46 protein-coding genes (1 of these 46 cut by a window edge) are annotated in these 55,113 nt (G+C 71.4%); 25 read left to right on the top strand and 21 right to left on the bottom strand.

Annotated features, from left to right (window positions below):
- Positions 1 to 119: 119 nt before the first annotated feature.
- The 5 genes from ACZ6JY_RS35635 to ssgD form a co-directional block, all read right to left on the bottom strand.
- The gene (locus tag ACZ6JY_RS35635) at positions 120 to 1,091 is read right to left on the bottom strand and encodes an acyl-ACP desaturase (RefSeq protein ID WP_469202808.1); all 972 of its coding nucleotides are present in this window, start codon (positions 1,089 to 1,091) and stop codon (positions 120 to 122) included.
- A 157-nt stretch (positions 1,092 to 1,248) separates the two neighbouring features.
- Positions 1,249 to 2,025, bottom strand: a complete 777-nt coding sequence (gene ddaH, locus ACZ6JY_RS35630) for a dimethylargininase (protein WP_469202806.1) — start codon at positions 2,023 to 2,025, stop codon at positions 1,249 to 1,251.
- Between the two features lie 35 nt (positions 2,026 to 2,060).
- Positions 2,061 to 4,403 carry an ATP-binding cassette domain-containing protein gene (locus tag ACZ6JY_RS35625; RefSeq protein ID WP_469202804.1) on the bottom strand — a complete coding sequence of 781 codons (2,343 nt, stop codon included), beginning with the start codon at positions 4,401 to 4,403 and terminating at the stop codon, positions 2,061 to 2,063.
- A gap of 10 nt (positions 4,404 to 4,413) precedes the next feature.
- Positions 4,414 to 6,069: an ABC-F family ATP-binding cassette domain-containing protein gene (locus ACZ6JY_RS35620; RefSeq protein ID WP_469202802.1), complete on the bottom strand. Its 1,656-nt coding sequence runs from the start codon at positions 6,067 to 6,069 to the stop codon at positions 4,414 to 4,416.
- A gap of 307 nt (positions 6,070 to 6,376) precedes the next feature.
- Positions 6,377 to 6,793: a spore wall synthesis regulator SsgD gene (gene ssgD, locus ACZ6JY_RS35615; protein WP_469202800.1), complete on the bottom strand. Its 417-nt coding sequence runs from the start codon at positions 6,791 to 6,793 to the stop codon at positions 6,377 to 6,379.
- 240 nt (positions 6,794 to 7,033) lie between these two features.
- Between ssgD and ACZ6JY_RS35610 the strand changes: the two genes are divergently transcribed.
- The gene (locus tag ACZ6JY_RS35610) at positions 7,034 to 8,116 is read left to right on the top strand and encodes a WD40/YVTN/BNR-like repeat-containing protein (protein WP_469202798.1); all 1,083 of its coding nucleotides are present in this window, start codon (positions 7,034 to 7,036) and stop codon (positions 8,114 to 8,116) included.
- 16 nt (positions 8,117 to 8,132) lie between these two features.
- Here the strand turns inward: ACZ6JY_RS35610 and ACZ6JY_RS35605 are convergent, their stop codons facing one another.
- The 3 genes from ACZ6JY_RS35605 to ACZ6JY_RS35595 form a co-directional block, all read right to left on the bottom strand.
- Entirely contained in the window at positions 8,133 to 8,432 is a 300-nt protein-coding gene (locus tag ACZ6JY_RS35605) for a YciI family protein (RefSeq protein WP_469202796.1), read from the bottom strand.
- A gap of 86 nt (positions 8,433 to 8,518) precedes the next feature.
- Complete coding sequence (locus ACZ6JY_RS35600) at positions 8,519 to 9,943, bottom strand: flotillin family protein (protein ID WP_469202794.1); 1,425 nt, start codon at positions 9,941 to 9,943, stop codon at positions 8,519 to 8,521.
- 74 nt (positions 9,944 to 10,017) lie between these two features.
- The gene (locus tag ACZ6JY_RS35595) at positions 10,018 to 10,527 is read right to left on the bottom strand and encodes a hypothetical protein (RefSeq protein ID WP_469202793.1); all 510 of its coding nucleotides are present in this window, start codon (positions 10,525 to 10,527) and stop codon (positions 10,018 to 10,020) included.
- Between the two features lie 148 nt (positions 10,528 to 10,675).
- On the opposite strand from ACZ6JY_RS35595, the gene ACZ6JY_RS35590 reads away from it, so the two are divergent.
- Together ACZ6JY_RS35590 and ACZ6JY_RS35585 are read left to right on the top strand one after the other, a co-directional pair.
- Positions 10,676 to 11,365: an endonuclease V gene (locus ACZ6JY_RS35590; RefSeq protein WP_469202791.1), complete on the top strand. Its 690-nt coding sequence runs from the start codon at positions 10,676 to 10,678 to the stop codon at positions 11,363 to 11,365.
- Between the two features lie 58 nt (positions 11,366 to 11,423).
- On the top strand, positions 11,424 to 12,869 hold the full coding sequence (locus tag ACZ6JY_RS35585; protein WP_469202789.1) for a glyceraldehyde-3-phosphate dehydrogenase: 1,446 nt from the start codon (positions 11,424 to 11,426) through the stop codon (positions 12,867 to 12,869).
- A gap of 72 nt (positions 12,870 to 12,941) precedes the next feature.
- On the opposite strand, the gene ACZ6JY_RS35580 is transcribed toward ACZ6JY_RS35585, so the two are convergent.
- On the bottom strand, positions 12,942 to 14,129 hold the full coding sequence (locus ACZ6JY_RS35580; RefSeq protein ID WP_469202787.1) for a saccharopine dehydrogenase family protein: 1,188 nt from the start codon (positions 14,127 to 14,129) through the stop codon (positions 12,942 to 12,944).
- An 83-nt stretch (positions 14,130 to 14,212) separates the two neighbouring features.
- Complete coding sequence (locus ACZ6JY_RS35575; RefSeq protein WP_469202784.1) at positions 14,213 to 14,662, bottom strand: 2-thiouracil desulfurase family protein; 450 nt, start codon at positions 14,660 to 14,662, stop codon at positions 14,213 to 14,215.
- A gap of 369 nt (positions 14,663 to 15,031) precedes the next feature.
- On the opposite strand from ACZ6JY_RS35575, the gene ACZ6JY_RS35570 reads away from it, so the two are divergent.
- From ACZ6JY_RS35570 to ACZ6JY_RS35555, 4 genes are all read left to right on the top strand, one after another.
- On the top strand, positions 15,032 to 16,192 hold the full coding sequence (locus tag ACZ6JY_RS35570; protein ID WP_469202782.1) for a CaiB/BaiF CoA transferase family protein: 1,161 nt from the start codon (positions 15,032 to 15,034) through the stop codon (positions 16,190 to 16,192).
- Positions 16,189 to 17,331: an acyl-CoA dehydrogenase family protein gene (locus ACZ6JY_RS35565; RefSeq protein WP_469202780.1), complete on the top strand. Its 1,143-nt coding sequence runs from the start codon at positions 16,189 to 16,191 to the stop codon at positions 17,329 to 17,331. Before ACZ6JY_RS35570 ends, ACZ6JY_RS35565 begins: the two co-directional genes overlap by 4 nt.
- A gap of 94 nt (positions 17,332 to 17,425) precedes the next feature.
- Positions 17,426 to 18,640: an acetyl-CoA C-acetyltransferase gene (locus ACZ6JY_RS35560; protein ID WP_469202778.1), complete on the top strand. Its 1,215-nt coding sequence runs from the start codon at positions 17,426 to 17,428 to the stop codon at positions 18,638 to 18,640.
- A gap of 137 nt (positions 18,641 to 18,777) precedes the next feature.
- Positions 18,778 to 20,961 carry a 3-hydroxyacyl-CoA dehydrogenase NAD-binding domain-containing protein gene (locus tag ACZ6JY_RS35555; RefSeq protein WP_469202775.1) on the top strand — a complete coding sequence of 728 codons (2,184 nt, stop codon included), beginning with the start codon at positions 18,778 to 18,780 and terminating at the stop codon, positions 20,959 to 20,961.
- Between the two features lie 28 nt (positions 20,962 to 20,989).
- Here the strand turns inward: ACZ6JY_RS35555 and ACZ6JY_RS35550 are convergent, their stop codons facing one another.
- Positions 20,990 to 21,757, bottom strand: coding sequence for a MerR family transcriptional regulator (locus tag ACZ6JY_RS35550; protein WP_469202773.1), 768 nt, complete (start codon positions 21,755 to 21,757; stop codon positions 20,990 to 20,992).
- A 156-nt stretch (positions 21,758 to 21,913) separates the two neighbouring features.
- On the opposite strand from ACZ6JY_RS35550, the gene ACZ6JY_RS35545 reads away from it, so the two are divergent.
- Entirely contained in the window at positions 21,914 to 23,719 is a 1,806-nt protein-coding gene (locus tag ACZ6JY_RS35545; protein ID WP_469202771.1) for an AMP-dependent synthetase/ligase, read from the top strand.
- Positions 23,720 to 23,880: 161 nt separating this feature from the next.
- Entirely contained in the window at positions 23,881 to 25,338 is a 1,458-nt protein-coding gene (locus ACZ6JY_RS35540) for an amino acid permease (RefSeq protein WP_469202769.1), read from the top strand.
- Positions 25,339 to 25,434: 96 nt separating this feature from the next.
- Here the strand turns inward: ACZ6JY_RS35540 and ACZ6JY_RS35535 are convergent, their stop codons facing one another.
- Positions 25,435 to 26,952, bottom strand: coding sequence for a M1 family metallopeptidase (locus ACZ6JY_RS35535; protein WP_469202939.1), 1,518 nt, complete (start codon positions 26,950 to 26,952; stop codon positions 25,435 to 25,437).
- A gap of 235 nt (positions 26,953 to 27,187) precedes the next feature.
- Between ACZ6JY_RS35535 and ACZ6JY_RS35530 the strand changes: the two genes are divergently transcribed.
- The 3 genes from ACZ6JY_RS35530 to ACZ6JY_RS35520 all read left to right on the top strand — a co-directional run bounded on the left by ACZ6JY_RS35530 (position 27,188) and on the right by ACZ6JY_RS35520 (position 32,284).
- Entirely contained in the window at positions 27,188 to 29,158 is a 1,971-nt protein-coding gene (locus tag ACZ6JY_RS35530; RefSeq protein WP_469202767.1) for a Xaa-Pro dipeptidyl-peptidase, read from the top strand.
- Positions 29,155 to 30,435, top strand: a complete 1,281-nt coding sequence (locus ACZ6JY_RS35525; protein WP_469202765.1) for a M14 family metallopeptidase — start codon at positions 29,155 to 29,157, stop codon at positions 30,433 to 30,435. Before ACZ6JY_RS35530 ends, ACZ6JY_RS35525 begins: the two co-directional genes overlap by 4 nt.
- Positions 30,436 to 30,568: 133 nt before the next feature.
- On the top strand, positions 30,569 to 32,284 hold the full coding sequence (locus ACZ6JY_RS35520; RefSeq protein ID WP_469202936.1) for a BCCT family transporter: 1,716 nt from the start codon (positions 30,569 to 30,571) through the stop codon (positions 32,282 to 32,284).
- Positions 32,285 to 32,291: 7 nt separating this feature from the next.
- Here the strand turns inward: ACZ6JY_RS35520 and ACZ6JY_RS35515 are convergent, their stop codons facing one another.
- Complete coding sequence (locus tag ACZ6JY_RS35515) at positions 32,292 to 32,453, bottom strand: hypothetical protein (protein WP_469202763.1); 162 nt, start codon at positions 32,451 to 32,453, stop codon at positions 32,292 to 32,294.
- A 101-nt stretch (positions 32,454 to 32,554) separates the two neighbouring features.
- Here ACZ6JY_RS35515 and ACZ6JY_RS35510 point away from each other — a divergent pair, with 101 nt between their 5' ends.
- Both ACZ6JY_RS35510 and ACZ6JY_RS35505 read left to right on the top strand, forming a co-directional pair.
- Positions 32,555 to 33,604: an oxidoreductase gene (locus ACZ6JY_RS35510; protein ID WP_469202761.1), complete on the top strand. Its 1,050-nt coding sequence runs from the start codon at positions 32,555 to 32,557 to the stop codon at positions 33,602 to 33,604.
- 419 nt (positions 33,605 to 34,023) lie between these two features.
- Entirely contained in the window at positions 34,024 to 35,667 is a 1,644-nt protein-coding gene (locus ACZ6JY_RS35505) for an ABC-F family ATP-binding cassette domain-containing protein (protein ID WP_469202758.1), read from the top strand.
- Between the two features lie 31 nt (positions 35,668 to 35,698).
- Here ACZ6JY_RS35505 and ACZ6JY_RS35500 read toward each other — a convergent pair whose 3' ends face one another.
- The 3 genes from ACZ6JY_RS35500 to ACZ6JY_RS35490 all read right to left on the bottom strand — a co-directional run bounded on the left by ACZ6JY_RS35500 (position 35,699) and on the right by ACZ6JY_RS35490 (position 39,362).
- Positions 35,699 to 38,107: a Tex family protein gene (locus ACZ6JY_RS35500; protein WP_469202756.1), complete on the bottom strand. Its 2,409-nt coding sequence runs from the start codon at positions 38,105 to 38,107 to the stop codon at positions 35,699 to 35,701.
- Between the two features lie 75 nt (positions 38,108 to 38,182).
- Positions 38,183 to 38,350, bottom strand: a complete 168-nt coding sequence (locus ACZ6JY_RS35495) for an LPFR motif small protein (protein WP_469202754.1) — start codon at positions 38,348 to 38,350, stop codon at positions 38,183 to 38,185.
- Positions 38,351 to 38,459: 109 nt separating this feature from the next.
- Positions 38,460 to 39,362 (bottom strand): SCO6745 family protein, encoded by a 903-nt coding sequence (locus tag ACZ6JY_RS35490; RefSeq protein WP_469202752.1) that lies wholly within the window; start codon positions 39,360 to 39,362, stop codon positions 38,460 to 38,462.
- 218 nt (positions 39,363 to 39,580) lie between these two features.
- On the opposite strand from ACZ6JY_RS35490, the gene ACZ6JY_RS35485 reads away from it, so the two are divergent.
- Together ACZ6JY_RS35485 and ACZ6JY_RS35480 are read left to right on the top strand one after the other, a co-directional pair.
- The gene (locus tag ACZ6JY_RS35485; protein WP_469202750.1) at positions 39,581 to 40,597 is read left to right on the top strand and encodes a GlxA family transcriptional regulator; all 1,017 of its coding nucleotides are present in this window, start codon (positions 39,581 to 39,583) and stop codon (positions 40,595 to 40,597) included.
- A gap of 7 nt (positions 40,598 to 40,604) precedes the next feature.
- A complete protein-coding gene (locus tag ACZ6JY_RS35480; protein ID WP_469202748.1) occupies positions 40,605 to 41,237 on the top strand; it encodes a DJ-1/PfpI family protein in 633 nt (210 codons plus the stop codon).
- 16 nt (positions 41,238 to 41,253) lie between these two features.
- Here the strand turns inward: ACZ6JY_RS35480 and ACZ6JY_RS35475 are convergent, their stop codons facing one another.
- Positions 41,254 to 42,006 carry an enoyl-CoA hydratase/isomerase family protein gene (locus tag ACZ6JY_RS35475; protein WP_469202746.1) on the bottom strand — a complete coding sequence of 251 codons (753 nt, stop codon included), beginning with the start codon at positions 42,004 to 42,006 and terminating at the stop codon, positions 41,254 to 41,256.
- Positions 42,007 to 42,251: 245 nt separating this feature from the next.
- On the opposite strand from ACZ6JY_RS35475, the gene ACZ6JY_RS35470 reads away from it, so the two are divergent.
- Complete coding sequence (locus ACZ6JY_RS35470; protein ID WP_469202934.1) at positions 42,252 to 42,794, top strand: ATP-binding protein; 543 nt, start codon at positions 42,252 to 42,254, stop codon at positions 42,792 to 42,794.
- Between the two features lie 39 nt (positions 42,795 to 42,833).
- On the opposite strand, the gene idi is transcribed toward ACZ6JY_RS35470, so the two are convergent.
- From idi to galE, 4 genes are all read right to left on the bottom strand, one after another.
- Positions 42,834 to 43,427 (bottom strand): isopentenyl-diphosphate Delta-isomerase, encoded by a 594-nt coding sequence (gene idi / locus ACZ6JY_RS35465; RefSeq protein WP_469202744.1) that lies wholly within the window; start codon positions 43,425 to 43,427, stop codon positions 42,834 to 42,836.
- 144 nt (positions 43,428 to 43,571) lie between these two features.
- Positions 43,572 to 44,843, bottom strand: a complete 1,272-nt coding sequence (locus ACZ6JY_RS35460; protein WP_469202743.1) for a bifunctional class I SAM-dependent methyltransferase/N-acetyltransferase — start codon at positions 44,841 to 44,843, stop codon at positions 43,572 to 43,574.
- A 213-nt stretch (positions 44,844 to 45,056) separates the two neighbouring features.
- The gene (locus tag ACZ6JY_RS35455) at positions 45,057 to 45,995 is read right to left on the bottom strand and encodes a cation diffusion facilitator family transporter (RefSeq protein ID WP_469202932.1); all 939 of its coding nucleotides are present in this window, start codon (positions 45,993 to 45,995) and stop codon (positions 45,057 to 45,059) included.
- A 191-nt stretch (positions 45,996 to 46,186) separates the two neighbouring features.
- A complete protein-coding gene (gene galE, locus ACZ6JY_RS35450; protein ID WP_469202742.1) occupies positions 46,187 to 47,176 on the bottom strand; it encodes a UDP-glucose 4-epimerase GalE in 990 nt (329 codons plus the stop codon).
- 286 nt (positions 47,177 to 47,462) lie between these two features.
- Here galE and ACZ6JY_RS35445 point away from each other — a divergent pair, with 286 nt between their 5' ends.
- The 8 genes from ACZ6JY_RS35445 to hpnC all read left to right on the top strand — a co-directional run.
- Entirely contained in the window at positions 47,463 to 49,268 is a 1,806-nt protein-coding gene (locus tag ACZ6JY_RS35445; RefSeq protein WP_469202930.1) for a DUF5941 domain-containing protein, read from the top strand.
- Complete coding sequence (locus tag ACZ6JY_RS35440) at positions 49,265 to 50,002, top strand: phosphocholine cytidylyltransferase family protein (RefSeq protein WP_469202741.1); 738 nt, start codon at positions 49,265 to 49,267, stop codon at positions 50,000 to 50,002. Before ACZ6JY_RS35445 ends, ACZ6JY_RS35440 begins: the two co-directional genes overlap by 4 nt.
- The gene (locus ACZ6JY_RS35435) at positions 49,990 to 51,054 is read left to right on the top strand and encodes an iron-containing alcohol dehydrogenase family protein (protein WP_469202739.1); all 1,065 of its coding nucleotides are present in this window, start codon (positions 49,990 to 49,992) and stop codon (positions 51,052 to 51,054) included. The genes ACZ6JY_RS35440 and ACZ6JY_RS35435 overlap by 13 nt, the downstream gene beginning before the upstream one ends.
- The gene (locus tag ACZ6JY_RS35430; protein WP_469202737.1) at positions 51,032 to 51,811 is read left to right on the top strand and encodes a CDP-alcohol phosphatidyltransferase family protein; all 780 of its coding nucleotides are present in this window, start codon (positions 51,032 to 51,034) and stop codon (positions 51,809 to 51,811) included. The genes ACZ6JY_RS35435 and ACZ6JY_RS35430 overlap by 23 nt, the downstream gene beginning before the upstream one ends.
- 35 nt (positions 51,812 to 51,846) lie before the next feature.
- Positions 51,847 to 52,719, top strand: a complete 873-nt coding sequence (locus ACZ6JY_RS35425) for a glycosyltransferase family 2 protein (protein WP_469202928.1) — start codon at positions 51,847 to 51,849, stop codon at positions 52,717 to 52,719.
- 95 nt (positions 52,720 to 52,814) lie between these two features.
- Complete coding sequence (locus tag ACZ6JY_RS35420; RefSeq protein WP_469202735.1) at positions 52,815 to 53,753, top strand: ABC transporter permease; 939 nt, start codon at positions 52,815 to 52,817, stop codon at positions 53,751 to 53,753.
- Positions 53,746 to 54,534: an ABC transporter ATP-binding protein gene (locus ACZ6JY_RS35415; protein WP_469202733.1), complete on the top strand. Its 789-nt coding sequence runs from the start codon at positions 53,746 to 53,748 to the stop codon at positions 54,532 to 54,534. Before ACZ6JY_RS35420 ends, ACZ6JY_RS35415 begins: the two co-directional genes overlap by 8 nt.
- Positions 54,535 to 54,937: 403 nt before the next feature.
- Positions 54,938 to 55,113 carry the 5' end (the start) of a squalene synthase HpnC gene (gene hpnC, locus ACZ6JY_RS35410; RefSeq protein ID WP_469202731.1) on the top strand. 724 nt of this gene lie beyond the right edge of the window, so the window shows 176 of its 900 coding nt (coding positions 1–176); the start codon lies at positions 54,938 to 54,940; its stop codon lies off the right edge, out of view.

The following is a 55,113-nucleotide window of genomic DNA, read 5'->3' as shown; positions in this document are numbered from 1 at the left end:
ACCGTGGAACCGTGGCGGGTGGTCGTAAGTTGTGGTGTAACGTCCTTGCCCCCTTTCTGGGCTGGGGGGGCGCCCTGTGGCGTCGTCCCGGCCCGTCCTGCGAACCGCGGAGGTGGAGGTCAGGCCCCCCGTGCCGCCATCCGCGCCTTGCGCGCGGCCAGCTTCACGTCGAACTTCGACGCCTCGGCGTCGAGGCCGCCCATGAAGAAGCCGAGCTCCTCCTGGGCCTTGAGGCCCTCGGGGCCGAGGCCGTCCATCTCCAGGACCTTCAGGTGGCGCAGCACGGGCTGGAGCACGTCGTCGTGGTGGATGCGCATGTTGTAGACCTCGCCGATCGCCATCTGCGCGGCGGCACGCTCGAAGCCGGGCATGCCGTGGCCGGGCATGCGGAAGTTGACCACGACGTCCCGCACGGCCTGCATGGTCAGGTCGGGCGCCAGCTCGAAGGCGGCCTTCAGGAGGTTGCGGTAGAAGACCATGTGGAGGTTCTCGTCGGTCGCGATGCGCGCCAGCATGCGGTCGCAGACGGGGTCGCCCGACTGGTGTCCGGTGTTGCGGTGCGAGATGCGGGTCGCCAGCTCCTGGAAGGCGACGTAGGCGACCGAGTGCAGCATCGAGTGGCCGTTGTCCGACTCGAAGCCCTCGCTCATGTGCATCATGCGGAACTGTTCGAGCTGGTCCGGGTCGACGGCGCGCGAGGCGAGGAGGTAGTCGCGCATCACGATGCCGTGGCGGCCCTCCTCGGCGGTCCAGCGGTGCACCCAGGTGCCCCAGGCGCCGTCGCGGCCGAAGAGGGAGGCGATCTCGTGGTGGTAGCTGGGCAGGTTGTCCTCGGTGAGCAGGTTGACCACGAGGGCGATCCGGCCGATGTCGGTGACCGGGGACTGGCCCTTCTCCCACGCTTCGCCGTCCTCGAAGAAGCCGGGGAAGTTGCGTGCGTCCGAGAACGGGACGTACTCGTGGGGCATCCAGTCCTTCGCCACCTTCAGGTGGCGGTTCAGTTCCTGCTCGACCACTTCCTCCAGCGCGTAGAGCAGACGGGCATCGGTCCAGCTGTCCGCGCTGCCGAGGTGGGGAGAGGTGATCGTCACGTGGGCTCCATAGGGGGACGGGAGTACTTACGAGCAGTGCGAGCGGTGCACTACCTACGGTGTCGTAGGTTACGTTGCCGTAGGTTAAGCCCTCCGTAAAGGGACCGGGAAACCGGTACCCAGCGGTCCCCTTGTGTAACAAGGGCCCCACCGCTGCTCAGGCGTACAGGTCCCGGAGCCGGACTGAGAGGCACGTCACACAGCCCTCCAGTTTCTCGAACTCGCTGATATCGACCGGAACCGGGTCGAACCCCAGCTCGGCGAAGAGCTCCGCGCTCTTCGGCGCGCTCGCCGCCATGAGCACGTTCGCGCCGCCGAGGAGCACCACGTGCGCGCCCGCCTCCTCGGGCACCGCCAGGAAGCGCGGGAACAGCGAACCGCTGTGGACCAGCGGCTCGTACCCGATGACGGTACCGTCCGGCAGCGCCGTCACCGCCGACTTCAGGTGCAGGACCACCGTGACGGGGACGGCGACGACGCGCGCGCCGAGCGGTTCGAAGACCGCCCGCAGTTGCCGCACCCCTTCCGCGTTCGTCCTGCCGCCGCGCCCCACGTAGATCGTGTCCCCGACCTTCAGGACGTCGCCGCCGTCCAGCGTGCCCGGCTCCCAGATCCAGTTCACCGAGCAGCCGAGCCTGCCCACCGCCTCCTCGACGCCCGGCGTCTCGCCGCGCCGGGACTCCGCGCCCGGCCGGGCGATCAGGGCGACGTTGCGGAAGACCACCACCGTGTCCTCGACGAAGGCCGCGTCCGGGCAGTCGTCGGCCGGCTCCACCTCCAGGGTCTCCCAGCCGTACGCGTGCAGCGCCCCGACGTACGCGTCCCACTGCCGCAGCGCCAGCTCCCTGTCGACGGGCGTGCGCCGGAGGTGGGTGACCAGGCCGTCGGCGACGCGCGGTCCCGGACGGCGGATCAGGGCCTTCTTGCTGGGCACGGGCTCTCCTCACGGGTGCGGGGCAGTGCCGCACATCATGCAGCGCGCGCCCGCCCCCGGCCCAGAGCCCGGCGCAGGTGATCGGCGGTGAACGAACCCTCCGCCGCCGCGAGCTGGGCCGGCGTCCCCTCGAAGACCACCCGCCCGCCGTGCTTGCCGCCCTCGGGGCCGAGGTCGATCACCCAGTCCGCGTGCTTGACGACGTCCAGGTTGTGCTCGACGACCAGGACGGTGTTGCCCGCGTCCACGAGCCGGTCGAGCAGCGCGAGCAGCCCGTCGACGTCCGCCATGTGCAGCCCGGTGGTCGGCTCGTCGAGTACGTACGTGGTGCCGGTGCGGTGGAGCTGCGTGGCGAGCTTGATGCGCTGGCGCTCACCGCCGGACAGGGTGCTCAGCGACCGGCCGAGCGTGAGGTGGGCGAGGCCCACGTCCCGCAGGGCGCCCAGCCTGCGGCGGACCGCCGTGTCGTCGAAGGGCGCGAAGAAGTCCATGGCGTCGTCGGCCGTCATCGCCAGTACGTCCACCACCGACCGGCCCCGGACGGTGAGCCGCAGCACCTCGTCCTTGAAGCGCCGTCCCTCGCACGCCTCGCACGTCGTGGTCACCGGGTCCATGAACGCCAGGTCGCTGTGGATGATCCCGCGCCCCTGGCAGCACTCGCACGCCCCGTGCGAGTTGAAGCTGAACAGGCTCGCCCTCGTGCCGGTCTCCCGGGCGAAGAGCTTGCGGACGGTGTCCATGATCCCGAGGTACGTCGCCGGGGTCGAGCGGCTGGAGACGCCGATGGACGACTGGTCGACCACCACGGCGTCCGGGTGCTCCTCGGTGAACACCTTCGACACCAGCGTGCTCTTGCCGGAGCCCGCGACCCCGGTGACGGCGGTGAGCACCCCGGTCGGCACGCGCACACTGACGTTCTTGAGGTTGTGCAGGTCGGCGTCCTTGATCCAGTGGCCGCCGCTCGGCTCGCGAGGGTGCTCCTTGACGCCGCTCCTGCGGCGCAACTGGCGTCCGGTGAGGGTGTCCGCCCGGCGCAGTTCGTCCGGTGTGCCCTCGAAGACGACCCGGCCGCCGTCGGTGCCGGCGGCCGGGCCCATGTCGACGACGTGGTCGGCGACCGCGATGACGTCCGGGTCGTGCTCGACGACGAGGACGGTGTTGCCCTTGTCGCGCAGGCGCAGCAGCAGGTCGTTGAGGCGGCCCACGTCGCGCGGGTGCAGGCCGACGCTGGGCTCGTCGAAGATGTACGTCATGCCGGTGAGGCTGGAGCCGAGGTGGCGGACCGTCTTCAGGCGCTGCCCCTCGCCGCCGGAGAGCGTGGACGTCTCGCGGTCCAGGCTCAGATAGCCGAGGCCGATCGCCTCGATCCGTTCCAGGGCCGCCACGGCGGCCCGCGCGACGGGCCCGGCCACCGGGTCGTCGACGCGCCCCAGCTCGCCGATCAGGTCCGTGACCTCCATCCGGGTGCAGTCGGCGATGCTCAGGCCGTTGACCCGGGTGGCGAGCGCGGCCGGGTTGAGGCGGGCGCCGTGACAGGAGGGGCACGGGCCCTCGTCGAGGAAGCCCTGCACCAGGTCGCGGGTCCGCTGGGAGAGCGTGGACAGGTCGCGGTTGAGGTAGAGGCGCTCGAAGCGGTCGGCGAGCCCCTCGTAGTCGATGTCGCGGGCGCCCCCGGTGTTGTCGACGCTGACCTTCACCCTGCCCCGGCCGCCGCCGCGCAGCAGGAACCGCCGCTCGGCGTCCGTGAATTCACCGACGGGCTTGTGCGTGTCCAGGTCGGTGGTGTTGGTGTACGTCTGCCCCTGCCAGGTCCCCACGGCGAACGGCGGGAAGAGGATCGCGCCGTCCGCCAGGGACCTGGCCGGGTCGATGATGCGGCCGTAGTCGGGCCGCACGGTCCTGCCGAGACCGTCGCACTCGGGGCACATGCCCGAGGGGTCGTTGAAGGAGTACGCCGTTGCCGGGCCCGCGCTCGGTGTGCCGTACCGGGAGAACAGCACCCTGATCACGGAGTAGACGTCCGTCATCGTGCCCACCGTGGAGCGCGAGTGGCCGCCGACCGGCCGCTGGTCGACGACGATCGCGGGCGAGAGGTCCTCGATGGAGTCCGCGTGCGGCCGCTCGTACTTCGGCAGCCGGTTGCGGACGAACCAGGTGAAGGTCTCGTTCAGCTGACGACGGCTCTCGACCGCGATCGTGTCGAAGACGACCGACGACTTGCCCGAGCCGGACACCCCGGTGAAGACCGTGAGCCGGCCCTTCGGGATGCGCAGGTCCACCTCCTTGAGGTTGTTCTCCCGGGCTCCGGCGATGGTGATGTGCGAGTGCGAGTCCTGGTCCTGGTCCTGGTGCGTGTCGTGCGGTGTGTCCTGGCGCATGCACCCGAAGCTAGCCGGAATACCCGACAGCTTCTGTCTTCTTTTCCTGGGTGATCTCGGTCAGTCCTCCGTCCATGAGCAGCCACCGCGTGATGCCGATGGACTCCAGGAACGGCAGGTCGTGACTGGCCACGATCAGCGCCCCCTGATAGGACTCCAGGGCCGTCGAGAGCTGCTTGACGCTCGCCATGTCCAGGTTGTTCGTCGGCTCGTCGAGCATCAGGAGCTGCGGCGCCGGATCGGCGAGCAGCAGCGCCGCGAGCGCCGCGCGGAAGCGCTCGCCGCCCGAGAGGGTGCCCGCCCGCTGGTCCGCCTTGGCCCCCTTGAAGAGGAAGCGGGCGAGCCGCGCCCTGACGCGGTTGTTCGTCGCGTCGGGCGCGAACGCGGCCACGTTCTCGGCGACCGTGAGCCCGTCGTCGAGCACGTCGAGGCGCTGCGGCAGAAAGCGCAGCGGTACGTGCGCCAGTGCCTCGCCGGAGACCGCGTCGAGCTCTCCCGCGATGGTCCGCAGGAGCGTGGTCTTGCCCGTGCCGTTGCGTCCGATCAGCGCGATCCGCTCGGGGCCGCGCAGCTCGAACTCGCCCTCGGCGCGGGCTCCGTAGCGCATCTCAAGGCCGCTCAGGGTCAGCACCGTGCGCCCGGGGTGCACCAGGGTCTGCGGCAGGTCGACGCGGATCTCGTCGTCGTCCCGCACCGCCTCCACGGCGTCGTCGAGGCGCTCCTTGGCCTCGGCGAGCTTCTCCTCGTGCATGATGCGGTGCTTGCCCGCGGACTCCTGGGCGGCCCGTTTGCGCGCGCCCATCACGATCTTCGGCTCGCGCTTCTGGTCCCACATCTTCTGGCCGTACCGCTTGCGGCGGGCCAACTTGACCTGGGCGTCGGCCAGTTCGCGCTTCTGCTTCTTCAGGTCGGACTCGGCGACGCGCACCATGCGCTCCGCCGCCTCCTGCTCCACGGCGAGGGCTTCCTCGTACGACGAGAAGTTCCCGCCGTACCAGGTGACACCGCCGTCGCGCAGATCGGCGATCTGGTCGACCAAGTCCAGGAGTTCACGGTCGTGGCTGACCACGACGAGGACCCCGGACCACGCCTCGACGGCCGCGTACAGCCGCCGCCTGGCGTACAGGTCGAGGTTGTTGGTCGGCTCGTCGAGCAGGAGCACGTCGGGCCTGCGCAGCAGCAGCGCGGCGAGGCGCAGCAGCACCGACTCGCCTCCCGACACCTCGCCCGTGGTGCGGTCCAGGCCGATGTGGCCGAGCCCGAGCTGGTCGAGGGTGGCGAGGGCGCGCTCCTCGACGTCCCAGTCGTCACCGACGGCGGCGAAGTGCTCCTCGCTCGCGTCGCCCGCCTCGATGGCGTGCAGCGCGGCGCGGGTGGCGGCGATGCCGAGCACCTCGTCGACGCGGAGGCCGGTGTCGAGGGTGACGTTCTGCGGCAGCCAGCCGACCTCACCGGCGACCTTGACGGTCCCGTCGGTGGGAATGAGCTCTTCGGCGATCAGCTTCAACAGGGTCGACTTTCCTGAGCCGTTGACGCCGATGAGCCCGGTCCTGCCGGGGCCGAAGGTCACCTGGAGGCCGTCGAAGACGCTGGTCCCGTCGGGCCAGGTGAAGTCCAGCGACGTGACGGTGATGGAGGTGGGGCGAGAGGTGGGGTGAGTAGACATACGGGCCTCGCGGTCGCGTGGTGTGGAGCGCGGTCAGGGGCAAACGCGTTCGAGACACCGCGGCAGAGGTGAGGCCGGAGAAAGAGAAAAGGCCTGTGCCGGGGGAGACGGGACGGCTCATGCGCCGAGGTCGCACACGGCGTACACGGCAGCGCAGGGCTGCGTGACGCGGTGTCTCATGACCTCAGACGAGCAACGTCCTTCTCCTGTCGACGGCAACAGAACCTTTTACAACGTACGAGGGTGTCGTGGCGGGTGTCAACGTCTTAACGCGCACCACGGCACGCCCGTGCGGTCAGCAGGTCGCTCAGCAGGCGTCCCGCATCAGTTCGGCCAGGTCCTGGTCGAGGTCGACGTGGCGGTGCTCCTGGCCGACCGGCACGAGGGCCGTCGTGCGGTGCAGGAAGCGGCGCAGCTCCCCGGTGCGGACGTGGACGATCGCGGTGCCCTCGGGCGCGTGGAACTCCACGACCGTGCGGTCGAAGCCGTACGGGCGCACGCGCACGTCGCCGTCGCCCACCGCGCTCTCCACGCCCTGGACGAGCAGGTCGCGGGCGAACGTCCAGTAGACCTCCACGCCCTCCAGCGTCGCGGGAGCGGGGAAGCTCATCCGTACGGCGAAGGGGTCCTGCCGGTCGTAGTGCAGGATCGCGGGAATGGTCAGCATCCGCGGCGCGGCGGCGACCAGGCGGGCCTCTACGGCTTGCTCGATGACAGTGGACAACGCCTGCTCCCTCACTGAACTGCTGGACGACTGGGGTCGACACTTGAATAGACGACGGAATGACGGAATCCGTGCACATGGAGAGTGGTGGGACCGAGTGACCTCTGTCACCGCGACACCGTGGAGGCCCCCGCGGTTCCCGGCGACCATCGGTCGTGGGACGCCTTCCGGCCATCTGGACGAGCCCCGGCGCGTCGGCTAGCTTCGCCCGCCATGAGGGCCATGGGGAATACGAAGTCGATGAGGCGCACGGTACTGGCGGGACTGTGCGGGGCGGCGCTCGTGGGAGCCGTTCTCGCGGCCCCCGCACAGGCGCGTACCGGCGGGCAGGAGCAGCCCTCCACGAAGGGTCTGAGCTGGCAGCTCAAGGAGAGCGGCACCGACGCGCGCTTCCGCGGACTCGCCGCCGTCAGCCGTGACACGGCCTGGGTGGCCGGGACCGGAGGCACCGTGCTGCGCACCTCGGACGGCGGCGGGACGTGGCGCGATGTGTCGCCATCGGGCGCCGGGGACCTGGAGTTCAGGGACGTGGAGGCCTTCGACGGCCGGCGCGCGGTGGTGCTCGCCATCGGCGAGGGCGAGGCCTCCCGCGTGCTGCGCACCGATGACGGCGGCGCGACCTGGACGGAGTCCTTCCGCAACACCGACGCCAGGGCGTTCTACGACTGCATGACCTTCTTCGACCACCGCCACGGCCTGGCCGTGAGCGACCCGGTCGACGGCAGGTACCGCATCCTGTCCACCGCCGACGGCGGCCGCTCCTGGAAGGTCCTGCCGAACACCGGCATGCCCGCGGCACAGCAGGGCGAGGCGGCCTTCGCGGCGAGCGGCCAGTGCCTGGTCTCCTCGGGCCCGCGGGACGTCTGGCTGGCCACCGGCGGGGCGGCCCACGCGCGCGTGCTGCACTCCGCCGACCGGGGCCTGACCTGGCAGGCCACCGACGCGCCGATCCCTGCGGGCGACCCGGCCCGCGGCGTCTTCGGCCTCGCCTTCCGCGACCGTACGCACGGCATCGCGGTCGGCGGCGACTACCGCGCCGACCAGGCGTCGCCGAAGGCCGCGGCGGTCACCCGCGACGGCGGCCGCACCTGGCGCGACGCAGGGCGGCCGCCGACCGCCTACCGCTCGGGCGTCACATGGTTCCCGCACAGCCGCGCCACGGCCCTCGCGGTCGGCCCGACGGGCACCGACGTCACGTCGGACGGCGGCAGGACCTGGCGCACGGTCGACCCGGGGTCCTACAACACCGTGGACTGCGCGGGCGCCCGCGGCTGCTGGGCGGCCGGCGAGAAGGGCCGGATCGCCCGCCTGGAGCGGGGCTGAACACCCGCGCCGGGCGTCACGCGGGGAGCTGCTCCCGGTAGGAGGCGAGTGCCGGTGCCGTCTTCGTCGCGTAGAACTCGGTGATGCGGTACTCGCAGACCCCGGCCCGTACGAACGGGTCGGAGGCGGTGATCTCCTCGATCCGGGCGCGGTCCGGCGCGACGGCGATGAGCACGCCGCCGTCGCGCGGGTTCTTCCGCCCGGACGCGAGGACGGCCCCGGCTTCGTAGAGCCCGTCCAGCCAGGTGACGTGCGCGGCCATGTGCTCGTCGACGGCGGAGACGGGCGCGGTGTAGGTGAGTTCGAGGACAAACATGATCGCGAGGCTACCGGGCCCGTGGGACCGGCAGCCTCGCGGAGCCCGGCGGAGCGGCCGGGCACGGCACAGCGGGGCGGCTGCGGCTAGTCGGCGATCTTGATCGCGCCGTTCTGCGGGGTCCCGGCGGATTCCGGGGCGCGGGTGCCCCCGGTGAGCCCCTTCAGAAGCTCGGCCAGGTCGACGCCCGTGGTGGAGCTGAGCAGCTCCATGCCCTGGGCGACGTTGTCGGCGACCGTACGGGAGAGCTGCCCCGCCCCGTCCGTGGAGATGACCGTCATCTTGTCCACCGCGCTCAGCGGCTCCGACGCCTTGGCGACCACGCTGGGCAGGACCTCGACGAGCATCTGCAGAACCGCCGCGTCCCCGTACCGCGCGAACGCGTCGGCCTTCTTGTGCATCGCCTCCGCCTCGGCGGAACCCTTCGCGCCGATCGCGGCGGCCTCGGCCTCGCCCTCGAGCCGGACGGCGTCCGCGAGCGCCGCGCGCTGCGCCTTCTCGCCCTCACCGGTCAGACGGGCCCGCTCGGCGTCGGCCTCGGCCTGCTTGACCAGGCTGATCCTGCGCGCCTCGGCCTCCTGCTCGGCCTGGTAGCGCGCGGCGTCGGCGGGCTTGCGGACCTTGGTGTCCAGTTCGCGGTCGGTCAGCGCGGCCTGGCGCTGTGCGACCTTCTCCTGCTCGGCCAGGACGTCCTGCTGCCTGGCCGCGTCGGCGAGCGGTCCCGCGGCGCCGGCGCGCGCCGCGGCCTCGTCCGTCTCGGCCTTGATCTCGGCCTGCTTGAGGTAGAACGTCCGCTGGGCGATCGCGATCTCCTCCTCGGCCTTCAGACGCGCCTGCTCGGCGGCGCGGCGCGCCACCGCCTCGGCGATGTCCGCCTCCTGCTTGGCGCGGGCGGCCTCGGGGCGCCCGAGGTCCTCCAGGTAGGAGCCCTCGGTGGTGATGTCCTGGATCTGGAAGGCGTCGAGGACCAGGCCCTGCCCGGAGAGGCTGGCCTCGGCCTCCTCCGCGACCTGCCCGGCGAAGGCGGCGCGGTCACGGATGATGTCCTCCACCGACATCCGGCCCACGATCGAGCGCAGCGCTCCGGAGAGCACCTCCTGGGTGAAGCCGACGATGCCGTCCTGCTGCACGAGGAACCGCTGCGCCGCGGCGCGTATCGAGTCCTCGGTGCCGCCGACCTTCACGATGGCCACGCCTTCGAGGTTCGCCTTGACGCCGCGCAGCGTGACGGCGCCGCGCACCGCGATCGGGATGTGCCGCGAGGACAGGTCGAGGGTGAACTTCTGCTGCACGAACGGCACGACGAAGACGCCGCCGCCGACCACGACCTTCTGGCCGCTGTTGTCGGTCATCACCCGGCCGGTGTCGGGATCGGTGGACTTCTTGCCGCGCCGCCCGGTGACGATGAAGGCCTGGCTCGGCCCGGCGACCTTGTAGCGGGTGACGACGACGAGCGCCAACAGGACGAGGAGTACGACGACTCCGATGACGGCGGTCAGGACTGGACTCATATGCGTGTTCCCCCCTGCCACCCTGGGACGGCAGATCGGTTGGGTGTGGTGGTGAGTCGCGGTGTCGCCCGGGGTCAGCGCTCCACGGGGCGTACCGCGACCGAGGTGGACGTCAGGGCCGACTCGACCCAGACCTCGGTGCCCCGCGCCACGGCGGCGGAGCTGCGGGCGGCGAACTTCACGCGCTGGCCCGAGAGGTGCAGCAGCACCTCGCCGTAGCCCTCGGCCGGGATCGCGGTGACCACGGACCCTGCGGTGCCCACGAGGTCGTCGCCGCGCGGCGCTGCCGAGGTCTGGTCGCGCATCAGGGCGCGGGTCGCCCGCCAGGTCAGCCAGCCGGCCCCGGCACCGGCGCAGGCGCCCGCGGCGGTGGCGGGCCCGGCGCCGAGGCCGGTCGTGCCGAGCACGATCGCCCCGCCGAAGCCGAGCATGGACACGAACCCGGCGATCACGGGCAGGGAGAGAAGGCCGTCGAAGAGGCCGTCCAGGACGCCGTCGAAGAGCCCTTCGAGGACCCCGTCGAGGACGAGCGAGAGCACGAGCAGGATGATCCCCGCGATGCCGAGACCCAGAAAGACCGTCATCGGTCACTTCCCCCGTCCATGCCGTCCGCCTTGGTATGTACCGAGGCTGTCATGCATGGATGGGCGCTGACATTGCCTGTTTCCGGCAATCTTTACGCGTCTTTGATGCCGGTGGGCCCGGCGGGCGGCCCGGCTAGGCTCGCGCCTCGTGATCGATTACCGACTTCCCGCCGCGTGGCCCACCGACGACGAGGCGGCGCTGGCCGTCCAGGACGAGCTGCGGCCCCGCGTGGTCCTCGACGGCTCGGGGCCGCGGCCCGGCACCGGGCACGTGACGGGTGTGGACGTGGCCTACGACGACGAGCGGGACGTGGTGGCCGCGGCCGTCGTGGTCCTCGACGCGGCGACGCTCGACGTCGTCGAGGAGGCCACCGCGGTCGGCGCCGTCGCCTTCCCCTACGTGCCGGGGCTGCTGGCCTTCCGGGAGATCCCGACCGTGCTCGCCGCGCTCTCCCGGCTGGCCGCCGACCCCGGCGTCGTCGTCTGCGACGGCTACGGCGTCGCGCATCCGCGCCGCTTCGGCCTCGCGAGCCACCTCGGCGTCCTGACCGGCCTCCCGACGATGGGCGTCGCCAAGAACCCCTTCACCTTCACGTACGAGGCGCCGGCCGCGCCGCGGGGGAGCGCCTCGCCCCTGCTGGACGGGGCGGAGGAGGTCGGGCGCGCGCTGCGCACCCGCGAGGGCGTGAAGCCGGTCTTCGTCTCCGCGGGCCACCGGGTGACCCTGGACCAGGCCTGCGCGCACACGCTGAACCTCACGCCCCGCTACCGGCTGCCGGAATCCACCCGCCGCGCGGACACGCTGTGCCGCGCCGCCCTGCGGGCGGCGGCCGGTTGAGGGGCGGGAAGATGAGCGGGTTAGCATATGAGCGCCGCCTAGCTCGAAAGATACTCCTGTGACTGTCAATGACGACTCGTTCACCAACTGGAAGAACCGCGAGGAGATCGCGGAGTCGATGATCCCGCTCATCGGGAAGCTGCACCGCGAGCGGGACGTCACGGTCCTGCTGCACAGCCGCTCCCTGGTGAACAAGTCGGTGGTCAGCATCCTCAAGACCCACCGGTTCGCCCGGCAGATCGCCGGCGAGGAGCTCTCGGTCACCGAGACCCTGCCGTTCCTCCAGGCCCTCACCACGCTCGACCTGGGCCCCTCGCAGATCGACCTCGGCATGCTCGCCGCGACGTACAAGAGCGACGACCGCGGGCTCTCCGTGGCCGAGTTCACCGCCGAGGCCGTCGCCGGCGCCACGGGCGACAACAAGATCGAGTGCCGCGAGGGACGCGACGTCGTCCTCTACGGCTTCGGCCGCATCGGCCGCCTCGTCGCCCGCCTGCTCATCGAGAAGGCCGGCTCCGGCAACGGTCTGCGCCTGCGCGCCATCGTCGTGCGCCAGGGCGGTGAGCAGGACATCGTCAAGCGGGCCTCGCTGCTGCGCCGCGACTCCATCCACGGCCAGTTCCAGGGCACGATCACCGTCGACGAGGCGAACAGCACGATCATCGCCAACGGCAACGAGATCAAGGTGATCTACGCCAACGACCCCTCCGAGGTCGACTACACGGCGTACGGCGTCAAGGACGCCATCCTCATCGACAACACCGGCAAGTGGCGCGACCGCGCGGGCCTCTCCGAGCACCTGCGCCCCGGCATCGACAAGGTCGTCCTGACCGCGCCCGGCAAGGGCGACGTCCCGAACATCGTGCACGGCGTCAACCACGACACGATCAAGCCGGACGAGCGCATCCTGTCCTGCGCCTCCTGCACCACCAACGCGATCGTCCCGCCGCTGAAGGCGATGGCGGACGAGTACGGCGTCCTGCGCGGCCACGTGGAGACCATCCACTCGTTCACCAACGACCAGAACCTGCTGGACAACTTCCACAAGGCCGACCGCAGGGGCCGCTCCGCGCCGCTCAACATGGTCATCACCGAGACCGGTGCCGCGTCCGCCGTCGCCAAGGCGCTGCCCGACCTCAAGGCGCCCATCACCGGCAGCTCGATCCGCGTCCCCGTGCCGGACGTCTCGATCGCGATCCTCAGCCTGACGCTCGGCCGCGAGGCCGACCGCGACGAGGTCCTCGACTACCTCCGCAACGTGTCGCTGACCTCGCCGCTGAAGCGCCAGATCGACTTCACCAGCGCCCCCGACGCGGTGTCGAACGACTTCATCGGCTCGCGCCACGCGTCGATCGTCGACGCGGGCGCCACCAAGGTCGACGGCGACAACGCGATCCTCTACCTCTGGTACGACAACGAGTTCGGCTACTCGTGCCAGGTCATCCGCGTCGTGCAGTACGTCTCCGGGGTCGAGTACCCGACGTACCCGGTGCCGGTGGCCTGATACCGGGATAACGGGACACCGGGACACCGGAATGAGGAGGGGGTGCCCCGCGCGCGGGGCACCCCCTCCCGTCTAGCGCACCGCGGCCACGCGGAAGCCGATCCCCGCGGCCATGAGCCGGGCCAGCAGCGCGTCACCCATGGCCACGGCCGGTGTGAGCTGGCCGCCCGCCGACGGGACGTCGTCCAGGGCGAGGCAGAGCGCCGACTCGCCCAGCATCTTCGCCGTCTCGTCGTACCCCGGGTCACCGCCGGACACCTCGGTGAAGACCCGCCTGCCGCCGCCCTCGCCGACGAAGCGCACCGAGAACCGCGCCTCGGCCCGCTGCGCCTCACTCGGCCCGTCGCCGGGCTTCAGCCGCCCGGACAGCAGGCGGCGTACGGAAGGCACCTGCGCGGCGGCCATGAGGCCCCCGAGGGCGAGCGGAGCGCCGAGCGCCACGGGCAGCGTCCTGACGGCCGCGTAGTGCCGGTAGCGGAAGTCGGGGCCGTACCGCTCAAGGGCGCGCGCCGAGCGCTGCACCACCTGCGGGTCGATCGTCGGAAGCGGCAGCGCCCAGGCGCCGACCTCGGCCGCGTACCGAGGCGTTCCGGGCGGCGCGCAGGCCGTGCGGCCGGCCGGGCGCGCCTCGTGGCGCCGCCGGTCCTTCGCGGCGGCCGTCATCTGCCGGCCGCGGCCCATCTGGTTGAGCGCGGAGGCGAACGTGCCGCCGGAGAACCGCGCGTTGGAACGCACGAAGCCGTCGATCCGCAGCGGCACGTCCTTCGGCAACTGCTGGACCGTGAAGTACACCCCGAGATCGTGCGGGATCGAGTCGAAGCCGCAGGTGTGCACGAGCCGGGCCCCGGTCTCCCGCGCGCGGGCGTCATGCCGCACGTACATGAGGTCGACGAACTCCGGCTCACCCGTCAGGTCGACGTAGTCCGTGCCCGCGTCCGCGCAGGCGGCGACCAGCTCCTGCCCGTACGTCAGGTACGGGCCGACGGTCGAGGCCACCACGCGGGCGCTGCCGGCCAGCTCCTCCAGCGACGCGGTGTCGGCCACGTCGGCGTGCACCAGGGGGAGCTTCGCGCACGCCGGGTGGTCCGCCGCGAGGCGGTCCCGCAGCCGCTCCAGCTTCGCCGTGTCGCGCCCCGCGACGGCCCACCGCAGCCCCTCGGGCGCGTGCGCGGCCAGATACTCCGCGGTGAGCACCCCCACGAAGCCGGTCGCTCCGAAGAGCACGATGTCGTACGCGCGATCCTTGCTCCGACTGCTCATGGCACCTCTCCGCCGTGCGTGTCACCCGGATGTGAGTGGCCGAGGCTAGCCCACGCCGGCCGGCGTGCCCGTTCCCGCGTCGGTCACGCGCCCGGCGCCACCCGTACGGTGATGCCGTTCCGTTCGAAGAGCGCCGCGGTCACGCCGTCGCCCGCCACCAGGTCTCCGGCGAACGAGCCGTCGTACACCGCCCCACGCCCGCACGAGGGGCTGCGCGGCATCAGCAGCGCCTGAGTGCACCCGGCGTGCCGCGCCGCCGCCAGCGCGCGGTGCGCGCCGGCCACGAACTCGGCCGTCACGTCGCGCCCGGTGTCCTCGACCACCCGTGCCGTGCCGTCCAGGACACCGTGCCCGTCGCCGCCGGTCAGTTCGGCGGGGCGGCGCGGCGTCGGCAGGCCGCCCGCGGCCTCCGGGCAGAACGACACGACCTCACGGCCCGTCAACGCCGCGTCGAGCTCGGGCGAGGCCTTGGCACGGCCGTCATAGCGGCACGGAACGCCTCGCAGACAGGCGCTGACCAGTATCGGATCCATGCGCCCAGGCTAGGGCCTGTCGTTTGGATCATCTCGGCGTCGCGGGGTCTGGCACGCACATCTGCCGCGTTGTCGTCGGTTGCCAACTCCCCCAAGCTCTCGGCTCCGCTCGAGCAGGGGGCACCCCCATCGCGTTGTCGCCCTCCTCCGCCTTGCAGCTGCACGCACCAGGCCCCGCTCCGGCCAGGCTCTAAAGCACCGCCCCTACAGCCGACCTGATCCAAACGACAGACCCAAGGCGCCACCTGCCCCGACGCGCCCGGCGGCCCGAATTGGCTAAGCGCTTGCTCGCCAAGGGCTTGTGCGCAGTGGAACACGTTCTTAGCATCACTGGTGTTACATCACTTGTGTCATAGCGCTGGGGGCTCAATGGCAGGACCAGGCAAGCGTGTTCTCGGCCCGCTCGCCGGAGTGCGCGTGGTGGAGCTCGCGGGCATCGGACCGGGCCCCTTCGCGGCCATGCTCCTGGCCGATCTCGGGGCCGACGTCGTACGCGTCGACAGGCCGGGCGGCAGCGGCCTCGCCATCAACCCGGAGTATGACGTCACCAACCGCAACAAGCGCTCGGTGATCCTCGACCTGAAGACGGCCGACGGCGCCGCCCGCGTCCTCGATCTCGTGGCACGCGCCGACGTCCTCATCGAGGGCTACCGGCCGGGCGTCGCCGAGCGCCTCGGCGTCGGCCCCGGGCCCTGTCACGCGCGCAACCCCGCCCTCGTCTACGCCCGGATGACCGGCTGGGGCCAGGAGGGGCCGCTCGCCGAGCGCGCAGGGCACGACATCGCGTACATCGCGATCACCGGCACCCTCGGCATGATCGGCAACCCGGGGGAGCCGCCCGCCGTCCCCGCCAACCTCGTCGGCGACTACGCGGGCGGCGCGCTCTACCTCGTCGTGGGCGCCCTCGCCGCGCTCCACCACGCGCGCGTGCACGGCGAGGGCCAGGTCGTGGACGCCGCGATCGTCGACGGCACCGCCCACCTCTCCGCGATGATCCACGGCATGCTGGCGGCCGGCGGCTGGCAGGACCGCCGCGGCGCCAACCTCCTGGACGGCGGCTGCCCCTTCTACGGCACCTACGAGACGTCCGACGGCGGCCACATGGCCGTCGGCCCCCTGGAGCAGCGCTTCTACGACGAGTTCGCCGCGCTCCTCGGCCTCGGAGAGGTCGCTTCCGCCCGCAAGGACCTCGGCCGCTGGGGCGAGCTGCGCGACGCCGTCGCCGCCCGCTTCAAGGAGCGCACGCGCGACGAGTGGACGGCCCTCTTCGAGGACTCCGACGCCTGCGTCGCCCCCGTGCTCTCGCTGCGCGAGGCGCCCGCGCACCCGCACCTCGCCGCCCGCTCCACTTTCACCGACCACGGCGGCATCACCCAGCCCGCCCCGGCACCCCGCTTCTCCCGCACCCCCACCGAGGTCCGCAGCGGCCCGGCACAGCCCGGCGCCGACACCGCGGCGGTGGCCAGGGACTGGGACGTGCCGGGGCTCGCGCCCTGCCCGCCGGACGACCAGGAGGCCACGTACCGATGAAACGGCAGCTCTTCTCCGCCGAGCACGACGCGTTCCGCGAGACCGTCCGCACCTTCCTCACCAAGGAGGTGCTGCCGCACTACGAACAGTGGGAGAAGGACGGCATCGTCTCCCGCGAGGCATGGCTCGCGGCCGGCAGGCAGGGGCTGCTCGGGCTCGCCGTCCCCGAGGAGTACGGAGGCGGCGGGAACACCGACTTCCGCTACTCCGCGGTCCTCGCCGAGGAGTTCACGCGCGCGGGCGCCGCCGGGCTCGCGGTCGGCCTGCACAACGACATCATCGGCCCCTACCTCACCTCGCTCGCCACCGAGGAGCAGAAGCGGCGCTGGCTGCCCGGCTTCTGCTCCGGCGAGATCATCACGGCCATCGCGATGACCGAGCCGGGCGCGGGCTCCGACCTCCAGGCCATCCGTACCGCCGCCGAGGACCGGGGCGACCACTGGGTGCTCAACGGCTCCAAGACGTTCATTTCCAACGGCATCCTCGCCGACCTCGTCGTCGTCGTCGCCAAGACGTCCCCCGAGGGCGGCGCGCACGGCCTGTCGCTGCTGGTGGTCGAGCGCGGCATGGCGGGCTTCGAGCGGGGCCGCAACCTCGACAAGATCGGCCAGAAGTCCCAGGACACCGCCGAGCTGTTCTTCGACGACGTACGCGTGCCCAAGGAGAACCTGCTCGGCGAGCTCAACGGCGCCTTCGTCCACCTGATGACGAACCTCGCCCAGGAGCGCATGGGCATCGCCGTCGCGGGGATCGCCGCCGCCGAGCACCTCCTGGAGATCACCACGGCGTACGTGAAGGAGCGCGAGGCCTTCGGGCGGCCGCTTGCCAGGCTCCAGCACATCCGCTTCGAGATCGCGGAGATGGCCACCGAGTGCGCCGTCACCCGTACGTTCCTCGACCGGTGCATCGTCGACCACTCGGACGGGGAGCTCGACGCCGTCCACGCCTCCATGGCCAAGTGGTGGGCCACCGAACTCCAGAAGCGTGTCGCCGACCGGTGCCTGCAACTGCACGGAGGCTATGGCTACATGGCGGAGTACCGGGTGGCCAAGGCCTTCACGGACGGCCGTATCCAGACCATCTACGGCGGCACGACCGAGATCATGAAGGAGATCATCGGCCGCTCCCTCCTCGGCTGACCCGCACGCTCACGCTCCCGGACACCTCACCCTCCCGGACACTCACCTCCCCGGACACCTCACCCTCCCGAAGACCCCGCGAAAGGCTCAACGCGTGACCACCGAAGCGTACGTATACGACGCGATCCGCACCCCGCGCGGACGCGGCAAGGCCAGTGGCGCCCTGCACGGCACCAAGCCGATCGACCTCGTCGTCGGCCTGATCCACGAGATCCGCGCCCGCTTCCCCGGCCTCGACCCGGCCGCCATCGACGACATCGTCCTCGGCGTGGTGGGCCCCGTCGGCGACCAGGGCTCCGACATCGCGCGGATCGCCGCCATCGCCGCCGGTCTCCCCGACACCGTCGCCGGCGTCCAGGAGAACCGCTTCTGCGCCTCGGGCCTGGAAGCGGTCAACCTCGCCGCGATGAAGGTCCGCTCGGGCTGGGAGGACCTGGTGCTCGCGGGCGGCGTCGAGTCGATGTCGCGGGTGCCGATGGCCTCCGACGGCGGCGCCTGGTTCGCCGACCCCATGACCAACTACGAGACGAACTTCGCGCCCCAGGGCATCGGCGCCGACCTGATCGCCACCGTCGAGGGCTTCTCGCGGCGTGACGTCGACGAGTACGCCGCGCTCTCGCAGGAGCGCGCCGCCACGGCCTGGAAGGAAGGCCGCTTCGCGAAGTCCGTCGTCCCGGTCAAGGACCGCAACGGCCTCGTGGTCCTCGACCACGACGAGCACCTGCGCCCCGGCACCACCGCCGACTCCCTGGCCAGGCTGAAGCCCTCCTTCAAGGACATCGGCGACCTGGGCGGCTTCGACGCGGTCGCGCTGCAGAAGTACCACTGGATCGAACAGATCGACCACGTCCACCACGCGGGCAACTCCTCCGGCATCGTCGACGGAGCCTCGCTGGTCGCCGTCGGCACCAAGGAGGTCGGCGAGCGCTACGGCCTCGCCCCGCGCGCGCGGATCGTCTCCGCGGCCGTCTCCGGCTCCGAGCCGCTGATCATGCTGACCGGGCCCGCGCCCGCGACCCGCAAGGCGCTCTCCAAGGCCGGACTCACCATCGACGACATCGACCTCGTCGAGATCAACGAGGCCTTCGCGGCCGTCGTCCTGCGCTTCGTCAAGGACATGGGCCTGTCCCTGGACAAGGTCAACGTCAACGGCGGCGCGATCGCGTTGGGGCATCCCCTGGGCGCCACCGGGGCGATGATCCTCGGCACGCTGGTCGATGAACTGGAGCGCAGGGACCTCCGGTACGGGCTCGCCACGCTGTGCGTGGGGGGCGGCATGGGTATCGCCACGATCGTCGAGCGGCTGTAGGGGCCGCGGCGCAGCCGCGTGCCTCAGGGGCGCGGGGAACTGCGCGACAAGCCCCCACCGGCGGTCAGTCGGCAACGACACCGCAACCACCCACCCGGGCCCCGCCCCCCTCATCGGACCTCACGGAGAAAAGAATCATGACCGCAAGCACCACCATCCGCTGGGAACAGGACGACACCGGCGTCGTCACGCTCGTCCTCGATGACCCCAACCAGTCCGCGAACACCATGAACCGGGCGTTCAAGGACTCCATCGCGGCGATCGCGGACCGCGCGGAGGCCGCCGTCCAGGCCGACAAGGACGCCATCCGCGGATTCATCTACACCTCCGCCAAGAAGACCTTCTTCGCGGGCGGCGACCTCAAGGACATGATCAAGGTCGGCCCGGAGAACGCGCGGCAGGCGTTCGAGACGGGCACCGCCATCAAGAACTCGCTGCGCCGCATCGAGACCCTGGGCAAGCCCGTCGTCGCCGCCATCAACGGCGCGGCCCTCGGCGGCGGCTACGAGATCGCCCTCGCCTCCCACCACCGCGTGGCCCTGGACGCCCCCGGCTCCAAGATCGGCCTGCCCGAGGTCACACTCGGCCTGCTGCCCGCGGGCGGCGGCGTCACCCGCACCGTACGCCTCATGGGCATCACGGACGCGCTCCTGAAGGTGCTGCTCCAGGGCACCCAGTACAACCCCGCGCGCGCCCTGGAGAACGGCCTGGTCCACGAAGTGGCCGCCACCCCCGAGGAGATGCTCGACAAGGCCCGCGCCTTCATCGACGCCAACCCCGAGTCGCAGCAGCCCTGGGACAAGCCCGGCTACCGCATCCCCGGCGGCACGCCGGCCCACCCGAAGTTCGCGGCGAACCTGCCCGCGTTCCCCGCCAACCTCAAGAAGCAGACCGCGGGCGCCAACTACCCGGCGCCGCGCAACATCCTCGCGGCGGCCGTCGAGGGCTCCCAGGTCGACTTCGAGACGGCGCTGACCATCGAGGCCAGGTACTTCACCGAGCTGGTCACGGGCCAGGTCGCGAAGAACATGATCCAGGCGTTCTTCTTCGACCTCCAGGCCGTCAACTCCGGCGCCAACCGGCCCAAGGGCGTCGAGGCCAGGACCGTGCGCAAGGTCGCCGTGCTCGGCGCGGGCATGATGGGCGCGGGCATCGCGTACTCGTGTGCCCGCGCGGGCATCGAGGTCGTCCTCAAGGACGTCTCCGCCGAGGCCGCGGCCAAGGGCAAGGGCTACTCCGAGAAGCTCTGCGACAAGGCCGTCCAGCGGGGCCGTACGACGCGGGAGAAGGCCGACGCGCTGCTCGCCCGCATCACGCCCACCGCGGACCCGCGGGCGCTCGCCGGGTGCGACGCGGTGATCGAGGCGGTCTTCGAGGACACCGCGCTCAAGCACAAGGTGTTCCAGGAGATCCAGGACGTCGTCGAGCCGGACGCCCTGCTCTGCTCCAACACCTCCACCCTGCCCATCACCACGCTGGCGGAGGGCGTCACCAGGCCGGTCGACTTCATTGGCCTGCACTTCTTCTCGCCCGTCGACAAGATGCCGCTCGTGGAGATCATCAAGGGCGAGCGGACCGGCGACGAGACGCTGGCCCGCGCCTTCGACCTGGTGCGCCAGATCAACAAGACGCCGATCGTGGTCAACGACTCCCGCGGCTTCTTCACCTCCCGCGTCATCGGGCACTTCATCAACGAAGGCGTCGCGATGGTCGGCGAGGGCATCGAACCGGCCTCCGTCGAGCAGGCCGCGGCCCAGGCCGGATATCCGGCGAAGGTCCTCTCCCTCATGGACGAGCTGACCCTCACGCTGCCCCGCAAGATCCGCGACGAGACGCGGCGGGCCGTCGAGGAGGCGGGCGGCACCTGGGCGGCCCACCCCTCGGACGCCGTGATCGACCGCATGGTGGACGAGTTCGAGCGCCCCGGCAGGAGCGGGGGAGCGGGCTTCTACGAGTACGTGGACGGCAGGCGCGAGCGCCTCTGGCCCGGCCTGCGCGAGCACTTCACCGTGCCCGGGCACCGGATCCCGTTCGAGGACATGCAGGAGCGGATGCTCTTCTCCGAGGCGCTCGACACCGTGCGCCTCCTGGAGGAGGGCGTGCTGACGTCGGTCGCCGACGCCAACATCGGCTCCATCCTCGGCATCGGCTTCCCCGGCTGGACGGGCGGCGTGCTCCAGTACATCAACGGCTACGAGGGCGGCCTGCCCGGCTTCGTGGCACGCGCACGCGCGCTCGCCGAGCGCTACGGAGAGCGGTTCACGCCGCCCGCGCTGCTGGTCCACAAGGCGGAGAACGGCGAGCGGTTCAGCGACGCCTGATCCCGCGCGAACCAGGTGCGGGAGTGGTTCAGGCCTCCTTGAGCCACTCCCGCAGCTCCTCCTTGAGCGAGCGCTGGAAGGCGGTCACCAGCGCCTGCACCACCATCGGCTGCATATGGGCCGAGAGGGACCGCATCGCGGCGACGTGCTCCGGGTCGTGCTCGGGGTCAGGGCCGCCCTCGCGGCGGGAGTCCCACACCTCGTCGCGGAAGAGGCGGGACAGCTCGTGCGCCGCCGACCGCGTGTGCTCCATCAGCACCGAGCGGGCGGCGAGGATCGTCTCGTGCGCGATCGGCACGTCAAGGAGCCGCACCCCGAGCCGGAGCAGCCCCACGTCCACGCGGTACGTCCCCGGCGTCCCCGTCCCGGCGACCACGCCCATCGCCGCGAGCCGCCCCAGGTCCTCGTCGCCGAGCGCGCGCCCCGCCCTGCGCTCCAGCTCGGCGCGCGGGACGTCCTCGGCGGAGTCGGGCGCCCAGGACGCCACAAGGGCGCGGTGGATGGCCAGGTCGTGCGCGCTCACGTCGGCGGGGAGCTGCTCCACGTACCGCTCGATCGCGGCGAGCGTCATGCCCTGGTGCTGGAGCTCCTCGATGAGCGCGAGCCGCGACAGGTGGTCCTGGCCGTAGTGGCCGACGCGGCGCGGGCCGATGACCGGCGGCGGCAGCAGGCCCTTGGTGCTGTAGAAGCGGATCGTGCGGACCGTGACGCCCGCGCGCGCGGCCAGCTCGTCGACCGTGAGGGTCGGCTCGCCGGCCTCGGTCGCGACGCCCTCGGTGTCGGTGTCGGTCGTCATGGCGGCGCCATCCCTCCCCGGTTCGGCTCGGGGGACGTCTCCCCGCGTCGTGCGTCGATGCGGCCCCCGCATCGTGCGTCAATGCGGTGCAACAGTATTGCTGGCACACCAGTGTTGTGAAACCCTCCGGCCCATCGACGGCACCAGGAGGCGGTCATGACCACGATCCTGCGACTTCCGGGCGACCCCGCCGGCATCACGCTCCCCGCCCTGCTGCTCCGCAACGCCGAGGACCACGGGGAGCTGCCCGCGCTCTCCTGGCGTACCGGTGAGGAGTGGTCGACGCTCACCTGGCGCGAGGTGCGGCGCAAGGTCGCCGTCCTGGCCGCCGGGTACGCGGCGCTGGGCGTCGAGCGCGGCGAGCACGTCCTGATGATGCTGGGCAACCGCCCCGAGCACTGGCTCAGCGACCTCGCCCTGGTGCACCTCGGTGCCGTCCCCGTGACCGTGTACGGGACCGCCGCCCCCGAGCAGGTGGCCCACATCGTGCGGCACAGCGGGGCCCGCTTCGCGGTGGTCGAGGGCGCCGGTGAGCTGCCGCGCTGGGAGCCGCTCCTGGCCGACGACACCGCCCCGCTGCGGCGTCTGGTGGTCGTGGAGGCCGCCGCGGCGGGGGAGCACCGCACGTACGGCTCCCTGCACGCCACGGGCAGCCGCCTGTACGACCCCGAGGGCTTCGAGAAGGCCTGGCGCGAGAGCCGCCCGGACGACGCGCTCACCGTCGTCTACACCTCGGGCACCACAGGTGACCCCAAGGGCGTCAGGCTCAGCCACCGCAACATCCTCCTGAACGGCATCGCCCTGGACGGCGTCGTGGACTTCCCCGACCACGTCGGGCACATCTGCTACCTGCCCTTCGCGCACATCGCCGAGCGGCTGCTCGGCATCTACCTGCCGGTCCTGCGGGCCGCGCACGTCTACCTGTGCGCGGACCCGTCCCAGGTGGCGGCCACCGCGCGCGAACTGCACCCCTTCCAGTTCTTCGGCGTCCCGCGCGTGTGGGAGAAGCTCGCCGCGTCCGTGCGGGCCGCCCTCGCCGCGCTGCCCGAGGAGCGGCGCCGCGCCGTCGAGGCGGCGGGCGACACCGCCCGCGCGCACGTCGCCTGCCGCGAGCGCGGCGAGGAGCCGCCCGCGGAGCTGCGGGCCGCCTACGCCGAGGCCAAGGAGCGGGTGCTCGACCCGCTGCTCGCGCTCGCCGGGTTCGACCGGCTCGTGTGGACCGCGAGCGCCTCGGCGCCCATGCCGCCGGAGGTGTCCCGCTTCTGGGCCGGATTCGGCCTGGTGATCATGGACGCGTGGGGGCTGACCGAGACCGCGGGGGTCGTCACGACGAACGGCCCCGGAGCCTTCCGCCTCGGTTCGGTGGGCCGCCCCATCGAGGGCGTGGAGGTGCGCACCGCCGAGGACGGGGAGCTCCTCGTACGCGGGGCGACGGTCTTCGACGGCTATCTGCGGCCCGACGGCGGTGTCGACGGCGCCTGCGACCCGGACGGCTGGTTCGCCACCGGCGACATCGGCCGCATCGACACGGACGGCTACGTCTGGCTCACTGACCGCAAGAAGGAGATGATCGTGACCTCGACGGGCAAGAACGTCTCGCCCGCCCTCGTCGAGAACGCGCTCAAGGAGCACCCGCTCATCGGCCAGGCCCTGGTGCACGGCGACGGCCGCTCCTACCTGGTGGCCCTGCTGGTCCTGGACGCCGAGATGGCGCCCGCCTGGGCCGCCGCGCGCGGCATCGAGGGCGACCTGGTCTCCCACCCGGCCGTACGGGAGGAGGTCGCACGGGCCGTCGAGGCCGCCAACGCCCGCCTGAACCGCACCGAGCAGGTCAAGCGCCACCGCCTCCTCGCCGAGGAGTGGGGCCCCGCCACGGGGGAGCTGACACCCTCCCTGAAGCTGCGCCGCCGGGTGATCCGCGCCAAGTACGAGCAGGTCATCGATGGTCTGTACAGCCCTTGATCAGCATGTGAGAAGTTCCGCTATGTGACGTGCGCCACCGCGTGGTCGGCGATCTCTGGGGGAAGGTGTTCCGTCGGTCCGCGCGCGTCAGGGGTGTCGTGGGCCGGAGCACATTCCGGACCCCGGGATTTCTTCCGGGCACCAGAGAGTAGATCCCCCACGTGAGCAAGGAAGCCGTAGATTCGGCCGCCCTGGACGCATCCCCCACGGATGTGGACCAGGCCCCCGCGGACGCGGGCGACGCCGGTTACAGCAAGGACCTCAAGGCCCGTCACGTCAACATGATCGCGATCGGTGGCGCGATCGGCACCGGACTCTTCCTCGGGGCGGGCGGCCGCCTCCACTCGGCGGGCCCCGCCCTCGCCCTCGCGTACCTCGTGTGCGGCATCTTCGCGTTCTTCGTCGTCCGAGCTCTCGGCGAGATGGTGATCTACCGTCCGTCGTCCGGTTCGTTCGTTTCGTACGCGCGTGAGTTCCTCGGCGAGAAGGGCGCCTACGTCGCCGGCTGGATGTACTTCCTCAACTGGTCGACCACGGGCATCGCCGACATCACCGCGATCGCGCTCTACACGCACTACTGGAGCTTCTTCACCGACATCCCGCAGTGGGTGCTCGCGCTGATAGCCCTCGCGGTGGTCCTGGCCATCAACCTCATCTCGGTGAAGTACTTCGGAGAGATGGAGTTCTGGTTCTCGATCGTCAAGGTCGCGGCGCTCATCGCGTTCATGCTGATCGGCATCTTCCTGCTGGTCAGCCAGCACAAGGTCGGTGGCGAGACGCCGGGTCTGAGCGTCATCACCGACAACGGCGGGTTCCTGCCGAACGGCATGATGCCCGTCGTGATCGTGATGCAGGGCGTCGTCTTCGCCTACGCCTCCCTCGAACTGGTCGGCGTCGCGGCGGGCGAGACCGCCGACCCGCAGAAGATCGTCCCGCGTGCCGTGAACTCGATCATGTGGCGTGTGGGCGTGTTCTACGTGGGCTCGGTCGCCCTCCTCGCGCTGCTGCTCCCCGGAGCGGTGTACTCGGCGGGCGAGAGCCCCTTCGTGACGGTCCTGTCCAAGATCGGCGTGCCGGCGGCCGGTGACGTGATGAACCTCGTCGTCCTGACCGCGGCCATGTCCTCGCTGAACTCGGGCCTGTACTCCACGGGCCGCATCCTGCGCTCCATGGCGATGTCGGGCTCGGCCCCCAAGTTCACCGCGAGGATGAACAAGAGCCAGGTGCCCTACGGCGGCATCCTGCTCACCGCGGGCGTCGGCGTCCTCGGCGTCGGCCTGAACAGCATCGTGCCGAGCAAGGCCTTCGAGATCGTCCTGAACGTGGCGTCCCTCGGGATCATCAGCACCTGGGTGATCATCATGATCTGCCACCTGGCGTTCGTCCGCCGCTCCAAGGAGGGCGCCTTCGAGCGCCCGAAGTTCCGCCTGCCGGGCAGCCCGGTCACGGAGATCGTCACGATCGTCTTCCTGCTGGCGGTGCTCTGCCTGATGTGGAAGGACCCCGAGGTCGGCCGCAAGACGCTGTTCCTCATCCCGATCGTCGCGGCGGCCCTGGTCGCGGGCTGGTACGCGATCCGCCGCAAGGCCGACCGCGAGGCCAAGACCCTCCTGAAGTAGGCCCACGGTGGCGTCACGTCGGAGATCACATGCATCCGGGGTGACGCCACCGCGCCGTCCGTCCGTGGGTGTGGACGGGCGGCGCGGTGTGGAGTGTCAGTGCTGGTGGTCGTGGTCGTGGTCGTGAATGCTGTTCGTGGCGGCGATCTGCTTCCATGACTTCGGCTTGGCGACGGGGGCGTCGGCGGTGGCCGACCGGGTCAGGCCGGCGTCCTTCGCGGCGGGGGCCTCCGGTCGCGACGGCTGGTACAGCCAGGTGTCGAAGAGCCCGGCGAGCGGCTTGCCCGAGATCTTCTCGGCGTACTTCACGAAGTCGCCGACCTTGGCGTTGCCGTACGCGTGCGCCTTCGGCCAGCCCTTCAGTATCGCGAAGAACGCCTCGTCGCCGATCTCGTTCCGCAGCGCCTGCAAGGCCAGCGCCCCCCGGTCGTAGACCGCGAGGTGGAACTGGTTGTCCGCACCCGGGTCACCCGGCTTCACCGTCCAGAACGGGTCGTCGGCGGGGTGCTGCGCGTACACGTAGTCCGCGAGCTCCTGAGCGGTGCCCTCGCCCTCCTTCTCCGACCACAGCCACTGGCTGTAGCGGGCGAAGCCCTCGTTGACCCAGATGTCCTTCCAGCCGTGCACCGAGACGCTGTCCCCGTACCACTGGTGGGCCAGCTCATGGACGACGATCGAGGCGTTGGAGCCGTTCTTGAACGCGGCGGGGCTGTAGAAGGGCCGCGTCTGGGTCTCCAGGGCGTAGCTGCTCTTCACGTTCGGGACGTAGCCGCCGAGCGCGTTGAAGGGGTACTCGCCGAAGACCGTCTCCAGCCACTCGGCGACCTCGGTGCTCCGCTCGATGCTGGCGCGCGCGGCGCCCGCGTTGTCGCCGAGGTCCTTGCTGTAGGCGTTGAGGACCGGCAGACCGCTCTCGGTCTTGTCGGTCGTGATGTCGAACTTGCCGACCGCGAGCGTGGTGAGGTAGCTCGCCTGCGGCTTGTTGGACCGCCAGTTGTAGCGGGTCCAGCCCAGCTTCGAGCTCTGCGACTGGAGCACACCGTTGGAGATCGCCTGCGTGCCGTCGGGCACGGAGACCGACACGTCGTACGTGGCCTTGTCCAGCGGGTGGTCGTTGGAGGGGAACCACCACACGGCGGCCTCCGGCTCCTGCGCGGCGACACCGCCGTCCGGCGTCCGGTGCCATGCGTTGTACCCGTTGATCTTCAGCTCGGACGGCTTGCCCGCGTACCGCACGACGACCGTGACCGCCGTGCCCTTGGGCAGCCCCGCGGACGGCGTGATCTCCAGCTCCTGGTCGCCGGTCTTCGTGAACTTCGCCTTCTTGCCGTTGACCCGCACCTCGGAGACCTTGAGACCGAAGTCGAGGTTGAAGCGCGAAAGGTTCTGCGTCGTGCGGGCGTTGATCGTCGCCGTGCCCTCCAGGAGGTCGGTGACGGGCTGGTACTTCAGCCTCAGGTCGTAGTGCGACACGTCGTATCCGCCGTTGCCGCTCGCCGGGTAGTAGGGGTCGCCGATGCCCGGTGCTCCGGGGGTGAAGTCCGCGGCCGATGCCGGGATCGCCAGCAGCAGGGAGGCCGCGATCGCCCCGGGAACGATGAGTCTGCGGTGCACGTCAAGCTCCAAGTCGTCGTCGTAGTCGTCGTAGTCGTCGTCGCACGTCACGAAGGCACAAGACCTGTATGTCTTGGTCGCCGAGCCTATTCAGCCCTTACGGCACGCGTCATGTCCATGGCCCCTGCTGTCACACGATCGCCATTCGGCCGACATGTGCCTCAATGTCCCGAGCGCCTGACATGGCACGTCGGCCCCCTGTCGCGCGGGAGTTCACCGGTGTACCTTCCGCGCCATGCCGATACGTGCGCGACGCACCCGCCTCCCCTGGAGAACGCTGCTGACGGCGGCCCTGGCCGCCCTGCTGGCCACGCTCATGTCCCCGGGCGCGGCACAGGGTGCCGCCACCGGCCCCCGTACGCCCGCCGAGAGCAAGCCCGTGTACGCGTACGACGACGCGATACGCGAGTCCGTGTGGGTCGACACCAGGCTCGACGGCGACGCGGACGGCAAGAGCGACCGCGTCGCCGTCGACATCGTCAGGCCCCGCGAACTCGACCGCACGGGCCGCCGAATACCCGTGATCATGGACGCCAGCCCGTACTACTCCTGCTGCGGGCGCGGCAACGAGAGCCAGAAGAAGACCTACGACGCGGACGGCAACCCCGTCCAGTTCCCGCTCTACTACGACAACTACTTCGTCCCGCGCGGCTACGGCTACGTCGCCGTGGACCTGGCGGGCACGAACCGCTCCGACGGCTGCGTCGACGTCGGCGGCCGCTCCGACGTCCGGTCCGCGAAGGCCGTCGTCGACTGGCTGAACGGCCGCGGCCACGGCTACACCAGCCGCACGGGCCAGGAACGCGCGAAGGCCTCCTGGTCCAACGGCAGGACCGGCATGATCGGCAAGAGCTACGACGGCACCGTCGCGCAGGGCGTGGCCGCCACCGGCGTCGAGGGACTCAAGACCATCGTGCCGATCGGCGCGATCTCCTCCTGGTACGACTACTACTTCCAGCAGGGCGCCCCGCTCTACGACAGCGGCCCCGAGTGGCTCTCCGACGCCGTCGAGAGCCCCGAGGCGCGCGCCCGCTGCGGCGCCGTGCAGCAGCGCCTGATCGACGGCGCGCCCCGCAGCGGCGACTGGACCCGCCTGTGGAGCGAGCGCGACCACGTCCCCGACGCGGGCAAGGTCAGGGCCAGCGTCTTCGTCGTACACGGCATGCAGGACCTGAACGTCCGCGCCAAGCACTTCGGACAGTGGTGGGACGCCCTCGCGAAGAACGGCGTCGACCGCAAGATCTGGCTCAGCCAGGCCGGCCACGTCGACCCCTTCGACCTGCGCAGGGCCGACTGGGTCCGCACCCTGCACCGCTGGTTCGACCATGAACTCCTCGGCCTCGACAACGGCGTCGACCGCGAGCCGATGGCCGACATCGAACGCGCCCCCGACCGCTGGACCACCGACCGCGTCTGGCCCCCGCGCGCCACCGGCACGGTCGACCTCCGCCCCGCCAAGGGCGACGCGCCGGGCGTCGGCACGCTCGGCACACGCCGCGCCAAGGGCACGGAGACGTTCACCGACGACCCGAGGCTGAGCGAGACGGACTGGGCCGAGCGGATCGACATGCCGACACCCGCCAAGGCCGGCTTCGCCACCGGACCGCTCACCCGCGACCTGCGCCTGTCCGGCTCCTCCGAGGTGACGGTGACCGCGACGCCGACGACCCGCACCGCCCACCTCTCCGCGATCCTCGTCGACCTCGGCCCCGCCACCATCCGCGACTACGCCGCCCCCGGGGAGGGCATCACCACGCTCGGCGAACGCGACTGCTGGGGACCGAGCACCACGGGCGACAGCTCCTGCTTCCGCAAGACGCGGGCCAGGACCGCAGACGTCGAGCACACGATCGTCAGCCGCGGCTGGGCCGACCTCGGCACCTGGGCGGACGCACACCGCGGGCGCCCGCTCACCCCGGGCAAGCCGCACACCATCACCGTGGACCTCGCCGCGAGCGACCACGTCGTGCCCAAGGGCCACCGCCTCGCGCTGATCGTCGCGGGCACCGACAAGAACCTCATCGAAGCTCCCGCCGACACCCCGACGCTCACCATCGACCTGGCCCGCACCCACGCGAAGGTGCCGCTGGTCGGCGGCGCGAGCGCGTTCAGGACCTCCGCGTCCGGCACCCCCCGCGAAGCCCGTCTCGACGGCGTCGCCCCGCCGCGTCCGCTCACACCCGTACCGGGAGGCAGTACTTCATGACACCGCGCATCCGCACCCTGGCGCTCGCCTGCGCCGCCGTCGCCCTCACCGCGCCGCTCCTGACGGTGCCGGCCCAGGCGACCCCGACCCCGCCGCGTACCGGTTTCGAGGAGAGCGACGGCGCCCGCTGGACCACCCAGCCCGAGGAGCAGCGGCTCCTGTCCGCGGTGGACAGGGCGAGCGACCGCATATCCGTCTCCCGCATCGGAAGCACCAAGCAGGACCGCCCTCTCCAACTGGTCCGCATCGGCGAACGCAAGGCGAAGAACACCGTGCTGCTGATCTGCAGCCAGCACGGCGACGAGCCGTCGGGCCGCGAGGCCTGTCTGACCACCATCCGCGACCTGGCGTACGCGAAGGACCGCGGGACCCGGGAGTTTTTGAGGCGCACCACGCTCCTGGTCGTCCCGACGGCCAACCCGGACGGCCGCGCCGCCGACACCCGCGGCAACTCCGACGGCGTCGACATCAACCGCGACCACCTCTCCCTGGCGACCGCGGAAGCCCGCGCGTTGGCCGCTGTCATCCGCGACCGCCAACCCGACGTCATCTACGACCTGCACGAGTACGGGTCCACCCCCAAGTACTACGACAAGGACCTCTTCGACCTCTGGCCGCGCAACCTCAACACCGACGAGGCGGTGCACGAGGAGGCGCAGACCCTGTCGAAGGCGTACGTACGCCCGGCCGCCGAGGGCGACGGACACACGACGGGCACCTACGGCATCTGGACGGACCCCGTCACCGGCGAGCCCATCAAGCAGACCGCGGGCGACGGCCAGGAGCGCATCCTGCGCAACATGTCCGGCATCAAGCACGCCGCGGGCCTGCTCATCGAGAGCCGCGTCGACCCGCTCACCGACGCCGAGAAGAACGACGAGGCCCTGAACAACCGCCGCCGCGTCTCCTCCCAAATCTCCGCACTAGGCGGCCTCTTCGACTACACGGACGAGCGGCGCGCACGCCTGGAGCGGACCACCGACGCGGCACGCGTCGAGGGCTACCGCGACCACGGCCCCGTCTACGTCGGCGGCGCCGACAACGACCCCGCACAGCCGTCCGAGACCATCGCCGACCCGCCCTGCGGCTACCGGCTGACCGCCGCCCAGTACGCCGACATCAAGGACGAACTGGCCCTGCACGGGGTGAAGGCGAAGCGGCAGAAGTCCGGCGCCTACGTCCCGCTGCGGCAGTCGGCCAGGGCCCTCGTGCCGCTCCTCCTCGACGAGCGGGCGACTTACCACATGGTCACAGCTCGACCCGACATGAACTGTTGAGGAGTGAGATTCGGGTCACATGTGGTAGGGGGTACCGAGAACAAACTCTCGACCGCAATCGACCCGTTGAAAGGTGCCACTTGTGACGCATGAACAACAGAAGGCGGATGACGGGGGAGGGTCGCCGGACATCATGACGCCCGCCCCCGGCGGCCGCTCCCCACAGACGGACCGGGTGGTGTTCGGCGTCACCGCCGCACTGACCCTGGCGTTCGTGGTCTGGGGCGCGGTGGCGACGGACACGCTCCAGGATGTCTCCACGGACATGCTGAACGGGCTCATGCACAACGGCGGTTGGTTCTTCATGCTGGCCGCCACCGGCTTCGTCGTCTTCGCGCTCTGGCTGGCCATCAGCCGGTACGGGAAGATCACCCTCGGCAAGGAGGGCGAGTCACCCGAGTTCCGCACGGTCTCCTGGGTCGCCATGATGTTCAGCGCCGGCATGGGCATCGGCCTGATGTTCTACGGCGTGAGCGAGCCCCTGGCGCACTTCACCTCGCCACCGCCCGGCACCGACCCCGCGGACTCGGCGGCGGCGATGGAGACGTCGCTGGCCACCACCCTCTTCCACTGGACGCTCCATCCGTGGGCGATCTACGCGGTCGTGGGCCTCGCCATCGCGTACAGCACCTTCCGGCGCAACCGGCGCCAGACCATCAGCGCCGTGTTCGAGCCGCTCATCGGCAAGAAGCACGCGCGCGGCGCCTGGGGCCGGGTCATCGACATCCTGGCCATCTTCGCCACGCTCTTCGGCTCGGCGGCCTCCCTCGGCCTCGGCGCCCTGCAGATCGGCAGCGGCATCGAGGTGCTCGACTGGATGGACGACGCGGGCACCGGCCTGCTCGTCGCGATCATCGCCGTGCTGACCCTGGCCTTCGTGGCATCCGCCATCTCCGGGGTGGAGAAGGGCATCCAGTGGCTGTCCAACATCAACATGGTGCTCGCGCTGCTGCTCGTCGTGTTCGTCTTCATCGCGGGCCCGACGGTCATCATGCTCGACATGCTGCCGACCTCCATCGGCGCCTACCTCGGTGACCTGCCGCAGCTCATCGGCCGCACCGAGGCCTCCAGCGGCAAGGGGGTCGCCGACTGGCTGAGCAGCTGGACGGTCTTCTACTGGGCCTGGTGGATCTCCTGGACGCCCTTCGTCGGCATGTTCATCGCGCGCATCAGCCGCGGCCGTACGATCCGCCAGTTCGTCGGCGGCGTGATCCTGGTGCCGAGCACGGTCAGCCTCATCTGGTTCGCGGTCTTCGGCGGCAGCGCCATGACCGTCTCCGAGCGGGGCGGCCTCAAGGGCGAGACGACGGCGGAGGCGCAGCTCTTCGGACTGCTCCACGAGTATCCGATCGCCACCGTCTCCAGCCTGCTGGTGATGATCCTGGTCGGCATCTTCTTCGTCTCGGGAGCCGACGCCGCGTCCATCGTCATGGGCGCGCTCTCGCAGAAGGGCGCGCTCGAACCCAGCCGGTTCGTCGTGATCTTCTGGGGCATCGTGACCGGAGCCGTGGCGGCGATCATGCTGCTCATCGGCGACGGTTCGGGCAACGCGCTCACCGGTCTGCAGAACCTCACGATCCTCGTGGCGGCACCCTTCACCCTCGTGATGATCGGCATGTGCGTGTCCCTGATGCGGGACCTGCGCCACGACCCGCTGATCGTGCGCGGCGAACACGGCACCGAAGCCGTGGGGAAGGCCGTGATCGCGGGCCACGAGCAGTACGCCGGTGACTTCGAGATCCGCATCGGCCCCTCCACGGACGCGGATGAGGACGAGAACGGGGACGCGGACGCGGACGCTGACGCGGACGGACCGGAGCCGGACAACGATCCGACGCGTACGCGCTGACGCGGGCTCAGGAGGCGGTGTGCTTCGGCGCGCCGCCTCCTGCCGTCTCCGCACCGTCCAGTCGGGTGCGCGCGGGTACGCCCTCGACCATGCGTACGCCGCTTCGCTCGGCCCGCGCCGTGGACTCCGTACGCACCGGCCGCTGGTCGGGCGGGACCTCAGCACTCACCACGGGCACACCGCCCTCACCCGCCCCGCGACAGGAGCGGAATGTGCGAGGAATGGGCCATGCCGTGCTCACATCACACATTCGGTGGGGATACTCACAGCATGTCTGCCCAGTACGCGACCTTCGGTCTGGCGCCGGCCATGCGGGCCGGTGGGGTTCTCGCCAACGGTGACTACCAAGTGCACCGTGACTTCGTCGACTTCATCGTCGACGGCCGTCCCCTGCTGTTCCGGCTCTCCGACCTCGACGCGGTGTCCCCGCTGGCCGCGGACATCCCGCCCGCCATATTCACCGCGCACATCCGCAGGCTCCTCCTGGAAGCGGAAGCACCGCTGCGGGACAACCGGTACGTCATATACGGCTGTCCCGAATGCGAGGGCCTGGAGTGCGGTGCCGTCACGGCGGTCATCGAGAAGGCCGCCGACGGCGGCGACGACTTCATCTGGCGCGACTTCGCCTGGCAGACGGGAGAACCGGTCGATCTGCGGCTCAACGGCTACCACGGCATAGGGCCGTTCCGCTTCAGCGGCCCCGAGTACCGCGAGGCGCTGCGGCAGTTGCTCGCGGCGGACGAGCGGCAGGCCCGCCGCCGGGTCCTGCTCATCGGGGCCCGCGTCGCGCTCCTCGCCAAGCTGGCCGCGGCCCTGCGGACCATCGGCATCGGTGCGGAGATCGCCGCGGACGCGGCGGGTGTGCCGCCGGAGGAGCTGCGTACGTACGGGGCGGTCGCCTTCGGCCGCACGGTGTCCGCCGAGACCCGTCAGTCCGTGCGGTCCGCTTTCGAGGGGGCGGGCGTACGGGTCGCCTACGTCGACGGGCTCGCCCCGATAGTGCCGCTCCTGGTGGCCCAGATCGAGGACGCGCTCGACCGGAGCCCCGCGGAGCAGCGGCGGCTCACCCGGCTCGCCGCCGGGCGGGACGCCGCGCGGCTCTCCGTCACGTCGACGTGCCGGGTACGGCTGATCGCGTACCGCATGGACCGGTTGTCGCGGACGCACGTCCACGAGGTCTTCGACGAGGTGCTGGAGCCCGGGGAGCATCGGGTGCCGCTGGAGGCGCGCAGCACGAAGGGCAACTCGTACGTGGTCGCTCGGACCTCCACCAGTGTCCTGGTGACCGAAACGGGCGCTGGGGGCGGCGTTTGCGCGTAGCCCCGCGGCTTCGGGCGGGGCGCCTCTCGCGCCTTGCCCCGCGGCCTCGGGCGAGGGCGTCTCTTGCGCCTTGCCCTGCGGCTTCGGGCCCCGCACGAACAGTCCCGGCGCTCCGCGCCGGCCGTCTCCCACCCGCGCGCCCGTTGCTCTGCGGTCTCCGGTCCCGCACGAACAGTCCCGGCGCTTCGCGCCGGAGGTTTCCCACCCGGCTGTCCGTTGCTTCGCGGCTCCTACCTCCGCCTGTCACCGCCGCGAGACGGGTGGGTCGGGTGGGAAGCCTCCGCCGCGGAGCGGCGGGCTTGGGATCGGGCGGCAAGGCCAGGCAAGGCCGAGAATCCCGGCGGACCTAGCCAAGGCTGGGGTGCGAGGTCCGCCGCCAGCCGCCGGGGGCGAGGGGGGCCCGTAGAATGACCCCCCTGATGACCGCTACTCTCGTCGCCAAAGACCTCGCCGCCGGCCACGGCGACCGTACCCTCTTCGCCGGACTGGACCTCGTCGTCGCCCCCGGCGACGTCATCGGCCTCGTAGGCCCCAACGGGGCAGGCAAAAGCACCCTCCTGCGGCTGCTCGCGGGGATCGACGCCCCCGAGGGCGGCGAACTGCGGCTGTCGCCGCCCACGGCGTCCGTGGGGCACCTGCCCCAGGAGCCGGACCGCCGCCCCGGCGAGACGATCCGCGCCTTCCTGGCCCGCCGCACCGGCGTCGCGGAGGCCCAGCGCGTGATGGACGAGGCCACCCAGGGCCTGGTCGACGGAGCCCCGGGCGCGGACGACGCGTACGCGGACAGCCTGGAGCGCTGGCTGGCCCTCGGCGGCGCGGACCTGGACGAGCGCGCCGAGGAGGTCACGGACTCCCTCGGTCTGACCGTCGGCCTCGACCAGGAGATGACGTCGCTCTCGGGAGGCCAGGCGGCCCGCGCGGGCCTCGCCTCCCTCCTCCTGTCACGCTACGACGTCTTCCTCCTGGACGAGCCGACGAACGACCTCGACCTGGCGGGCCTCGACCGCCTGGAGAGCTTCGTGAAGGGCCTGCGGGCGGGCACGGTCGTGGTCAGCCACGACCGCGAGTTCCTCAGCCGCACCGTCACCAAGGTCCTCGAACTGGACTTGGCCCAGCAGCAGATCAACCTCTACGGCGGCGGCTACGACGCCTATCTGGAGGAGCGGGAGGTGGCCCGCAGGCACGCCCGCGACGAGTACGACGAGTACGCCGACAAGAAGACGGCGCTCCAGGGCCGCGCCCAGATGCAGCGCTCCTGGATGGACAAGGGTGTCAAGAACGCCCGCCGCAAGGCGGGCGACAACGACAAGATCGGCCGCAACCTCCGCAGCGAGGCCAGCGAGAAGCAGGCCGCCAAGGCCCGCCAGACGCAGCGCATGATCGAGCGGCTCGACGTCGTCGACGAACCCCGCAAGGAGTGGGAGCTGCGCATGGAGATCGCGGCGGCCCCCCGCTCGGGCTCGGTCGTCGCGGGTCTGCGCGACGCGGAGGTGCACCGAGGCACGTTCACGCTGGGCCCCGTCACCCTGCAGATCGACTGGGCGGACCGCGTGGCGATCACCGGCGCGAACGGCTCGGGCAAGTCGACGCTGCTCGGCGCACTGCTTGAACGCGTACCGCTGAGCGCGGGCCACGTGGGACTCGGCTCGGGCGTCCTGGTCGGGGAGGTCGACCAGGCCCGCGCGCTGTTCCACGGCGAGGAGTCCCTGCTCGACGCGTTCTGCGCGGCGGTGCCCGAGACCGAACCGGCGGAGGTCCGCACGCTCCTCGCGAAGTTCGGCCTGAAGGCGGTCCACGTCCTGCGCCCGGCGGCGACGCTCTCACCGGGCGAGCGCACCCGCGCGGCCCTGGCCCTGCTCCAGGGCAGGGGCGTCAACCTCCTCGTCCTCGACGAGCCGACGAACCACCTCGACCTGCCGGCGATCGAGCAGCTGGAGTCGGCCCTCGACTCCTACGAGGGCACCCTGCTGCTCGTCACACACGACCGCAGGATGCTGGACGCCGTACGCGTGACGCGCCGCCTGGAGGTGGCGGAGGGCAAGGTGACCGAGCTGTCACCCTGACCTCCGGCCGCCTCGTGCCGTCAGAAGGACGTCAGCGCCGCTTGGGATCGACGAGACCGGCCCGGCGCAGTGCCTCGGCCATCGCGTCGTTGGCCGGCGGCGGGCCCTGGCGCTGCGGCGGCTTCTGCCCGCGCTGACCGCCGCCTCGCTGGCCACCGCCGCGCTGGCCCTGAGCCTGCCTCTGGCCCTGCCCCTGCTGCCGCTGCTGCGGCGGACGCCCGCCCCGCTTGGGCCCGGCCTCAGCGGAGTCGGCGGGGGCCGCCTCGTCGTCGAGGCGGAGCGTCAGCGAGATCCGCTTGCGCGGGATGTCGACGTCCATGACCTTCACCTTGACGATGTCGCCGGGCTTCACGACGTCCCGCGGGTCCTTGACGAACGTCTTGGACATGGCGGACACATGCACCAGACCGTCCTGGTGCACGCCCACGTCCACGAACGCGCCGAACGCGGCCACGTTCGTGACGACGCCTTCGAGCACCATGCCGGAGGCCAGATCGGAGATCTTCTCGACGCCGTCCTTGAAGGTGGCCGTCTTGAAGGCGGGACGCGGGTCGCGCCCGGGCTTCTCCAGCTCCTTCAGGATGTCCGTGACGGTCGGCAGACCGAAGACCTCGTCCACGAACTCGTCGGGACGCAGCGAGCGCAGCGCCCCCGTGTTGCCGACCAGGGAGGAGACCTCGCTGCCCGCCGCCTTCACCATCTTGCGCACCACCGGATACGCCTCGGGGTGCACGCTGGAGGCGTCCAGCGGGTCGTCGCCGCCGCGGATGCGCAGGAAGCCCGCGCACTGCTCGTACGCCTTGGGGCCGAGCCGGGCGACGTCCTTGAGGCCCTTGCGGCTCTTGAAGGGGCCGTTGGTGTCGCGGTGCGCGACGATGTTCTCCGCGAGGCCCGCGCCGATGCCGGAGACCCGGGCGAGCAGCGGGGCGGACGCGGTGTTCACGTCCACGCCGACGCCGTTCACACAGTCCTCGACGACCGCGTCGAGCGAGCGCGAGAGCTTCATCTCGGAGAGGTCGTGCTGGTACTGGCCGACGCCGATCGACTTGGGGTCGATCTTCACGAGCTCGGCGAGCGGGTCCTGGAGCCGCCGCGCGATGGAGACCGCGCCGCGGATCGACACGTCCAGGTCGGGCAGTTCCTGCGAGGCGAAGGCCGACGCGGAGTACACCGAGGCGCCCGCCTCGGAGACCATCACCTTGGTGAGGTTCAGCTCGGGGTGCCGGGCGATGAGGTCGGCGGCGAGCTTGTCGGTCTCGCGGGAGGCGGTGCCGTTGCCGATCGCGATCAGGTCGACCGCGTGCTCCTTGGCCAGCGCGGCGAGCGTGGCCAGGGACTGGTCCCACTTGTTGGCGGGCACGTGCGGGTGGATGGTGTCCGTCGCCACGACCTTGCCCGTGGCGTCGACGACGGCGACCTTCACGCCCGTACGGAAGCCGGGGTCGAGGCCCAGCGTCGCGCGCGTGCCCGCCGGTGCGGCGAGCAGCAGGTCGCGCAGGTTCGACGCGAAGACGCGCACGGCCTCGTCCTCGGCGGCCGTGCGCAGGCGCAGCCGCAGGTCGATGCCGAGGTGGACCAGGATGCGGGTGCGCCAGGACCAGCGCACGGTGTCCTGAAGCCACTTGTCGCCGGGGCGGCCGCGGTCGGCTACGCCGAAGCGGTGGGCGACCATCCCCTCGTACGAGGAAGGGCCCTCCGTGGGCTCCTCGGGCTCCAGGACGAGGTCGAGGACGTCCTCCTTCTCGCCGCGCAGCATGGCGAGGACGCGGTGCGAGGGCAGGTCGGTGAAGGGCTCGGCGAAGTCGAAGTAGTCGGCGAACTTGGCGCCCGCCTCCTCCTTGCCCTCCCGGACCTTCGCGGCGAGCCTGCCGCGCACCCACATGCGCTCGCGCAGCTCGCCGATCAGGTCGGCGTCCTCGGAGAACCGCTCGGCGAGGATCGCGCGCGCCCCGTCGAGAGCGGCCTGCGGGTCCGCGACGCCCTTGTCGGCGTCGACGAACGCGGCGGCCGCCGCCCGCGGCTCCACCGACGGGTCGGCGAGCAGGCCGTCGGCCAGCGGTTCGAGGCCGGCCTCGCGGGCGATCTGCGCCTTGGTGCGGCGCTTCGGCTTGAACGGCAGGTAGATGTCCTCCAGGCGCGCCTTGGTGTCCGCCTCGCGGATCCGCGCCTCCAGCTCGTCGGTGAGCTTGCCCTGCTCACGGACCGAGTCGAGGATCGCGGCGCGCCGGTCCTCCAACTCGCGCAGATAGCGCAGCCGCTCCTCGAGCGTGCGCAGTTGCGCGTCGTCGAGCATCTCGGTCGCTTCCTTGCGGTAGCGCGCGATGAAGGGCACCGTCGAGCCGCCGTCGAGCAGGTCGACGGCGGCCTTCACCTGCCGCTCCCGTACGCCGAGCTCCTCGGCGATCCTGCCTTCGATGGAGGACGCAGTGGGCGTCTTCAAAGCTGCCACGTTCCGGTACCGCCTTCTCGCTGGGGTTGCCCGGCAATTGTGGCAGGTGGTTGTGACAGCGGGGGGTCAGACCCGGCGGGCCCGGCCCGCGCGTCCTCCGCTCCGTCCTCCGCTCCGGCCGGTGGAACGGGAGGCTCCGCCGAACAGCCGGGCCAGCGCCCGGAACGGCAGGGTGACGACGGTGGCGATGGCGCCGGCGATCTGACGCAGAATGTCCGCGATGGCACGGAACATCAGGGTTCCCCTCTCGTCTCCCGGCGCGCCGGTGTGCGGCCAGGAGACGCCCGGGTACCTCATCGCGCCCGGAACATGCCGGACGGCACCGCGATATGCCGGACTTGCCTCAGCCCTTGCCCATCAGGTCCGCGGGGAACGCCCCCGCCCGCAGTGCCGCCCCGATGAACACGGTGCCGAGCTCCGTCAGGCGTTCGACGCCCGCCGCGCCCAAGTGCTCGTAGGGCGCCCGGTCCAGGCGGTCCGTCTCCGCCTCGACCTCCTGGCGCAGCGCCGCGCCGGCCTCGGTCAACTCGCCCTCGGCATCGAGCACTCCGCGGGCGCGCAGGCGTTCCTCGGCCGCGTTCCACTCGTCCTTGTTCCAGCCGCGGGTGGAGAAGACCCACTTCGGGTTGGTGCCCTTGCCGGTGGCGGTGTGGGTGACCAGCGCCTCCAGGCCGTCGAGTTCGGCGCCGAGCAGGACGGTCACGTGCCCGTCGCCGCGGTGCTCGCGCAGCAGCGTCGCGGCGTGCCAGTACGCCAGGTGCGGCTCCTCGGGCACGGGCAGGTCGGCGTGGGCGGAGTACAGGGGCCGGGCGGTACGGGTGCAGGCCTCGGCGGCGCGCAGCGCGAGCCCGGCGGCCTCGGCCATCTCCGGCGAGGCGACGGCGTCGTCGCCGAGGAGGCGCCGCAGCGTCGCGTCGACGCCGCGCAGCCGGGCCGCGAGTATGTCCTCGGGCGAGGCGGTCCGCCAGATCCGCGGCACGTGCGCGGCCACGAGTTCGTGCTTGTAGTTGTAGAAGGCGGCGGTCACCACCCCGGGCCCGACGGCTCCCATGGCCGCCGCGCGCACGGCGAAGTTGACGGCGCTGGGGTGGGTGATCCCGAGCTCCGCCAGCTCGCGCGACACGTCCGGCGAGAAGTAGTGCGAGGAGTGCAGCGGGTTGAGCACGCTGTGGCAGCGGCGTCCGGCGCGCGGATGCGGCGCGGCGGGCGAGGCCGAGCCCGAGGACGAGGTCGTCGAAGTGGTCATGGAGGCACGTTACCTACGGGTCGGTATGCCGCCGCCGCCCCGGTCACACCCAAGGCCGCCATGCACGTCCCGGCCCACCCGAGGCCGCCCCGCAAGGCCGCCGCCCCGCCTGGCCTCTGGAAGGCCACCCCACTCCGCCCGCCCCGCCCCGGGCCATGGCAGGAATGGTGGGCTGCTTGTCATTGCGGCCATGCCGCAATGGGCCAAGAATCGGAGGCATGGAGCAGCGAACCGTTCTGGTCGTCCTCTTCGGGGGCGTCCAGAGCCTTGACGTCACCGGCCCCGTGGAGGTCTTCACGGGCGCCGGTCTGGCCCACGGCGGCGCCGACCCCGCGTACCTCGTGCGCACCGCCTCCCTGGACGGCGGTCCCGTACGGACATCGAGCGGCCTCACGCTCGTCCCCGACCACGCCCTGCCCGACGCCCCCGTGCCGCACACGCTGCTCGTGCCCGGCGGCATCGGCACCCGCCCGAAGGACCCGGCACTGATCGACTGGCTGCGCGAGCACGGCCCGCGCGCCGAGCGCCTGGTCTCGGTCTGCACCGGCGCCATCCGGCTCGCCCAGGCAGGCCTCCTGGAGGGGCGCAGGGCGACGACGCACTGGGCGTACTGCGCCGACCTCGCCAGGGACCATCCGGGCATCGAGGTCGACCCGGACCCGATCTACGTACGCGACGGCCATGTCGCGACGTCCGCCGGAGTCACCGCGGGCATCGACCTCTCCCTGGCGCTCGTGGAGGAGGACCTGGGACGCGAGGTGGCGCTGACCGTGGCCCGCCACCTCGTGGTGTTCCTGCGCCGCCCGGGCAACCAGGCGCAGTTCAGCGTCCAGCTCTCCGCGCAGACCGCCCGGCGCGAACCGCTGCGCGAGGTGCAGCAGTGGATCACCGAGCACCCGGACGAGGACCTCTCGGTGGACGCGCTCGCGGCGCGCGCCCGCCTCTCGCCCCGCCACTTCGCCCGCTCCTTCCAGGCCGAGACGGGCCTGACGCCCGGCAAGTACGTCGACCGCGTCCGCGTCGAGCACGCGCGCCGGCTCCTGGAGGACACCTCCGACGGGGTGGAGGAGGTCTCTCGCGCCTGCGGCTACGGCACCCCCGAGGCCATGCGCCGCGCCTTCCTCAAGGCGCTCGGCACGGCCCCCGCGGAGTACCGCCGCCGCTTCCACCCCACGCCACCCGCGGCGGACTCCGCCGCACCGGCCGGCACATCCCTCGCCCACGCCAACCGATGAGGACACCATGCAGATAGCCATTGCCCTGTACGAGCGTTTCACCGCCCTGGACGCGATCGGCCCCTACCAGACGCTCTCCCCGCTGCCCGGCGCCGAGACCGTCTTCGTCGCCGAGCAGACGGGACCGGTCCGCGACGACAGCGGGAACCTCGCCCTGATCGCCGACAAGTCGTTCGCGGAGGTGCCGCGCCCCGACATCGTGGTGGTGCCCGGCGGCCCCGGCCAGAGCGACCAGATGGAGAACGAGTCGCTCCTCGGGTGGCTCCGCGCCGTCGACGCCACCTCGACCTGGACGACCTCGGTGTGCACGGGCTCGCTCGCGCTCGCCGCCGCCGGTCTGCTCAAGGGCCGCCGCGCCACCTCGCACTGGCTGGCCCTCGCCGAGCTGGACAGGCTCGGCACGGAATCGACGGGGGAGCGGGTCGTCTTCGACGGCAAGTACGTCACCGCGGCCGGTGTCTCCTCGGGCATCGACATGGGCCTCGCCCTGGCCGGCCGGATCGCGGGCGACGAGCACGCGCAGTCCGTGCAGCTCATGACGGAGTACGACCCGCAGCCGCCCTACGACGCGGGCTCCCCGGAGAAGGCGCCCGCGCACCTGGTGGCGAAGTTCCGCGAGATGGCCCGCTTCGGCCAGTAGAGCCGGTAGCCGGTAGTCAGCAGTCAGCGGCAGTCCAGGTGAAGCGCGGCTGTCTGCGCTCCAGGAAAGCGGCGACCCCCTCCGCGGTGTCGCCGCTGCCGCGCGCCTGCTCCCGCCAGTACGCGTCGCGATCGGTGCGCCCCGCGGCGAACTCCTTCGCCGCCGCCTGCGTGAGCTGGGAGCGCGCCGCCAGGACGCGGGCGAACTCCGCGACCCGCTTGCCCAACTCGCCCACGGGCAGCACCTCGTCCACCAGGCCGGTGCGCGAGGCACGCTCGGCGCCGATCAACTCGCCCGAGAACAGCAGGTACTTGGCGGTGGCGGGACCCACCAGGGAGACCAGGCGCCGGGTGGACGACGCCGGGTAGACGATGCCCAGCTTCGCCGGCGTGATGCCGAAGGAGGCGCCCTCGTCGGCGAAGCGCAGGTCGCAGGCGGCGGCGAGCTGGCAGCCGCCGCCCACGCAGTAGCCGCGGACCGCCGCGAGCGTCGGCTTGGGGAAGGCCGCGAGCGCGTCCTCGGCCCGCACCGCGAGATCCTGGGCCGTCCCCGCCGATTCCCGCAGCGAGGAGATGTCCGCACCGGCGCAGAAGGTGTCACCCGCGCCGGTGAGCACCAGGGCGCGCACGGCCGGATCGGCGGCGAGCCCCGCGAGCAGCGGCGGCACCTGGCGCCACATAGCGGCGGTCATGGCATTGCGCTTGGCCGGATGGCCGATGACGACGGTGGCGACGCCGTCCGTGACGGTGTGACTCAGCTGCGGCTCCATGCGCCGGATGCTATCCGTGTCCCTCCACCGGCAAGGCCTGCGCGCCGTCAGCCTCGTACAACCTGAAGAAACCGTGAAGACGGCAGGAGAACTGCAAGAGCAGTCATGAAAATTGGCGTGGCATTGCGGCAGCGATCGAAAAGCGTCGATAATCGCCGACTTTTCGTCAGTACCGCGGCCCGGACCAGCGCGTTCCCAACACTCGATGTGTGGTGACTATCGAGCGCGAGGGCGGCGACCGGACGATGGAGAACGACGGGAGAGGCCCCGGCCCCCTTCCCGGCGGCGGCCCGCGGGTGCCGTACGAGGGGGTGTGGCGCTTCACGGCCCCCGCCGTCGACGCCTCCGTGCCTCAGGCGCGGCGCGCGGTGCGCGACCTGCTGGACCGCCAGGGTGTGCCGGTCTGCGACGACGCGCTGCAGGGGCTGCTGCTGATCGTCTCCGAGCTGGTCACCAATGTGGTGCGCCATGCCGCCCTGCTGTCGCCGATGCTCGCGGTGGAGGTCGCGGTCGGCGCCGAGTGGGTGCGGGTCTCCGTCGAGGACAACCACCCCTACCGCCCGACGGCCCTGGTGGCCGACCACGGGCAGACGGGCGGGCGCGGACTGCTCCTGGTGCGCGAGGTCACGCGGGAGGCGGGCGGTGCCTGCGACGTCGAGCACACCGCGAGTGGGGGCAAGGTCATCTGGGCGGCCCTGCCCCTCAAGCCCGCCAACGGCCTGGACCCGTCCGGCGCGGGCCCGTCGGGGCCGGGCCACTCCGGCCTCGGCCCCGCGGGCCCGTTCTGACGGTTACCAGCCGGCTGACGGATACCCGTCGGCTGACGGTTACCAGCCGGCGGAGGTCCCGGTCAGCTCCCTGATCGCGGGCCGCGCCGCGTCGAGCACGGTCATGAACCACGCGGAGAACGGGCCCTTCTCGTGCCGGTCCCGCAGCTCATCGGCGGTCACGAAGACGGTCTCGCCGACCTCGGAGGCGTCCGGACGCAGCTGCGCCTGGACCATCCCCACGAAGAGGTGGTTGAACTCCTGCTCCACGAGGCCGGAGTCGGGGTCCGGGTGGTTGTAGCGCACGGTGCCCGCCTCGGCGAGCAGCGAGGGCGAGACGCCCAGCTCCTCGTACGTGCGACGGGCGGCGGCGGCGAACGGCGCCTCGCCCGGGTAGGGGTGCCCGCAGCAGGTGTTCGACCAGACGCCGGGGGAGTGGTACTTGCCGAGGGCGCGCTGCTGGAGGAGGAGGCGGCCCTGCTCGTCGAAGAGGAAGACGGAGAACGCCCGGTGCAGTTGCCCGGGTGCCTGGTGCGCGGAGAGTTTCTCCGCGGTGCCGATCGTCCTGCCGTCCTCGTCCACGAGTTCCAGCAAGATCGCTTCTCCGGTGCCGTTCGACGAACTGTTCGCCGCGGTGGCAGGTGTGATCGGCATACCCATCCTTCGCTTCGGTCTTCGAGCCTCAAGTCTGCCGTACGTTCCGGGGACTCCAGGCACGTGCGGGCCCGCATGTCCCGGCGCGCGGAAGCACGCCGGGACACGCGGCGGGCGCCTCTGACGAGAGCGCCCGCGCGAGCCTCAGACCCCGAAAGCGGCCGGATACTCGATCATTCCCCGCGGCAGTGGCGCGGAATCGCCCGACCCGTCGAGGACGAGCGCCATCATGGCCTCGTCCGGAACCTCGAAGCCTGGCCGGATCCCGTAGCCGGAAGCGGGCCGGAAACCGAACCTCGGGTAGTACTCGGGATGCCCGAGGACCAGGACGAGCCGCTCCCCACGCGCGCGTGCCGCGTCGAGCACCGCGCGGACGACGGCTGATCCGGCCCCCGTCCGCTGGTGCTCGGGCAGCACGGCGACGGGCGCGAGGGCGAGCGCGGGCGCCCCGTCCACCCGGCAGCGGGTGATCAGGGCGTGGGCCGCGACCGAGCCGTCCGGCGCCTCGGCGACCCAGGACAGGCCGGGGAGCCAGGCGCCGGGGTCGGCGCGGAGCGCGTCGACCAGGTCGGCCTCGGCGTCCGTCCGGAAGGCGGCGGCGTGCACGGCGTGCACGGCCGCCGTGTCCTCGGCGGTCTCCGGCCTGGTGGGCCAGGCGTCGACCGGTCGCAGGACGTAGCCGGTGTAGCCGAACTCCGTCCCGTGCTCGCGGCGCATCGCGATCTCCTCGCGGGTCGCGGCGAGCGCCTCGGCCATCCCGGGCGCGCCGGGGTCCGCCGCGTCCGCGCGCGCGGCGAGCGGGCCGTAGTACTCCTGCCAGTCGGACTCGGGCTGCGCGTGTACGCCGAGCACGGCGTACCCGGCGGCGGTCGCGGCCCGGGCGTTGTCGGCGCCCGTACGCAGCGTGTAGTGCCGCTCCCAGAAGGCGCGGGCCGCGGCGGACGGCTCGGCGGTGGTCCACTCGCACTCGGTGAGAACGAGCGAGCCGCCGGGCGCGAGCAGCCGGCGCCAGGCGCGCAGGGCGGTGTCGAAGCCGATGCTGTACACCGAGCTCTCGGCCCAGACGAGGTCGAACGACGCGTCAGGGAAGGGAAGCGCGGCCATGTCGGCCTGGAGCGGGGTGATCGAGCCGGTGAGCCCGCGCCGAAGCGCGGCCGCGCGGAGCTCGTCCAGGAACGGCTCGTGCAGATCGACGGCCGTCACCTCGGCACCCGCCTCGGCGGCGAGCAGCAGCGAAGCCCGTCCGGGTCCGCAGCCCAGGTCGAGCACGCGCGGCCGCTCGGGCAGCGCGCCGGCGAGACGGAACAGCCGCCGGGTGGTGTCGTCGGAGCCGGGACCCTGCCGCGGAAGGCCGTGGTGCAGGGCGAAGAAGGCGTCGGTGATGGAAGCGTGGTCGGTCGACGTGTTGTCGGTCAACGTGGGAAACCCTTGGATGAGGGGCCCGCGGACGCGGCGTACGGAAGGTGTACGAAAGGTCAGACGCGGGCCCGGTAGGTAAGGACGCACATGTCGCCGCGTGAAGCAGCGCCAGTCACGGCAGTCATCGACCCACCTCCGAAGTCACCAGGGCTCCGCTGTGGGAGCCGCCGTGACCGTACCACCGGGCGTGATCACGGCGCCCGCGATTTATCAGTGGCAGAGCCCGGCCTCGTGCCGCGCGTAGCCGCTGGGCTCCAGCTGGAAGGTGCAGTGCTCCACGTCGAAGTGGTCGCCCAGGCAGCCCTGGAGCTCGTGCAGCATCTTCTCGTGGCCGAGCGAGTCGAGCGTGCCGGAGCCCACGACGACGTGCGCGGAGAGCACGGGCATGCCCGAGGTGATCGTCCAGGCGTGCAGGTCGTGGACCTCCTCGACGCCGGGCAGGGCGAGTATGTGGGCCCGTACCTCCGTCATGTCGACGTCCTTGGGCGCGGATTCGAGGAGGACGTTCAAGGTCTCCCTCAGGAGTTTCACCGTGCGCGGGACGATCATGACGCCGATGACGAGCGAGGCGACCGGGTCCGCCGCCTGCCATCCGGTGAGCATGATCACGACCGCCGAGACGATGACCGTCACGGAGCCGAGGGTGTCCGCCACCACCTCCAGGAACGCGCCCCGCACATTGAGGCTGTCCTTCTGGCCGCGCATCAGGAGCGTCAGCGAGATCATGTTGGCGACGAGGCCGAAGGCGCCGAACCAGACGGTCAGGGAGCCCTGTGTCTGTGCCGGGGTGATGAACCGCTCGACCGCCTCGTACAGCACATAGCCGCCGACGGTCAGGAGCAGCAGGCAGTTGGCGAGCGCGGCGAGTATCTCGGCGCGGGCGTAGCCGAAGGTGCGGTTCTCGGTGGCCGGGCGGTTCGCGAAGTGGATCGCCAGCAGGGCCATGCCGAGCCCGACCGCGTCCGTCGCCATGTGCGTCGCATCCGCGATCAGCGCGAGGGAGTCGGCCATGACGCCGCCCACGATCTGGGCCAGCATGACGGTGATCGTGATGCCGAGCGCCACCCGCAGGCGCCCCTTGTAGGCGTTGGCCGCCGTCCCCGTGACCGGTGCCCCGTGTGTGTGTCCGTGATCGTGCCCAGCCCCCATGGAGCCGCCTCCCGCGTCGCTCATCGGTCTGCCGTTCGGTGGTCGCGCGACCACAGTGAACTACGGGCGGGGGGTATTGGCAACGCGGCACTGAACACCGTTGTCACCTGCCCTGACCTGCGAAAATGGCAACGGTTGCCGTCAAGGGAAGGTGTGCAGGTCAGGACCTCGCGGCGACGGCCGCGACACGCTCAGGGGCGGTCCCGGCGCGCCTCGGGGTGACGCAGACACCACCCCGCCCACGCCGACTCGACCATCTCGCGCACCGAGCGGCGTGCCCTCCAGTCCAGCTCCTTCGCGGCGAGCCGCGCGTCGGCCACGGCACGCGGCGCGTCGCCCGCGCGGGCGGGCTCCACGAGGGCGGGCCTGTCGTCGCCGCTCACCTCACCGATGAGATCGATCAGTTCGCGTACGGAAACGCCCTCGCCGCGGCCGATGTTCACCGTGAGGTCGCCCTCGACGCCCCGCGTGAGCCGGTGGGCCGCCGCCAGGTGGGCCTCCGCGAGGTCGGACACGTGGATGTAGTCCCGTACGCAGGTGCCGTCCGGGGTGGGGTACGTGTCGCCGAAGATGCGCGGCGGCTCGTCGCGCGTGAGGCGGTCGAAGACCATCGGGATGACGTTGAACACGCCGGTGTCGGCGAGCTCGGGAGCCGCGGCGCCCGCCACGTTGAAGTAGCGCAGGCACACCGTCGCGATGCCGTGCGCCCGGCCCGCGGCCCGCACCAGCCACTCCCCGGCGAGCTTCGTCTCGCCGTAGGGGCTGACCGGAGCGCACGGCGTGTCCTCGCCGACGAGGTCCACGTCCGGCGGGTTGCCGTACACCGCCGCCGACGAGGAGAAGACGAAGCGCTTCACCCCGGCCTCGGCCACCGCTTCGAGGAGCGTCGTCAGGCCGCCCAGGTTCTCCCGGTAGTAGCGCAGCGGCTGCTCCACCGACTCGCCGACCTGCTTGCGGGCCGCGAGGTGCACCACACCGGTGACGGCGTGCTCGGCGAGGACCCGGCGCACCAGGCCGCCGTCGAGAGAGGAGCCCTTGATGAGGGGAATGTCCGCGGGCAGCCGCCCCGGCACCCCGGAGGAGACGTCGTCCAGGACGACGACGTCCTCACCGGCACCGGCCATGACCCGCGCCACATGTGCCCCGATGTATCCCGCTCCGCCTGTGATCAGCCATGTCATGGGCGACCACCCTAAGCGAACACTCCGGGGGTGCTAAACGGCCGCTCCTGGACAAGCCGGGCGCGGTGCGGGCGCGGTTTGTGAGGGCGGCCCCCCATCCACCATGATGATCGTGAGGGCCGGGGTCCTCGCAGGCCGCCCTTACGGGGCGTGAACGGGTGGTGAACGCCCGCTTCCCGGCATCCGATAGCCTCTGCCGACGTGCCGCCCGGCCGCATGGCCAGGGGCGCCCCTCTTACGCACGTGCCCGGCGCGAGCCGCGCCGGGAATCAAGGAGTGAGTTCGTCTGTCGACCGCCATCCTCACCGGTCAGCCGGTACCCGGGTCGCCGCTCGAAGGTGATCTGCGGTCCCTCGGTTTCGACGTGCGGGTCGCCTCCGGCGCGGCGGACGCCGAGACGCTGCTCGCCGCCGTACCGGCCGGCCTGCGGGTCGCCGTCGTCGACACGCGCTTCGTCGGTCACGTCCACGCGCTGCGCCTCGCCCTCACCGACCCCCGCTTCGCCGCGTCGGCGGTGCCCGGCGCCGTCACGGCCAAGCCCGAGGCCCGCCAGGAGCTGACCCGCGCCCTGCGGGCGAGCGCCGCGGCCCACGGCGGCGTGGCGACCCTCGACGCGCTCCCGGACTCCATCGCCGCGGCCATGGAGTCCGGCGCCACCGATGTGCACCGCCCCGACCTCGGCACCCTCGTCGCCACCGTGCCCGACGACCCGCAGGCCCGCAACGAGGCCCGGCAGGCCGTCGCCGCCGTCGACGACGAGGCCGTGCGCCTGCGCGGCGCGGTCAAGGCCAGGGACGGCTTCTTCACCACGTACTGCATCTCCCCGTACTCGCGCTACCTCGCACGGTGGTGCGCGCGCCGGGGCCTGACCCCGAACCAGGTCACCACCGCCTCGCTGCTCACCGCCCTGATCGCGGCGGGCTGCGCGGCGACCGGCACGCGCGGCGGCTTCGTCGCCGCCGGTGTGCTGCTGCTCCTCTCCTTCGTCCTGGACTGCACGGACGGCCAGCTCGCCCGCTACTCGTTGCAGTACTCCACGCTCGGCGCCTGGCTCGACGCGACCTTCGACCGGGCCAAGGAGTACGCGTACTACGCGGGCCTCGCGCTCGGCGCGGCCCGCGGCGGTGACGACGTGTGGGCGCTCGCGCTCGGCGCGATGGTGCTCCAGACCTGCCGGCACGTCGTGGACTTCTCCTTCAACGAGGCGAACCACGACGCCAGCGCCAACACCAGCCCCACCGCCGCCCTCTCCGACAAGCTCGACAGCGTCGGCTGGACGGTCTGGCTGCGCCGGATGATCGTGCTGCCCATCGGCGAGCGCTGGGCGATGATCGCCGTGCTCACCGCGGTCACCACCCCGCGCATCACCCTCGTCGTCCTGCTCGTCGGCTGCGCGCTCGCCGCCTGCTACACCACCGCGGGCCGCGTCCTGCGCTCGGTGACCCGCAAGGCCACCCGCACCGACCGTGCCGCGGGCGCGCTCGCCGACCTCGCCGACAACGGCCCCCTGGCCTCGGCCTTCTCCGCCCTCCGGCCACGGGTGACCTGGCTGCGTCCCGCCCCGGTGCTCGCCTTCGTCGGCGGCGCCGTGCTCGTCGGCACGGCGCTGGCCAACCCCTACGGCAGCCCCGTGGTCGTGGCCGCCGCCGCGCTGTACATCGCCCTGTCGGGCCTCGCCCTGGTCATGCCCCTCAAGGCCCCCCTCGACTGGCTGGTGCCGCCGTTCTTCCGGGCCGCCGAGTACGGCACGATCCTGGCGCTCGCGGCCAAAGCGGACGTGAACGGAGCACTGCCGGCGGCTTTCGGGCTGGTGGCCGCGGTCGCCTACCATCACTACGACACGGTGTACCGCATCAAGGGCGGTACGGGCGCACCTCCGCGCCGGCTGGTGCGGGCGATCGGCGGCCAGGAAGGCAGGACCCTCGTGGTCGTGCTGGCCGCGGCCCTGCTGCCCGCCGAAGATTTCACCGTCGCGCTCACGGCACTCGCCGTGGCCGTGGCACTCGTGGTGCTCGTCGAGAGCATCCGCTTCTGGGTGACCGCTCACAAGCGTGGCGCACCCGCCGTACACGATGAAGGAGAACCCGCATGATCGGCCTCGTCCTTGCCGCAGGCGCCGGACGGCGTCTCCGTCCCTACACGGACACGCTGCCCAAGGCTCTGGTGCCCGTCGACGGGGAGACCACGATCCTCGACCTGACGCTCGGCAACTTCGCCGAGATCGGTCTCACCGAGGTCGCGATCATCGTCGGCTACAAGAAGGAAGCCGTCTACGAGCGCAAGGCGGCCCTTGAGGCGAAGTACAACCTCAAGCTCACGCTGATCGACAACGACAAGGCCGAGGAGTGGAACAACGCCTACTCCCTGTGGTGCGGGCGTGACGCCATCAAGCACGACGTGATCCTCGCCAACGGCGACACCGTGCACCCGGTCTCCGTCGAGAAGACGCTGCTCGCCGCGCGCGGCGACGGCAAGAAGATCATCCTCGCCCTCGACACGGTGAAGCAGCTCGCCGACGAGGAGATGAAGGTCATCGTCGACGACGCCAAGGGCGTGCAGCGCATCACGAAGCTGATGGACCCCTCCGAGGCCACCGGCGAGTACATCGGCGTCACCCTCATCGAGGGCTCCGCCGCCGACGAGCTCGCCGACGCGCTGAAGACCACCTTCGAGCGCGACCCCGACCTCTACTACGAGGACGGCTACCAGGAGCTCGTCAACCGCGGCTTCAAGGTGGACGTGGCCCCGATCGGCGACGTCACGTGGGTCGAGATCGACAACCACGACGACCTCGCCAAGGGCCGGGAGATCGCGTGCCAGTACTGACGAGGCTCATCCCCTCGCCCGTCGTCGTCGACATCCGGCCGGGGGCGCTCAACGACCTGGCCGGTGTCCTCGCCGACCAGCGGATCTGCTCGTCGACCGGCAAGCTCGCCATCGCCATCAGCGGTGGCTCCGGCGCGGTCCTGCGGGACCGCCTCATGCCGTCGCTGCCAGGCGCCGAGTGGTTCGAGGTGGGCGGCGGCACGCTGGACGACGCCATCAAGCTCGCCGACGCCATGAAGAAGGGCCGCTACGACGCGGTCGTCGGCCTCGGCGGCGGCAAGATCATCGACTGCGCCAAGTTCGCCGCGGCGCGCGTGGGTCTGCCGCTGGTCGCCGTCGCGACGAACCTGTCGCACGACGGCCTCTGCTCCCCGGTCGCGACGCTCGACAACGACGCGGGCCGCGGCTCGTACGGCGTGCCGAACCCCATCGCGGTCGTCATCGACCTCGATGTGATCCGTGAGGCGCCCGTCCGTTTCGTCCGCTCCGGCATCGGCGACGCGCTGTCCAACATCTCCGCGATCGCGGACTGGGAGCTGGCCGCCCGCGAGCGCGGCGAGGACATCGACGGCCTCGCGGCCGCCATGGCCCGCCAGGCCGGCGAGGCCGTGCTGCGCCACCCCGGTGGCGTCGGCGACGACGCGTTCCTCCAGGTCCTCGCCGAGGGTCTGGTCCTCACCGGCATCGCCATGTCCGTGTCGGGCGACTCCCGCCCGGCGTCCGGCGCCTGCCACGAGATCAACCACGCCTTCGACCTCCTCTACCCCAAGCGCGCCGCGAGCCACGGCGAGCAGTGCGGCCTCGGCGCGGCCTTCGCGATGCACCTGCGCGGTGCCCGCGAGGAGTCGGCGTACATGGCCTCGGTGCTGCGCCGCCACGGCCTGCCCGTGCTGCCGGAGGAGATCGGCTTCACCGTGGAGGAGTTCGTCAAGGTCGTGGAGTTCGCTCCGCAGACCCGGCCGGGCCGCTACACGATCCTCGAACACCTCGACCTGTCCAACGACCAGATCAGGGACGCATACGCCGACTATGCAAAAGCCATCGGTAGCTGAGCTCCGCCCGGTCGTCCACCCCCCGGGGGTGAAGGACCGGCGGAGCGGCGAACACTGGGCCGGCCGGCTCTACATGCGCGAGGTCTCCCTGCGCATCGACCGGCACCTGGTGAACACGCGGGTCACGCCCAACCAGCTGACCTACGTGATGACCGTCGCCGGCGCCCTCGCCGCCCCCGCCCTGCTGGTGCCGGGCATCACGGGCGCGGTGCTCGGCGTGGTCGCGGTCCAGCTCTACCTGCTGCTCGACTGCGTGGACGGCGAGATCGCCCGCTGGAAGAAGCAGTACTCGATGTCCGGGGTCTACCTGGACCGCGTCGCCGCCTACCTGTGCGACGCCGCGGTCCTGGTCGGCTTCGGCCTGCGCGCCGCCGACATCTGGGGCTCCGGGCGCATCGACTGGCTGTGGGCCTTCCTCGGCACCCTGGCCGCCCTCGGCGCGATCCTGATCAAGGCCGAGACCGACCTCGTCGGCGTGGCCCGTCACCAGACGGGCAAGGAGCCGGTCAAGGAGTCCGCGGCCGAGCCGCGTTCCCCCGGCATGGCGCTGGCCCGCAGGGCCGCCGCCGCGCTGAAGTTCCACCGGCTCATCCTCGGGGTCGAGGCGTCCCTGCTGATCCTGGTCATCGCGATCGTGGACCAGGCCAGGGGCGACCTGTTCTTCTCGCGCCTCGGCGTGGCGGTCCTCGCCGGCATCGCGCTGCTGCAGACCCTGCTCCACCTCGTGTCCATCCTCGTATCGAGCAGGTTGAAGTGAGCACCCCCAGCACCCCGGGCTCTTCGGCACAGAAGCTGAAGGTCGGCGCCGTCATCATCACGATGGGCAACCGGCCGCAGGAGCTGCGCGCCCTCCTCGACTCGGTCGCCAAGCAAGACGGCGACCCGGTCGAGGTGGTCGTGGTCGGCAACGGCGCCCCGGTGCCGGACGTCCCCGAAGGCGTACGCACGATCGAGCTGCCCGAGAACCTGGGCATCCCGGGCGGGCGCAACGTCGGCATCGAGGCCTTCGGCCCCGGCGGCACCGACGTCGACATCCTGCTCTTCCTCGACGACGACGGGCTCCTGGCCAACACCGACACGGCGCAGTTGTGCCGCGAGGCCTTCGCGGCCGACCCGGAGCTCGGCATCGTCAGCTTCCGCATCGCGGACCCGGACACGGGCGAGACCCAGCGGCGCCACGTGCCGCGGCTGCGGGCCTCGGACCCGATGCGCTCCTCGCGCGTGACGACGTTCCTCGGCGGGGCCAACGCGGTGCGCGCCAAGGTCATAGAACAGGTGGGTCCGCTTCCGGGCGAGTTCTTCTACGCCCACGAGGAGACCGACCTCGCCTGGCGCGCGCTGAACGCGGGCTGGATGATCGACTACCGCTCCGACATGGTGCTCCTGCACCCGACGACGGCCCCCTCGCGGCACGCGGTCTACCACCGCATGGTGGCCCGCAACCGCGTCTGGCTGGCCCGCCGCAACCTTCCGGCGCTCCTCGTCCCGGTCTACCTCGGCGTCTGGATGCTCCTGACCCTCGCCCGGCGTCCGTCGGGGCCCGCCCTGAAGGCCTGGTTCGGCGGTTTCAAGGAGGGCTGGACCACGCCCTGCGGCCCTCGCAGGCCCATGAAGTGGCGTACGGTGTGGCGGCTGACCCGGCTGGGCCGACCTCCCGTCATCTGACAAGCTCGGGTCTGACACCATCTGGGCCATACCCCGGTCCCTGGCCCACGCCTACGCCCGACCGGCTGCGCATCTGAAGACGAAAGTTTCCACTCGTGAGTGAGACAACGCATGACGGCGGAGTCGCGGTGAGCGCGCCCCCGTCGCCCGATGACGGGCTCTCCCGCGCCGAGCTCGCCGCCAAGTACGGTCTGACCGTCAGCGGCGCACGGCCCGGACTTTTCGAGTACGTCCGCCAGCTCTGGGGGCGGCGCCACTTCATCCTCGCCTTCTCCCAGGCGAAGCTGACCGCCCAGTACAGCCAGGCCAAGCTCGGCCAGCTCTGGCAGGTGGCCACGCCGCTCCTGAACGCGGCGGTCTACTTCTTCATCTTCGGCCTGCTGCTCGGTGCCAGGGAGGGCATCCCGCACGACATCTATGTGCCGTTCCTGGTGACGGGCGTCTTCGTCTTCACGTTCACGCAGAGCTCGGTCATGGCGGGCGTGCGGGCGATCTCCGGCAACCTCGGCCTGGTCAGGGCCCTGCACTTCCCGCGGGCCTCGCTGCCGATCTCCTTCGCGCTCCAGCAGCTCCAGCAGCTGCTCTTCTCGATGATCGTGCTCGTCGTGATCATGTGCGCGTTCGGGATCTTCCCCGCCCTTTCCTGGCTCCTGGTCCTGCCCGCGCTGGTCCTTCAGTTCGTCTTCAACATGGGCCTGGCACTGGTCTTCGCCCGGATGGGCAGCAAGACGCCCGACCTGGCGCAGCTCATGCCGTTCGTGATGCGGACCTGGATGTACGCGTCGGGCGTCATGTTCAGCATCCCCGCGATGCTCGCGACCAAGGAGAGCGTGCCCGGCTGGGTCGGTGACGTGCTCCAGTGGAATCCGGCCTCCATCTACATGGACCTGATCCGCTTCGCCATGATCGACAAGTACGGCTCCTCGTACCTGCCGCCGCACGTGTGGGCCTTCGCCATCGGCTGGGCCGTCGTGATCGGCGTGGTCGGGTTCGTGTACTTCTGGAAGGCTGAGGAGCGTTACGGCCGTGGCTGAGGACGACAAGATCACCGACAAGGGGCACATCCCCACCGTCATCGCCGACGAGCTGCACATCGTCTACCGCGTCAACGGCGCGCGTACGGGCAAGGGCAGCGCCACCTCCGCCCTGAGCCGCATCCTCAGGCGCGGCGAGGAGCGCGGTGTCCGCAAGGTGCACGCCGTGCGCGGCGTCAGCTTCACCGCCTACCGCGGCGAGGCCATCGGCCTGATCGGCTCCAACGGCTCGGGCAAGTCCACGCTGCTGCGCGCCATCGCGGGGCTGCTCCCCGCCGAGCAGGGCAAGGTCTACACCGACGGCCAGCCCTCGCTGCTCGGCGTGAACGCGGCCCTGATGAACGACCTGACCGGCGAGCGGAACGTCATCCTCGGCGGCCTGGCGATGGGCATGTCCCGCGAGCAGGTCAAGCAGCGCTACCAGGACATCGTCGACTTCTCCGGCATCAACGAGAAGGGCGACTTCATCACCCTGCCGATGCGTACGTACTCCTCCGGCATGGCGGCGCGCCTGCGCTTCTCCATCGCCGCGGCCAAGGACCACGACGTGCTGATGATCGACGAGGCGCTCGCCACCGGCGACCGCAAGTTCCAGAAGCGCTCCGAGGCCCGCATCCGCGAGCTGCGCAAGGAGGCCGGCACGGTCTTCCTCGTCAGCCACAACAACAAGTCCATCCGCGACACCTGCGACCGGGTGCTGTGGCTGGAGCGCGGCGAGCTGCGCATGGACGGACCGACCGACGAGGTCATCAAGGAGTACGAGAAGTTCACGGGCAAGTAGGCGGCACGCCCGGCGGACGGTCGGCGCGCCGGGCAGATGGACGGCGCGCGGGCAAGTAGCCCATTTGCGCCATCGGGATTCACCCGTTCGACGACAGGCCCCGCCGGGCCCAGCCCGGCGGGGCCTGTCGTGTTCATGCGCCTCCGGAGTCCCACCGCTCACTCAAGTCACCTGAATCCGGGGAAGGTTGACGCCAATCGGTGTGTTGTTGTGATGTGCGGAATACCCCGACGATGCGGGTTGGGTTGTACAACGTAAGCTGTACCGGTGCTGATTCGCGGCAAGTGGGGCGATATGGCGCGGCGTCCCGCCCTCGGAGCACGGTCCGCCTCCGGTGAGGGCGGGCGGCGTGTCCGAAATAGGATGTATTGGGTCGGCAGTGTAGAACGGGAGAGTGACGGCAATGGCTACGGATGATCTCCGGCTCCGCGATGCTTCCGCCGTCCTCGACAAGGCCGCGGACGAGAACTTCCCGGTGGCTCCCTTCTTCCTGCCGCGGGCCTGGCGCGACGACCTCATGGCGGTCTACGGCGTCGTGCGGCTCATCGACGACATCGGCGACGGCGACCTGGAGCCCGG

The organism is Streptomyces sp. NPDC046335 (genome assembly GCF_055587985.1).
The sequence above is the reverse complement of the archived record's forward strand: the minus strand, read 5'-3'. Positions and strand labels throughout refer to the sequence as shown.

Bases quoted from the DNA above. Each gene is read 5' to 3' on its own strand.
- ACZ6JY_RS35625 (WP_469202804.1), bottom strand. From the start codon at position 4,403: ATGCGCCAGGACACACCGCACGACACGCACCAGGACCAGGACCAGGAC.
- ACZ6JY_RS35620 (WP_469202802.1), bottom strand. From the start codon at position 6,069: ATGTCTACTCACCCCACCTCTCGCCCCACCTCCATCACCGTCACGTCG.
- ACZ6JY_RS35610 (WP_469202798.1), top strand. From the start codon at position 7,034: ATGAGGCGCACGGTACTGGCGGGACTGTGCGGGGCGGCGCTCGTGGGA.
- ACZ6JY_RS35605 (WP_469202796.1), bottom strand. From the start codon at position 8,432: ATGTTTGTCCTCGAACTCACCTACACCGCGCCCGTCTCCGCCGTCGAC.
- ACZ6JY_RS35600 (WP_469202794.1), bottom strand. From the start codon at position 9,943: ATGAGTCCAGTCCTGACCGCCGTCATCGGAGTCGTCGTACTCCTCGTC.
- ACZ6JY_RS35595 (WP_469202793.1), bottom strand. From the start codon at position 10,527: ATGACGGTCTTTCTGGGTCTCGGCATCGCGGGGATCATCCTGCTCGTG.
- ACZ6JY_RS35580 (WP_469202787.1), bottom strand. From the start codon at position 14,129: ATGAGCAGTCGGAGCAAGGATCGCGCGTACGACATCGTGCTCTTCGGA.
- ACZ6JY_RS35575 (WP_469202784.1), bottom strand. From the start codon at position 14,662: ATGGATCCGATACTGGTCAGCGCCTGTCTGCGAGGCGTTCCGTGCCGC.
- ACZ6JY_RS35570 (WP_469202782.1), top strand. From the start codon at position 15,032: ATGGCAGGACCAGGCAAGCGTGTTCTCGGCCCGCTCGCCGGAGTGCGC.
- ACZ6JY_RS35565 (WP_469202780.1), top strand. From the start codon at position 16,189: ATGAAACGGCAGCTCTTCTCCGCCGAGCACGACGCGTTCCGCGAGACC.
- ACZ6JY_RS35555 (WP_469202775.1), top strand. From the start codon at position 18,778: ATGACCGCAAGCACCACCATCCGCTGGGAACAGGACGACACCGGCGTC.
- ACZ6JY_RS35550 (WP_469202773.1), bottom strand. From the start codon at position 21,757: ATGACGACCGACACCGACACCGAGGGCGTCGCGACCGAGGCCGGCGAG.
- ACZ6JY_RS35545 (WP_469202771.1), top strand. From the start codon at position 21,914: ATGACCACGATCCTGCGACTTCCGGGCGACCCCGCCGGCATCACGCTC.
- ACZ6JY_RS35530 (WP_469202767.1), top strand. From the start codon at position 27,188: ATGCCGATACGTGCGCGACGCACCCGCCTCCCCTGGAGAACGCTGCTG.
- ACZ6JY_RS35525 (WP_469202765.1), top strand. From the start codon at position 29,155: ATGACACCGCGCATCCGCACCCTGGCGCTCGCCTGCGCCGCCGTCGCC.
- ACZ6JY_RS35520 (WP_469202936.1), top strand. From the start codon at position 30,569: ATGACGCCCGCCCCCGGCGGCCGCTCCCCACAGACGGACCGGGTGGTG.
- ACZ6JY_RS35510 (WP_469202761.1), top strand. From the start codon at position 32,555: ATGTCTGCCCAGTACGCGACCTTCGGTCTGGCGCCGGCCATGCGGGCC.
- ACZ6JY_RS35505 (WP_469202758.1), top strand. From the start codon at position 34,024: ATGACCGCTACTCTCGTCGCCAAAGACCTCGCCGCCGGCCACGGCGAC.
- ACZ6JY_RS35495 (WP_469202754.1), bottom strand. From the start codon at position 38,350: ATGTTCCGTGCCATCGCGGACATTCTGCGTCAGATCGCCGGCGCCATC.
- ACZ6JY_RS35490 (WP_469202752.1), bottom strand. From the start codon at position 39,362: ATGACCACTTCGACGACCTCGTCCTCGGGCTCGGCCTCGCCCGCCGCG.
- ACZ6JY_RS35485 (WP_469202750.1), top strand. From the start codon at position 39,581: ATGGAGCAGCGAACCGTTCTGGTCGTCCTCTTCGGGGGCGTCCAGAGC.
- ACZ6JY_RS35480 (WP_469202748.1), top strand. From the start codon at position 40,605: ATGCAGATAGCCATTGCCCTGTACGAGCGTTTCACCGCCCTGGACGCG.
- ACZ6JY_RS35475 (WP_469202746.1), bottom strand. From the start codon at position 42,006: ATGGAGCCGCAGCTGAGTCACACCGTCACGGACGGCGTCGCCACCGTC.
- ACZ6JY_RS35470 (WP_469202934.1), top strand. From the start codon at position 42,252: ATGGAGAACGACGGGAGAGGCCCCGGCCCCCTTCCCGGCGGCGGCCCG.
- idi (WP_469202744.1), bottom strand. From the start codon at position 43,427: ATGCCGATCACACCTGCCACCGCGGCGAACAGTTCGTCGAACGGCACC.
- ACZ6JY_RS35455 (WP_469202932.1), bottom strand. From the start codon at position 45,995: ATGGGGGCTGGGCACGATCACGGACACACACACGGGGCACCGGTCACG.
- galE (WP_469202742.1), bottom strand. From the start codon at position 47,176: ATGACATGGCTGATCACAGGCGGAGCGGGATACATCGGGGCACATGTG.
- ACZ6JY_RS35440 (WP_469202741.1), top strand. From the start codon at position 49,265: ATGATCGGCCTCGTCCTTGCCGCAGGCGCCGGACGGCGTCTCCGTCCC.
- ACZ6JY_RS35430 (WP_469202737.1), top strand. From the start codon at position 51,032: ATGCAAAAGCCATCGGTAGCTGAGCTCCGCCCGGTCGTCCACCCCCCG.